This window comes from Rhodococcus quanlei, from assembly GCF_055231015.1.
The window spans coordinates 164711-222381 of record NZ_JBUYWD010000005.1 but is presented as its reverse complement, the minus strand read 5'-3'; the positions used below and the strand labels follow the sequence as shown (position 1 = coordinate 222381).

The window sequence follows — 57671 nt, the reverse complement described above, 5'->3', positions numbered from 1 at the left end:
CGCGGGTGTTGCCGCTCGAATTGATCCGGTTGTCGAGCCAGTACCGCTTGCGAATCCACGCCGTGCGCGGGACGTCTGCATAATCGCCGGCAGGCAGCAGCGTCGTGAGATCCACGGCGTGGCCGTGCACATACAGCTGCGCCAGTGCGGCGAGCACCCCAAGCGGCTCGTCTTCCTTGCGCTTGAGGGTCTGAATGAGCTGTACGTCGTGCGAACCGGCGTCGAAGGCGGTGGCGGCCACCGACATCAGCGCAACCGGGTTCGGAGCCAGCTCGACGAACGTCGTGTGCCCGCTACCGACCGCCAGACGCACCGCCTGCGTGAAGTACACGCTGTGCCGCATGCCCTTCACCCAGTACGCCTCGTTGTGGATAGCGTCGTGACCGGCCCGGTAGAACGTTTCCTGATCCACCGACGAGTACACACCGCGCTTCAGCTTGGTGGGCTCGATGCCTGCGAGTTCTGCGGCGAACTCGCCGAGAATCGGGTCGACCTGCGAGGTGTGGCTGGCACCCTTCGTCTGCAGGATGCGCGCCATCTTCTCCTCGCCCTCCGCGTGGGCGACGATGGCCTCGATGTCCGGCTGCGGACCGCCGATGACGGTGTGCGTCGGGGCGGCGTACACGCACACCTCGAGCTTCGGATACTTCGGAAGCAGCGCCTCGATCTCGTCGGAGCTGTACTCGAGCAGCGCCATGAGACGGATGTCGTCGCCTTGCAGCGTCGACTCGCCCTCACCCATCAGACGCGAACGCGAACAAATGACGCGCACGGCGTCCTCGAGGGACAGTCCGCCCGAAATGTAGGCGGCCGCAGCCTCACCCATCGAGTGCCCGACAACAGCCTCTGCCTCGGCGCCGTGGTGACGCAGCAGCGCGGCCAGACCGATCTGGATGGTGAAGATGCCGACCTGCGAGGTCTCGACGTCGTAGTCGACCGCGTCGTCGAGGAACTTCTCCCGCATGGAGTAGCCGGCCTCGTCCTCGATGAGCTCATCGACCTCGTCGATCGCCTTCGCGAACACCGCGTTCTCGAGGTAGAGCTGCTTGGCCATTTTGCGGTGCTGTGAGCCGAAGCCCGACAGCACCCACACCGCACCCTTGGAAGAGGGCGAATCGGCGGTGAACACCCCCTGGCCGGGCTTACCGGCCGCGACAGCCCGAAGGCCGGTGATGGCCTCGGCACGGGTCCTGGCCAACACGACACCACGCGAACGCCCGTGGTTGCGACGAGCCAGGGTGCGGGCGACGTCGGCGAGCGGTGTCGTGCTGCCCTCCTCGGTCTCGAGCCAGTCGGCGAGATCCGATGCGGCCCGGCGCCGGCGGGACGGCAATGCCCCCGACACGGCAAGCAGCACGGTGGATTCTTCGGAAGCAACAGCCTGTGCGTCTACGGCGGGCTGCGCCTGGGGTGCGTCTTCCTCGACGACCGGTCCGGTGTACTCGCGCACCACGACGTGCGCGTTGGTGCCGCCGAAACCGAAACCGGACACACCGGCAACGGCCCTACCGGTGTAGCGCGGCCAGTCGGTCGCCTCGGGGATGACCTCGAGGTGCGCCTTGTCGAAGGCGATGTACGGGTTGGGGCCCGCGTAGTTCAGGGAGGCAGGCAGCTTGTTCTCGCGCATCGCGAGGACGACCTTGATGAGACCTGCCGCGCCGGCAGCGGCCTCGAGGTGCCCGAAGTTGGTCTTCGCGCTACCGAGCAGTGCCGGCTTGTCGTCGTCACGGCCGCGGCCGACCACCCGTCCGAGCGCATCGGCCTCGATCGGGTCACCGAGGATGGTGCCGGTGCCGTGCGCCTCGATGTAGTCGACGCCGGACGGAACGATGCCCGCATCGCGGTAGGCGTGCCGGAGGCAGTCGGCCTGCGCGTCGGGGTTCGGGGCCAGCAGTCCGTTGGAGCGTCCGTCCTGGTTGACGGCGCTACCGGCGACGACGGCGAGAATGGAATCGCCGTCTCGCTCGGCGTCCTCGAGCCGCTTGAGCACGACGAGTCCGCCGCCTTCGGCGCGTGCGATGCCGTTGGCGTCGGAGGAGAATGCCTTGATCTTGCCGTCTTCCGCGAGGACGCCGCCCTCGTTGAATCCCAGCGTCGCGGGCGGGGCCAGGAGCATGTTGGTGCCACCGGCCAGCGCGACATCGGACTCACCGGACCGCAGCGACCGTACCGCCTGATGCACGGCGACGAGGGAGGACGAGCACGCCGTGTCCACCGCCACCGAGGGGCCACGGAAGTCGTAGAAGTACGACACGCGGTTGGGGACCACGGCCGTGGACGTTCCGGTCAACGCATACGGGTGCGCGGAGACCGGGTCGCTGACGGCCAGCAATTGGTAGTCGTTCGCCGACGAACCGATGAAAACGCCGACCTGCCCGCCCTTGAGATCACTCGCCGGAATCCGGGCATGCTCTAGGGCTTCCCACGTCAGTTCCATCGCAAGCCGCTGCTGCGGGTCGACGTTGGTGACCTCGAGCGGCGACATGGCGAAGAACTCGGCGTCGAAGGTCTTCACGTCACCCAGGTAGCCGCCCTTGGTGTTGGCCTTCTCGACGGCTGCCTTGATGGCCGGGTCCGAGGTGAACTCTTCCCACCGGTCTTCGGGGAGATCGGAGATGCCGTCGCGGCCCTCGATCAGCTGCTCCCACATCTGTTCGGGCGTCACACCGGAGCCCGGGAACCGCGACGCCATACCGACGATGGCGACGTCGTGCGAGTCGGACGTGGCACCTGAGGTGTAGTACGCCTCGTCGCCAGCACTGTCGGGTAGTTCCGGCTCGCCCTCGATGATGCGGACGGCAAGGGAAGCGATGGTCGGATGCTGGTAGGCGACCGTGGCGGTGAGCGTGACGCCCACCAGCTCCTCGATCTCCCCGCTGAGCGCTACGGCATCACGCGAGGACAGGCCGAACTCCTCCATCGGGCGGTCGTCCGTGATCGCGGAGGCCGGTTGGCCGGTCGCGTCTGCAATCCAATTGCGCAACCAATCACGCAGTTGCGCGACGGTCATGTCTCCCGTCGCCGCATCGGTCGTGGTCCGCTCGTCAACATTTTCAGCCATCAGTACACCAAGCTACCCGTCGTGGAGGGAGGACTTATTCGGACACGGCGTCGGGGAACGCGGTCTGCATGTGACCACCGCGCAACGTCCCCTCGACGTAGCTCGCCTGGCACGCTCGGTGCGCGATCTTGCCACTCGACGTGCGTGCGATGGACCCGGCCGGAACCAACAACACATCGCGTGCGGTCACACCGTGACGAAGCGAAATCGCGGCACGCACCGTGTCGGCGATGGGCTGCGGGTCGGCCTTGCCGGCACCGGGCGCCCGCTCGGCGACGACGACCAACTGCTCGGACGCATCGTCACCGTCGAACGTCAGCCCGGAGTGGGTGTTCTCGAAGACGACCGGCGGAAGCTGATTGGCCGGCACCGAGAAGGCGGCGACGAAGCCGGGACGCAGCGCGTTGCTGGCCTCCTGAGCTGTCGCCTCGATGTCCTGCGGGTAGTGATTGCGGCCGTCGACGATCACCAGGTCCTTCACACGACCGGTGATGTACAGCTCGCCGTCCACGTACACGCCGTAGTCGCCCGTGCGCATCCAGTTCGCGTCCTCGGTCACACCCTCGGCGTGGCTGCCGTCGGACAGTCGTGACACCAGCTTGTTGTGGAAGGTCTGATCGGTCTCGTCTTTACGACCCCAGTACCCGATACCGATGTTGTCGCCGTGCAACCAGATCTCGCCGACCTGGTTGTCCGCACATTCGGTGCTGGTTTCCTGGTCGACGATGGCGGCCCACTGGCTCCGTGCGACGTACCCGCAGGCAACCTGTGGGATGGCGCCCTCCGCGTCCTTGTCGACTTTCACCATCCGGCCGGCGCCTAGTTCGCTGCGGTCGACATAGATGACCTTGGCCTCGTCCGAGTGCTTGGTGGCAGAGACGAAGAGGGTGGCCTCGGCCATGCCGTAACACGGCTTGATCGCCGTCTTGGGCAGACCGTACGGGGAGAACGCCTCGTTGAACTTACGCATGGACGAGGTGGTGACGGGCTCGCTGCCGTTGATGAGGCCGATCACGTTGCTCAGGTCGAGGGACTCCCCGTCCTTCGGGAGGCCACGGGTCGCGGCGTGCTCGAACGCGAAGTTGGGGGCAGCGGCGAAGGTCCCCGCACCGTCGGTGACGGCGGCCAGTTCCTTGATCCAGCGGTAGGGGCGCTGGACGAAGGCCCGCGGGCTCATGATGGTGATGTACTTGCCGCCCATGGCGGGCAGGATCACGGTGAGCAGCCCCATGTCGTGGAACAGTGGCAGCCAGGTGACGCCACGGGAGTTCTCGTTGAGTTCGATGGAGTCGACCATCTGCAGAACGTTGGTGCCCACGGCGCGGTGGGTGATCTCCACACCGGCGGGCACGCGGGTGGAGCCCGACGTGTACTGCAGGTAGGCGATGTCGTCGAGGTCGGTGTCGGGGCGCTCCCACGTCTGCCCGACGCTGTCCGGGATGGCATCGACCGCGATCACTCGGGGGCGTTCGGCGGCGGGCAACGCGCGGAAGAACTTGCGCACCCCGGCCGCCGACGACGTCGCGGTAAGGATGGCCGCAGGTTTGCAGTCGCCGAGCACCGCGTGCAGGCGATCACCGTGTCCGGGTTCGTCAGGGTCGAACAGCGGAACGGAGATGGTTCCTGCGAAGATCGCGGCGAAGAACGAGATGACGTAATCGAGGCCCTGCGGGGCGAGGATCGCAACACGGTCGCCGCGCTCGGTGACCTGCTCCAGACGCGCCGCCACCGCTCGCAAACGGTGACCGAACTGCTCCCAGGTGAGTTCGTGTACTTCGCCGTCTCGCTCACGCGAGTAATCGATGTAGCGGTACGCCAACTCGTCCGCGTTCTCACGGGTGTGTTGCTCGACGTAATCCACCAGGGTATGCCCCTGTGTGAGCCGAATCTGGCCCCTCTCGTCGATGAAATCGTCGAACTTCGCGTTCATTCCTTCTCCTGACGAAGCGATCACACAAGCAGGCAATGTGCCGCCCTGCGCCCCTGACTTCCTTCGCTGAATCGGATCTTGTAGATCAATTGGTGTCTATCGAACAACTGGTGTCCATCGAACAACTACGGGACGAGTGCTGACAAGACACAGGTCCCGAACCGGACTATCGGTGTCAAACCCCGAATATGTTACAGATTCGCGTCACAGCTCTACTCGCCGGACAACTGCGAGATGATCGGCGCGAAGGCATCCATCTGCGTCGGAAACACACCGACGTACGACATGGACGTCTTCTCACGGACCATCCGAATCTGGTCGGCGATCTCCTCGAATGTGCCGATCGCCAGGTACGGCGAGTTGAGGATGTCCTCGACGGACAGTTTGGCGTCGGCCTCGATGTTCGGTGGAAAGCCCTGCTCGATGGCGCCGAGCGCCATCTCGGCGGTCTGCTCACGGTCGTCGGTGATGACGATCGTGGTGATGGTCCAGTTGAGTTCGATGTCGTCGAACCGGTCTCCGGCGGCCTCGCGAATCTTCTCGACCCGCTCCATCGTCTTCTCGATGGTGACACCCGACAGCAGCAGCTTGCCTTCCTTGCTGGTCGGGGTTGCCACGGAAATGATGTCTGCGTACTTGGCGGCCAGGGCGAGCATCTTCGGCCCACCGCCGCCGACGGCGATGGGTGGGCGCGGACCCTGACGTGGCCGCGGGCTGCCCTTCAGCGCCTTGATCTGGTAGTACTCGCCGTCGAAGTTGCATTCCTTACCGCGCAGCAACGTATCGAGGATCTGGAGCGACTCTTCGAGCTTGGCAATCCGGATGCCGGGACGCTCGTAGGCGATACCGCCCTTGTCGAACTCCTCCTTCATCCAGCCTGCACCGATGCCGAGCTCGAGTCGACCGCCGGACAGGACGTCGATGGTGGCCGCGTCCTTGGCGAGGATTGCGGGGTGGCGGAATCCGTTGGCCAGAACGGCGGTACCCAGCCGGATCTTGTCTGTCGCCACCGCGAGCGCGCCGAGCGCGGCGATGGGGCTGACCTGGTTACCGAGGTGGTCCGGGATCATGAAGCTGTCGAAGCCGAGTTCCTCGGCCTTCTGCGCCAGCTTCACGAACCGACGCGCGCCACCTTCCTCCGCGTTGCCCTCTCCACCGGCCGCGAATCGGAATTTGCGCAGCGAACTGCCCTCGGTGGAACTCATGTGGATAGCTTCTCCTGTGGTGGTGGCGCCGGACTTACCGGATCGCACTCTACAAGGCTCGAGCGCCGCACTCTACCAGCGAGTAGGGGCCACTCGGCCTCGGATCGGAACTTCTCGACGGAGTTTTGTGACCGCTAGTCGTGCGGAGGCGTCGGAGCAGCACGAATTTTCTCTGCCGCCCAGTTCGTGATCCATTGCGTCGCCGTCGTACCCGCCTCGTCCACCACGAAGGTGTTGTACATGGCATGCACCGGGTTGTTGAAGTATTCGAGCAGTCGTAATGCGCTCGACACCCAGTTTCCCGGTTTGAAGGCATCCGGCGGAGCATCACAGATGCCGTCCGAGGGGGCACAGATCTGCACCGCACGGTCCGCGAGTTCGCCGAACCCTCCCTCGCGGGCACCCGTCATGGTGATGCCCGGGACCATCAGGCCGTCGAGGGACAGTTCCGCGCCGACCCCGGCAACCGGGGGCCCGATGTTCTTCGCAGCATCCGGATCGCGTCGGCCGTCTGCGATGAGACCGACCCCGAGAACCAGGTCGGCCGGGACCGGGCCGTTGCCGGCACCGATCGAGGCGGCGACGTCACCTGCGATGACCGCACCTTGCGAGAACCCGACCAGCACGTAGCTGGTGAGCGGGCATTCGGCATGACGCTCGGTGAGAATGTCGATGGTAGCTGCCGTACCGGCAGAACGGCTGTTGTTGTACGACTCCTGACCGTCCGGAGGAATCGCGATCGGATTCGAGAACTCAGCCACATACGGAACGGTGTAGATGTCGGCGCGCGACGGATCGAACTGCGCCTGCAACGGCTGGGTGATGTTGAGCATCAGCGAGGCCGGGTTGGCGGTGGGGTTGTAGGGGTCGTCGGTGGCCGACGACTCCCACGTACCCGGCACCGAAACAACCTGCACATCAGGGCAACTTGCCGGTTGCGCGGACGGACGCTCGGGACCGGGCGGCGTGGGCGTGATCTTGGAGCCGGGCCCGGCAAGGATGTACCAGGCGAAGATCGCGATCAGGAGCAGAACCAGGAAAGCCGCCACGGCGATCAGCAGTTTCCGCAGCACTGAGCCACGCTTCTTCTTGCGCCCTGAGCGCCCGGTCCACGACATCGGCGTCTACCTACTGGCAGTACACCGCGGTGGCGGTGTCCACGTAGGTCTGCGCCTGCGCGGTGGCTTCCTCGGACGAAATCTGGGAACCGGCCGCGGAGGCTTCCGAACCGACCATCGCGGTCACGAACACCATGACGTCCTCGTCCGACTTGCCGGCCTCCTTGGCCTGGCAGATGTAGTCGGCGGTGCTGAGCGCCATCATGCCGTCTCCGGCCGGCGTGATGCCTTCCTTCTTCAACTCCTCGAGGAACTTCTTGCCCGCTTCACCGACCTGCGGCGCCTCCGCCGGTCCCGGGTAGTCGCTGGGGACCGAGTCAGGGGTCTCCGGGGGTGCTGTCGCGGCTTCGCTCGGCTTCGTGACGGGCTGCTCGGTCTCCTTTTCTTCGCCCTGCGCCTGCGCCTCGTCGCCGCCTTCCACAGGCGACTCTTCCGGCTGCGAGGTGACCTCGGCTGCCGTGGTTTCGGGTGTGGACGACACCGTGGAATCGTCGCTGCCACACGCAACCAAAGAACCTCCCACCGCAACGGTGAGCGCGCTCGCGGCAAGAGCGCGAACGAGATTGATGCGGGTGCGGGTGAACTGCGGCATGAATTTCCGTCCTTGTGTCCAAGTCGTGTGTCGACCAACAGGGTACAGACGCAGCGTGGGCGGCAGCTTTCGCGCTGCCGCCCACACTCGCCCTGCACCACAAGCTTGCGTTACAAGACTGCGCTACAAGACCTAGTGAACCTGGGCCTTGCTGTCGATCACGGTGATGAAACCGAACTGGAAGTTCTGCTGAACACCACCGGGGATCGCGAACTTGTCACTGATCGGGTAGCCGAGTCGACCGGCTTCGTAGCCCACACTCTTCCAGGCGTCGAAGATCGGACCGTTCTCGATCGCCCACGCACCCGACAGTGGGCTCCAGTAGATGTTGCCGCCCTCGAACTCGTTGAAGCGACCCAGGTCGCGGGTGGGGATCTCGCTGGTCTTCGGGAATCCGAGCCAGCCGCCCTCGTAGCCGAGTTCGCCGTACTTGCCCATGATCATTCCCTGCACGGCGTGTGTGCCGGCCTCGGGACTGGAATACATGGCGCCGATCTCGAAGCCCTGTACCGCGCCGGGCTTGCCGGGCGTAGGCACCTCGTCCGCGACCGGGTAACCGAGGGGCCCGGCTTCCCAACCCTGTCGGGCCCATTCGTCGAGAATCGCACCGCGGATCGCATGTGCACCGGTCTGCGGTGTCCAGTAGATCGAGCCGTGTTCGAAGTGGTTGAAGCGGCCTCGTCCGTCGGGAGTGCCCAGTTCCGGCGTGGTCGGGAATCCGAGCGGCCCCGCCGGACCGCCGGCCGCCTGGTACGCGCCGGCGATGACGCCCGCCACCGGCTGGGCCTGTCCACCCTTGCTGAAGACGCGCCCGAAACGGAAGTCCTGAACGACGCCGTCGGCGACCGGGTACTCCGGTGTCAGGCAGTCACCGAGCCACGGGTTGGCGTTCGCAACGCCGCCGATTGCCCCCGCGACGTTGCATGCGGGCTTGTCGACCTCCACGCCGAGCGTGTGGGCAAGCTGCGGCCACAACTGATGCAGCTCGAATTCCCAGTACGGCCAGCTGTGCGTGCCCGACGGACGGTAGTTGACCTGCGCTGGGATACCGAGCTTGTTCAGCTTGGTGGCGAATGCCTGCGACGTGAGACGGGACAGGATCTCGAGGCCCATGCCCGCGTAGTTGGTGCTGACTCCGGGAATGCCCGACGGCTCGTCGAATCGGCCGGTGGTTCCGCTGCCGCTCGAGATGTACAGGCTCACGCCGTCGAGCTTCTCTGCCAGCAGGTACGGATCGTGCGCATCCCATGCGGGGTTCGACGGCGGGCCCCACATGGCTTCCGCGTCGAACCCACCCGCGTCCATCATCGCGTACTGGACCGCCTGAGGCATGCCCAGGGATGTGGTGGTGAGAATGCCGGACAACGACGCGGCAAAGCTGAAGAAGCCCTCGTTACGTGCGGCCAGCGTCATGGCGGCGGTGCCACCCATCGACAGACCGACGACGCCACGTTCCTGCGTGGTGCGCCACTGCCCCTCGAGGATCGGCGGCAGTTCCTTGGTCAGGAACGTTTCCCACATGTAGCTGTGGCCGTTGTTCTGATCCAGCCAGTCCGTGTAGAAGCTGGATTGGCCCCCCACGGGCAGAACGACGTTGACGTTCTTGTCCGCGAAGTACTCGACGGCGTCCGTTTCGATCGTCCAGCCGTTCTCGTGGTCCTGCGCGCGGAGCCCGTCCAGCATGAACACTGCCGGGAACTTCGCATCCGGCTTCAGGTTCCAGTCACGCGCCAGCAGGATCTGCACCTGGATGGGCACACCCATCGAGGGCGAGTTGACCCAGACAGCCACGCGGCGGTCGGACAACCAGTCGACGTGGTGAACGGTCGCACCCGTGGGCGCCTGGGTGGCAACCGGTGCCGCCTGAGCGGCCGGAGCACCCGTCGCGACGGCGGTCGACGTGAGGCCGACAGCCACCGGAAGCACCAGAACCGCTGCAAGAGAGGCGAGTGCCCGCCTTCCGAGGTGCCGCATCAATTCCACTCACTTTCTGCGCATCCAGGCCGTCAGAGCGCAACCTGCGCGTCGAGGCCCGACGAACACGAGACCTCACTTTCGGGTTCTTTGTACACGCAAAATCAGGGCGAGTGGTGTTGCCGCGCTGGTGCCGGTGGTGCTTTTGTCGCAGATCACGTTTTACGGCCGCTCACCCGGATGCACTTCGCCCCGGCGCGAATAACGCTGCCGGGGCGAATCGTCATGCCTGGATCAGCCGATCGTGTTGCTGAGGTCCTCGGCCATGAGGTGGATCTGCTCTTCCCAGTAGCGCCACGAGTGGATGCCGCGCGGCGGGAAGCTGTAGGTGACGTTGTCGGCACCGATCGAGGCCATCCGCACCTGGAAAGCGCGGGTGTTGGCCAGGGACAGGGCTTCGAGTGCCGCACCGTTGGCGTCGTTGAACACGTCCATGAACTTGGTCGGAACGCGTCCACCGGGCGCGGGGATACCGCTGGCGGCCGAGACCCACAGGCGGGTGCCGTTGTCACGGAGCCGCGGCGCGAACACGAACGGGTCGTGACGCAGCCACGCCGGGTTCCACGGCGGGCCCCACATCGCGTCGACGTTGTAGCGGCCGGCGTCGAGCATCGCGATACGGATGGCCTCACGCATGCCGGGCGCCGAGATGTTCAGGTAACCCGACAGCGAGCCGGCGTAGTTGAACTGGTCCGGGTGGTACGCCGCGAGGGTGAGCGCAGCACTTCCGCCCATCGACAGGCCGACGATGCCGTTGTCGGTGTCGGAGAAACCGAGACGCGCCTTCAGTGCGTCCGGCAGCTTCGTCGTCAGGAACGTCTCCCATGTGTAGACGGTTTCCTGGTCGTTGAAGGTCGACTTGGAGATCCAGTCGGAGTAGAAACTCGACTTGCCGCCGACCGGCTGAACGACGTTGATGTTCTGGCTCGCCAGGAACGGCCCGGCGTCCGTGTTGATCTCCCAGCCGTTCAGGTCGTCCTGTGCGCGGAGTCCGTCGAGGAGGTACACCACTCGATCGGTGTTTCCGTCGGCTGCTCGCCAGATACGGCTCTTGATCGGTCCCATCTGGGAATCGACCCAGAAGTCCTGGGCATTGGGGTCGAATGCGGCGGATGCAGTGGCACCGCCGCCGACCATCGTGACACCGAGAGGCACGGCAACTGCCAATGCGACGGCGGCAGCGACTTTACGTAGCCACCCGCCTCTTCTCGTGGAGCCTCCAACTCGCATGCGTTTCCTTGCCTTCCCGATAGGTCTGCCGGCGCCCAACGGGCGCGAGAACTTCTCAGTACAGACGCCACCCGCGCAGCTGAGACTGCGCGGGTGGCGTCTTGACCGGGGTTACCCTACCGACTATTCAGTTCATTGCATATCCCCGGTGTCCAGAATGTGGGGATTCGCCAGGGTTATGGCGAATTCACCAGGCGTTCAGGGCGTCCAGGATCTGCGGACGCGCCTTCCACAGCTCGGCTTCCCAGTACTTCCACGAGTGCGTACCCCGTGCCGGGAAGTCGAAGTTGGCGTCGATACCCAGGGTCGCGAGGCGAACCTGGAAAGCACGGGTGTTCGCGAGTGCGAGCGCCTCGAGCGCCATACCGTTTGCGGTGTTGTAGTAGTCGATGACCGACGACGGATCGTCGTACTCTCCGGGGATACCGCTCGCTGCCGAGATGAACATCGACAGACCTTCGAGCCGCGGCGCGAACACGAACGGGTCGTTACGCAACCATGCGGGGTTCCACGGCGGGCCCCACATCGCGTCGACGTTGTAGCGGCCGGCGTCGAGCATCGCGATGCGGATGGCCTCACGCATACCGGGCGCCGAGATGTTCAGGTAACCCGACAGCGAGCCGGCGAACTTGAACTGATCGCGGTGGTACGCGGCGAGCGTCAGCGCGGCACTGCCACCCATCGACAGACCGAGCACGGCGTTGTTGTTGGGAGAGACCCCGAATCCGGCAAGATAGGCGGGCAGCTCCTCCGTCAAGAAGGTCTCCCACTTGTAGGTGATCTCCTGGCCGTTGAAGTTACTGGGCGCGTACCAGTCCGTGTAGAAGCTGGACTTGCCGCCGACCGGCATGACGAGCGTGACGTTGTCGTTGGCGAACTGCGCCATGGCATTCGTCTCGAAGGACCATGCGTTGGCGTCGTCACGGGCACGCAGTCCGTCGAGCAGGTACAGGGCAGCGTTTCCGCCGCGCGACGCCCACTGGACCTGGACCTTGATATCGCCCATCGACGAGGGCACCATCAGCTCCTGGTAGCCGCCGGCCGGCGCCGTCTTCGCGGGTGCTGCCGTGGCAAGGGCGCCTCCTCCGAGACCGCCCACCACGGGAAGAACAAGTGCCGCTGCACCAATTCCCATCAACCGTTGCTTGAAGCGGGCAGACAACCTGGGTCTGGCTAAGCGCATGAATACTTCTCTCTCTTCATCTGCGGCACACGGGTTCAGCCGTTGATTACAAGCCGTTGATCACTCAGAGACTTCGGAGGCGTTGACTTCGGGAGTCTTGCCACCGACGACTCATCTTGCGATATATCGTGCCGAATCGCACCACCGTTACACAAATGAGACCGAGTTATACGCCCGTGATGTACGAATCATCCGCCCGGCCGCGGATGTGGAGGGACGAGATCGCATCGTTCGATCTCGTACTCCGGCACACGTTCGAACCGGTAACTCGCCAGCTCGAGAGAGTTCAAGAGATTCGATTTGAACCGCGCCCACGTCAGATCGGATCGATACGAGGCAAGCAGCTCCTGTGTCTGCCGGCAGCCGATCGCGACGCGTGCCTCGTCGATCCACTCCTCGTCCATGAAGAACGGGAGCCACGGGTGCCGGTCCACCATGCCGGTGTCGACCACGACCCAGTCCGGGTACAGGTCCTTGTCGTGCCCGATCCGGCCGTCCTCCAAGCGCTCGGTGTGCGCAGCGAGGGGATAAGCGAGCCCCATCTGGTCGAGCACCCGCACGTCGAGTCCCACGTTCATACTGGTCATACCGAGATTCAGGAAGTACACGGTATGACCGGCGCCGCCCTCGGGAATCGGCAACGGCGGCGGGACCACGAACCAGTACGTGTAGTCCGACGCCGGCAGGAGCAACCCGCCGTCCGGGGTGTCCGCAATCGTCTGGACCATTGCCCGCATACGGGGATAATCGAGATAGTCGTCGGCGAGAATCGGATGCTCGTGACCGGTGTTGAGAACGTAGAAGGCCCGTTCGTCCACGATGCCCGACCGTCCCACGACGGCCCCCTCGGGCATGCCGGTCGTATTGGCCGCGAACGCCGCCCACACCACGGTGCCCACCCACACCACGGCGAGCCCGGCAAATGCGAACGTGCCGCGGTTACGCCCCCAGGACGGCAGGCGCATCGGAATCACCGCGACAGGAACCATCAGACAGAACAGAGTCGGTAGCAGGACCCGGCCGTGCATGAAATCACCACCGACGCGAACCGAGTACACACCCAAAATCACACCGCTGAGCAGCATGAACGTGACCACGGCGGCCGGAGTGCGCAGCTTCGCTCGCCGACGCGGCCACAACGGGCCCGTCACGGCTGCCGTCGTGTTCGCTCGGGTCGTGGTTGCGCGTGTACCCCAGATGATGCCGGCGCCGATGAGCAGCAACAACAGGGGCAGCCACAATAGGTACGGGCCGATGAGGTTCCACAGATAGGCGAGCCCCTGTGCCCACTTGGCTCCGCCGGCGTCCTTGGCCACAGCGGTGTTCGGATACGGGAGGGCGTAGTAGCCCATCCGCCAGATCTGATAGAAGACCGGCACCACACCCGCGACGGCGACCATCGCAGTACGAACCTTCCACGTCGTACCGGGCGCCAAGAAGATCATGCCCAGGGCGAGCACCGAGAGCACGGCCAGTTCGGGTCGCACCAGCGGACCCAGACCGGCGAAGAACGAGATGGTGAGGATCTCGGTGGTCGACGGCTCACTGGTAGAAGCGCCTGCGTTGCCCGCCCACCGGACGAGCATCCACCACAGCAGCGCGATCCAGAAGAGGACGAGGCAGGTTTCGAGACCGGACGTAGCAAAGTCTCGGGCCGGGGGCACCGCGATGTACACGAGCACCCCGGCGGGCAGCAGCAGAAGCGGGCCACTCCCACCGAAGGCCGTTCCGCGATACAGACGAGCCGTGCCGAACATGGCCAGCGCAATCGCGGACGTCGACAACACCAGCGCGATGGTGAGCACCACGTATTCGAGCCGAATCTCGGTGAGCCAACTGAACGCGTAGACGATGTACGTCCAGGCGGTACTCGTGTTGGTCTCGACGCGTTCACCTGCATTGAAGACTGGACCGTTGCCGGCCAGGAGGTTTCGAACCGTTCTCAGCACGATCAGGCCGTCGTCCGCGATCCACCGGCGCTCCCAGGCGCCCAGGAACATCAGCGCCGATGCCACCGCGACACCACCGAGGAAGACCACCCGCGACACGACGGCCGACTGGGTGGTCTCGGCAGGCTTTCGAGCGGACGAATCCACGCCTTTCTTGTCCCCTATCGATTCTGGTGAGCCAGCTGCCGACTCAGACGAGGTAGACAGCGACACCGACTACTCCGATCCACGCTATCGCGAGGAGTTGGAGCACCCGGTCTCCGAGCGCGATCTCCTCCGGCTCACCCGCCTCGCCACCATCGACGTCGACCGCGTACCGCAGAATCGCAATGGTGAACGGAACCATGGAGATGGCGTACCAGTTCGTCTCCTTGACTGCGTCCTCACCGAACGCCCACAGTCCGTAGCAGAGCACCACAGCGGTCGCGCTCAGTGTCCACACGAAACGCAGGTAAGTGGTGGTGTAACTCTCGAGCGATTTGCGAATCTTCGCGCCGGTCCGTTCTGCCAGCTGCAGCTCTGCGTACCGCTTACCGGCCGCCATGAACAGCGAACCGAATGCCATGACCAGCAGGAACCACTGGGACAGCGCGATTTCGGCGGCCACACCACCGGCGATCGCACGCAGCAGGAAGCCGGACGAGACGATGCAGATGTCGAGCACAGCCTGGTGTTTGAGCCCGAAGCAGTACGCCAACTGGATACCGATGTACACGGCCATGGTGACGGCGAGCTGCCAGTTCGCGATGAACGAGAGTCCGATCGAAGCGGCTATGAGACCCAACGACATCAGGTAGGCGGTCTTGACCGGAAGCACACCCGCTGCGATCGGCCGGAAGCGCTTCGTCGGGTGGGCTCGATCGGCCTCGACATCCATGGCGTCGTTGACCAGGTATATACCGGACGCTGCGAGGCAGAACACCACGAATGCCAGTGCGACCGGCAGCAGTACCTCACCTTGGGTTGCGGTGCCTGCGGCGATCGGAGCAGCGAGGACGAGAACGTTCTTGACCCACTGGCGCGGACGCATCGCCTTGACGATGCCGCTGGCCAGTGACTTCGGGGGTCCGCTGACGACAGCCGGTTCCTCGCTCATTTCTCTCCAAACTTCTTCTCGGCCCTCAATACGGCCGCCGCAGACACAGCCCCCAGCGCGGAACCGGCGAGCACATCTGTCGGGTAGTGCACTCCCAGGACGAGCCGTGAGAGCAGCATCGGCGGTACCAATACCGCAGGCAAGGGTAGCCCGGTGAGTCGGCCGAGCAGTACAGCCGCCGCGGTTGTCGACGTGGCGTGCGACGACGGGAAGCTCAATTTGCTCGGTGTCGATACGTTGACCTGGATCGACGGGTCGACGGGACGGGGCCGGCGAACGACGCGCTTGACCACGATCGACGCGGCGTGGGCACCGACGGCACCCACGGCCACTCCTGCCCACTTCCGGCGGCGCGGCTTGTCGAGCAGGGCACCGGCACCGGCGACGGCGACCCAGCCGAGTGCGTGCTCACCGAAGTGGGACATGCCCCGTGCGGCGGAGACGACACCCGGTTTCGATGCGATGGTCGATTGCACCGCACCCAGGATCGGCACCTCCCGCGAAGCTGCTCTATCGAAGACCGAAGACACTTTCCCACCTCTCCTTGCTGGTCAGTGCGGGTGCGGCACTCCGGTATTGGTTGGCGACCTCCGGGAAACGCCGAATCAGTTCACGGCGCAGCTCGGTTGCCCTCTCGAGAAGTTCGTAGGCCTGCTTGGGGTTGCGTTTGCGGTAGACGACGCCGCGTCCGTCCGCGGTGGTGACGGTTACGCCGTCGACCTGGGACAGCAGGAACCAGCGCGCGTCGAGGGTGGGCACATTGAGCTGCGGACGCTCGTGGTGCTGGTCGTCTGCCGGACGCACGCTGTGCACGAGTCCCTTGGCCAGGCGGACCATCTTCGACAGCGGGTTGGCGGGTTCGGCCACCGCACCCACACCTGCACCGGACGGCAGCGGCAGTTCGGTCGAGGATTTCAGGACCACGGCGTCGGGGAATTCCTTGCGCATCGCGTGGACGTCACCGAGCGCGGTGGCGAGTTGGTCGGCGATGTGGTCGGGGCCGGCGAGGAAGTCCTCGATCGCCTTGTTCTGAATGGCAACCGTGGAGTACTCCAGGCACAGCAGGTGTTTGATCGTGGCCTTCGCGCTGCTGACCACGACACCCTTGATGCTTCCCGGAAAATGCAGGGCGGCGACGACCAGCCGGTTACGCAGGTGGAAGTACGCCTGCCAGTCGATGGCGTCGTCCTTGTCCGTCCAGGCCATGTGCCAGATCGCGATACCGGGGATGGTGGCCGTGTTGTAGCCGGCAGCCTTCGCGCGCAGGGCGAATTCCCAGTCGTCCCACTTGATGAACAGCGGCATCGGAAGACCGATCTCTTCCGCGCACACACGCGGGATCATGCACATCCACCAGCCGTTGCCGTCCACGTCGATGCGGCGGTGCAGGTTCTTCGAGTTCTCTCGATCACTGAGCGGGTACTTGGAGAAGTCGTGGTCGTACTCGGCGTTCGGTGCGCCCGTCCACATCACGACCGAGCGGTCGACCACCTCACCCATCGTGTGCAGGTGGCTGCGTTCCTGCAGGTTCAGCATCTGTCCGCCGACGAGCATCGGGGACTTCGCGAACCGGGACAGGGCGAGCGCCCGCAGGATCGAGTCGGGTTCGATCTCGATGTCGTCGTCCATGAACAGGATGTAGGGGCTGTCTGTGGTCTCGAGCGCCTCGTACATGATCCGGCTGTATCCACCCGATCCGCCGATGTTGGGCTGATCGTGGATGGCGAGACGGTCGCCGAGGGCCGCGGCGGCCTCGGCGTACCCTGGCTCGTCCTTCACCTTCCGGGTGCCCTGGTCGGGCATGATCACCGCATCCAGCACGCCGAGCACGAGTTCGTCGGAGGCCAGTGCCGTCAACGCCTTCACCGCATCCGTGGGGCGGTTGAAGGTGGGGATGCCGAGAGCGACCCGGCCCTCACCCGGCGCCTCGACCGGCGCATACCAACCGGCACTCTCGAGAACCATTTCGGAGTCGGTGGTGATGTCGAACCAGATCCAGCCGCCGTCCTCGAACGGCTGCAATCCCACCTCGAACTCGAGGTCGATGTCGCCGTCCTCGAACTCACGACCTTCGACGTGGATGCGGGAGCCGTCGGCCTTGGAGCGGTAGACGTCCACCCGGCAGTGGCCGGTCAGGGACAGGCGCAGCACCACCGAGTCGAGGGTGCTCCATCGACGCCAATAGCTGGCCGGGAACGCGTTGAAGTAGGAGCAGAACGAGACCTCGGACTCCGCACCGACGGACAGCGACGTCCGCGACAACGAGTGAGCACGACGACTGTTGGTCCGCGATTCCTCCACGTACAGCGTGCGCACATCGAGAGGTTCCCCAGCCCGCGCCAGGATGACCCGCTGCAGCAGCGCCTTGCCCTTGTACTCGAGACCGTTGTACTCGAGTTCGTCGACCTCGTCTGCGTCCAGCAGATGCCGCGCGCTCATTCGGCGTCCCCGGCCAGCGCCGCCCCGGTCTCGAAGTGCGGGCGCAGAGTGTTGTCGAACATCGACAGCGCACTGGCGATCGCCATGTGCATGTCCAGATACTGGTAGGTGCCCAGGCGGCCACCGAACAGCACCTTCGCGTCAGCGGTTTCCTGCTTCGCCCGTGCCCGGTACGCGGCCAGCTTCTCGCGGTCGTCGGAAGCGTTGATCGGGTAGTACGGCTCGTCACCGCTCTCGGCGAAACGCGAGAATTCCCGCATGATGACGGTCTTGTCCTTCGGGTAGTCCCGCTCCGGGTGGAAGTGGCGGAACTCGTGGATACGCGTGAACGAGACGTCGCCGTCGTTGTAGTTCATCACCGGTGTGCCCTGGAAGTCGCCGCAGTCGCTCAATACTTCGGTTTCGAAGTCGAGGGTGCGCCAGCCGAGCTCGCCGTCCGCATAGTCGAAATAGCGATCGAGCGGACCGGTGTAGACGATCGGAGCGTCCGGGGACCCTGCGCGTAGTTCGTCACGGACGTCGAACCAATCGGTGTTCAGCCGCACGTCGATCTTCTCGTCGACGGTCATGTTCTCGAGCCACTTCGTGTAGCCCTCGACGGGCAGGCCCTCGTACGTGTCGTTGAAGTACCGGTTGTCGAAGGTGTACCGCACCGGCAGCCGGGTGATGTTCCCGGCCGGCAGATTCTTCGGGTCGGTCTGCCACTGCTTGGCGGTGTAGTCCTTGATGAACGCCTCGTACAGTGGGCGGCCGATCAGTGAGATCGCCTTCTCTTCGAAGTTGGCCGCGTCCTTCGAGTCGAACTCGGCGGACTGCTCCTTGATGAGCGCGCGCGCCTCGTCGGGGCTGTAGTACTTGCCGAAGAACTGGGAGATCAGGCCGAGCCCCATCGGGAACTGGTACGACTGTCCCTTGTGCAGCGCGAACACGCGGTGCTGATACCCGGTGAACTCGGTGAATTGGGTGACGTAGTCCCACACCTTCTGGTTGGACGTGTGGAACAGGTGCGCACCGTACTTGTGCACCTCGATACCGGTCTCCGGCTCGGCCTCCGAGTAGGCGTTTCCGCCGAGGTGGTGGCGACGGTCGAGCACGAGCACCCGCTTGCCCAGTTGGGTGGCGGCACGCTCGGCGATGGTCAGCCCGAAGAACCCGGATCCGACGACGATGAGGTCGTACGTGGAGGCGGTGGTCTCTGTTGTTGCAGCGGTCACGAGCAACCAGGGTAGGCGACTGTCCCCCAGGTTCGCGTTTCCGGTGGTCCTAGCTGCCCGAAACGGACACCGGAGACGGTGAGGGTTGGCCCGGAGTTCACTGCGGCGACGCACCGAGTTGCGCCGCCTGCCATCGACACGGGCCCCTATGGACCGTGTGCGCATCGTCCAACTCGCGAACTTCTACGGCCCCCGATCCGGCGGATTGCGAACCGCCCTGCACAACTGGGGCGCCGGATACGTCGCACGCGGGCACGAGGTGATACTCGTCGTTCCCGGGAACCAGGACGCCGAGGAGCAGATGCCCAGTGGGGTCCTGCGCATCACCCGCCGCGCGCCGACCCTCCCCGCCACCGGTGGTTACCGCGTGATCGATCCCCGGCGGGTTGCGGACGTCGTGGCGGGGCTGCGGCCGGACGTGCTCGAGGTATCCGACCGGCTCACGCTCCGCGGCTTCGGCAGGTGGGCTGCCCGACGTGGCATCCGGAGCGTGGTCGTGTCGCACGAGCGATTGGACCGGCTCATCGGCCAGGTCACCCCACGCCCGGTGGCGCGGACCTGGGCGGATATCGCGAATCGGCGGATGGCGCAGCAGTACGACGCCGTGATCTGCACCACCGAGTTCGCCGGCGACGAGTTCACCCGTATCGGCGCACCGAACCTGTTCCGTGTCCCGCTGGGCGTGGACCTGACCATGTTCCATCCGGTCAAGCACGACCATTCCCTGCGCAGTGAATACGCGGACCCGTCGCAACACCTGCTGTTGCACTGTGGTCGCCTGTCGGTCGAGAAGCAGGTGGACCGCAGCATCGACACGCTGCGTCGCCTGATTCGCCAGGGCCACGACACCCGTCTCGTCATCGCCGGTGACGGGCCACGACGCCAGAGCCTGCAACACCGGGCGCAAGGGCTACCGGTCCACTTCACCGGGTTCATCGACGACAAGGACACACTGGCATCACTCTTCGCTTCCGCCGACGTCTCGCTCGCTCCCGGACCGCACGAAACCTTCTGTCTTTCTGCGCTGGAGTCGCTGGCCGCCGGAACCCCCGTGATCGCTTCGCGGTCGTCGGCGTTGACGGAAATCATCACCTCGGACTGCGGTGCGGTGGCACACAACCATGGGGCCGCGTTCGCGGACGCCGTCAGCAGCGTCCTCGAACTGCCCGCCCGACGCCAGTCGTCCAGGTCGAGAGCCGAGCAATTCGGTTGGGACGCATCCGTCGACGGGATGTTGGACGTGTTCGGCGCAGTTCAATAGAAATGAGAGCGCGAGACCCCGAGGTTACGTCTTGGGATCTTCAGTCGGTACGCCAGCGATCCAAGAACCCAGCACGTTGCGCCACGTCCACGGCTTCGAGCCGCACTCCGGAGGCAGGGGCGTCGACGTATCCGAAGCGGCGACCGTGGTCGCGGCCATCGAAGAACAGGTCGGTGCCGCGGTCGGACCAGTCCGCCAGAGTCCGATCCAAGCAGTTCGACCACCATCCGAGATGATGAAATCCCGGCGTCTCGGAGTACCAGGGTGAGCCTTCGACGCTACTGACCAACTCGATGTACGGCTGCTGGGCGGAGAACACCAGCTCGTAGGGCCATGGACCCAACCTGGACCGGGTGGGTTCACCCCACGTCACCCCGACCAGCTCCGATAGTTCCATCATCGCTTCTGACAGGTCGGGAACCGTGAAGCACACATGATAAAAGCTGGACTCCCGTAGGTCGTTCACCTCGGATTCGGTCACAGTTTCGTCTCCTCGCTCACCAGTTCAGCGGCGCTGGCAGGAAGCGAACGCTGTCGCGTTGCCGCGAGCAACACAACAACGGCGACGAACACGATGCATGAGACCCAGGCCAGGACGTCAGGGTTGCCGGTACGCGCGAGCATCAATCCGCCGATCGCTGATCCGAGCGCCATGCCAGCGTTGAAGATGGTGACGAGCATGGACTGCGCCCGGTCCACCAATGGTCCGGCCACACGGGCGCATGCCGTTTGAAATGCTGTTGGGGCGGCGCCGAGCCCGAGGCCCCACACGATCGCCGCAGCGACGAGTGCCGGTGATGACCCGCTCACTGCAACAACAAGCATGCCGGCAGCGAACAGTCCCATCGCGGCGAATGTCACTCCAGCGAGGGCGCGATCGATACGAATCCCGGTCAGGAACAGTCCCACCACTGCCGAAACGCCCAAGATCAGAAGGAAAGCGCTCACTGGAAGCCCCCCACCCTTTCCGGTGAGAAGAGGGGCGACGTAAGTGTACAGATTCATGTGGCCGAGCTGGAAGGCTCCGGCGCACAACAGTACTGGTACTAGGCCTGGAATCTCGAGAGTCCGCGTGAGTGATGTTGTGGCTGCCGCCTGGGCGGATTGGTCGGGAAGGAGGGCCGCAGCAGACGCTGCCAGTAACACGCCGACAACAGCCATCCCCGCGAATACCGATCGCCACGAGGTCAAGTCGCCCAACGCCGCACCGAGTGGCACGCCGACTGCCAGGGCGAGTGGAATCCCGGCCATGGAGATCGACAGTGCACGCCCTTGCCGTGCTGGAGCGACCAGTCGCATTGCGAATCCTGCTAACAGAGCCCACTGTAGGGCCGCGCCAGCCCCACCGACGACGCGGGCGGTAATCGCTACCCACAGTTCCGGCGAGATCGCGGTAACGAGATTGGCGGCCGCAACGCAGACAATGGTTACGATAATCAGCGTTTTGCGGGACGATTTGGCGGTCACGACCACCAATGGGATCGCCGCAAGAGTCGAGGCCGCAGCGTATGCGGTAAGCAACTGCCCGGTCAGGGATGGGCTGGTGACGAGATCGTCGCCGATGGTCGAGAGCAAACCTGCCGGCACGGTTTCAGTGAGCATGGTCATGACTCCGGCGACCGCGAGGACAATCAGTTTTCCCAAGGGAAATGATTGTTGAGATTCCGTGTCGCTGGGGGGTGAGGAAGTGGTCGCGGTCATGCGCGGTGGAACCTTCCGTGAGTGCCCTGGGCACTGGGGCGAGGGACAATTCGGTCGTCAGCCACTGAGTGCACTTACTGTCAACTCTGCGACCTTTGCAGCCGATGCGGGATTCTGGCCTGTGATCAGCCGACCGTCGGCGACGGCGTACTCGGCGAAATTCTCTGCCTTGGTGTGCCTGGCGCCCCGTTCCTCGAGAGCGTCTTCGAGCAGGAATGGCACGGTCTCACTCAGACCTACCGCTGCCTCTTCTTCGTTCGTGAAGGACGAGACTCCCTTACCGTCGACGAGGTACTGACCGTCGGACAGTTTGATGTTCACCAGACCCGCGGGTCCGTGGCATACGCCCGCGACGATTCCGCCGTTCTCATAGATCGCCGCCGCGAGCGCTGCCAATGGTGCGCAGTCCCGAAAGTCCCACATCGTTCCGTGACCGCCGGCGTAGTAGATGACGTCGTACTCGCTGGCGTCGAGGTCGCTCGGGGTGGGCGTGCTCTTCAGCGAACGTTGTACATCGTCACGGCTCAGGAACCTATGGGTGATGGTATCGCCGTCCTCGATTCCGTCGAGCGGTACATCTCCCCCGCTCACGGAAACGAAGGCGATGTCGAATCCCTCACGCTCGAACACCTCTGCTGGATAGGCGAATTCGGGTGCGTAAGCGCCGGTGCGACGTCCAGTATCGCCGAGCTGGTCGTGATTGGTGAGCGCGAACAGAACTTTCTTGGTCATGTGAGCCCCTCTGTTACTTGTTGACAGATCCAGTGGTTTGAGAGTTGTCGTCGATGAAGGGAGCAGGGCCGCTCGGTTCATCCGGTAGGCGAGAAGGCGCTCGACGAAAAGCAGATACGAATCCCCCCATTGACCCCATCTTCGGCGAATACCCAACCCTGGGACCCGCTTACGCGAATAACGCTACGTGACATATCGTTTATGTCAACACGAGACGAGGGAGCGGCGCATGAACAGCAGAAAAACAGCTACTTCGGCTGGGCGGCGAGGACGGCCACGGAGCGAGAAGGCTCGCTCCGCGATCTTGAAAGCGTCCTACGACGAACTACGTGAGGTCGGTTTTCGGCACCTGACCCTCGACTCTGTGGCACTTCGGGCGGGCGTTGGAAAGACCACCATCTACCGGTGGTGGCCCAACAAGGCAGCGCTGTTGTTTGACGCCGTGAACTCCATCGACGGGTCTTATCCAGACTTCGGACATGCCGGGGAGACCAAGCAGGACGTTCTCGACGAAGCGCGAGGCGTGGTCGACTACTTTCGCAGCGAAGCCGGCGCGGCGTACCTGGACCTGGTCTCCGAAAGTCGATTCGACCAACCTCTGGCCACATCTCTTGCAGAGCAGTTCGTCCAGGCGCGCCGTGAAGCAACGCGCGAGGTGCTCAACCGCGGAACTGCCACAGGCCAGGTAAGGTCCGACGTCGATTTGGACACGCTGATGGACATAGTGTGGGGTGCGATCTACTACCGATTCCTGGTACTACACGACCGTCCCGATACCGACTATGCGGACAAGCTCGTCGACCTCATCTGGCCACTGATGAACCAGTCAAGCCCGTCCGAGCGCATCCCCGACGATGCCGATTGATCCGGTCAGCCCGATTCGATCAACTAGTGTCCCACGCCGTTAATTCGTTTAAGTAGTCGTCCGAGGGATTCTAGGATCTCCTCGGCCGTCTTGGTCCAGATGAACGGCTTGGGATCCTCGTTCCACGCCGCGACCCAACCGCGGATGTCTCGCTCGAGGGATTGAACGCTGGTGTGGTGGCCGCGGTGGAGTAGTTCGCGGGTGACTTCCGCGAACCAACGTTCGACCTGATTCATCCAACTCGAGCTGGTCGGGGTGAAATGCATGTGGAAACGTGGATGCGCCGCAAGCCATTTGCGGACCGCAGGGGTCTTGTTCGTGCCGTAGTTGTCGCAGGGCATCGCAGACCGCGTTCGTGGCGGGCCATGTGCTTCGGATTCGGGCGGCGTTCCCCGGTAGACAGCACCGCGAAGTCCTTGATGCCGAGGTCCACGCCGACCGACTCGCCGGTCTCCGGCAGCGACGCCGGGTCGGGCTGGTCGACAGCGAACGTCACGAACCGTCGTCCGTCCGGCTCGCAGGAGACGATCACCATCGTCGGATCGAGGGTGGTGAGGTCGATGTCCGGCCAGGACCACACAATCCGAAGTGGTGCGGTGGTCTTCGCCAGCCAGAGTCCGTCCGCCTTGATGCGGAACGCCGAGCGGGTGAAGTGCGCCGACTGCCGTCCGTGCCGGTTCTTGAACCGGGGGTACTTCGCGGTGCCGGTGAAGAACTCCTGGAATGCGGTGTGCTGGTGCCGCAGCGTCTATTGCAGCTGCACGCTCGACACCTCGGACAGGAACGTCAGTTCGTCGGTTTTCATCCACGCGGCCAGCGCCGCGTCGGTTTCCTTGTACGAGGTGGATTTCTGTTCGGTGGTGAACCGGCGTTGCCGGTCGGCGAGGGTCCTGTTCCACACCGGGCGCACGCAGCCGAACGTGCGGCGCAGCAGCGTCGCCTGTTCGGTGTCCGGGTGCGCCCGGACCTTGTATGCGGTTCTCACCCCAGCATCACAACAGAAGGGTCCGACATGTTCGACGCCATTCCTCCCCGCCGTGAACGACTGGGCATCCTGGCGAGGTTCCGGTGACCGCGTCGGCACCCGGCATCCCCTCGCGGCGATGATCGCGGACGCGCCGTGGAACCACGGCAGGGCCACCGGGTTGCTGCGCCGGACCGCGGTCGATGTCGCACAACATCGGATCGATCCGACACGGTTCGAGGTCACCGCCGATGTGACGGGCCGGTCGGTGATGGTCGTCGACGACGTGTGGACCCGCGGTGCCAACGCGATGTCGGCGGCGCCGTCGATCGACGCTCGCGTACCGCATCACCCGAACGCGACCATGCGCGCCGCCAGCCGGCCCGAACACCAACTGCAAGGCGTCGTCGATGCGTACCGGTACGCGTATCCCGAGGCGTCTCGCAATGTCGGAGCACGAGGCGTGATGCACTGACGAGACCAGGGCCGCAACCGTGCTCGACGATGGGGTTCCCGTAGCAATGGGCGGCAGAATCGGCGGATTACCAGGCCAGTGCCTCCACAACCCCTCGGTGACAGGAACCATGGATAGCGCATCGACCTGCTCCGTCATCTGCTACCGGAATCCAGTTCGGCGAGTTCCTCATACGTCGGTCTGGACACAAACTTGTTATCGACACGCCGCCAAAAGGACCTGACCATTTACTCACCCGTCAGCAGACGGAGTCGGTGTCGCGCACGTATGAGAGCGGTCCGTCCTGAACCTGTCGCGCCGACGAAGCGATGACCGCGATCATCCGGTGCCATCCAGAGGAGATCGAGGCGCACGAGGTCATCGATCTCCATCTCCATCCGCGTGATGGCAGCGCGTGTCGAGGAGCTGGCGGCCTTGCGGGCGAGTGCGTACCGCGTGATCCGGCCTGCGGAATGCGCGTGTGCTAGCACGCGCATTCGGGAGGGGGACCTCATCAGCATCAGCGTCCGTGAGGCGGTCATCACGAATCTCCCTGTCGCGGTCGCACGATGGTCCGGAGCACGATGATCGCGTCGGCGCGGCGGGGGGGGGGGGGGGGGGGGCCCCCCCCCCCCCCCCCTCCGGGGGGGGGCCCCCGTGGGGCCGGCCGCGGGGGGGGGGGGGGGGGGGGGGGGGGGGGGGGGGGGCCCCCCCCCCCCCCCCCCCCCGCGGCGGCATGGCCGATGGAGCAGAGAAGGACGGGGAGGGCGGCGAGGAGCACTGTGATCGTCATGACGTCGAGCCTGGCCATCTGCAGTCCCTGCGACAAGCGCTGAGGTCCGTCCCCCGGTCGTTAGGCCGTTCGGTAACGACCAGGTCAGGACGTGCAAATATCACGCTAGTGAATCCTGTCACAATGAACACCCAGGTTCTCTGCCGCCACCAACGACTGATCTCCTCTCCCCCGGTTTGGCCGGCGACCGTAGCGCCCCACCCCGACACGGTATGACCCGCACCACTCCAGCCGCTCCCGACACTGTTCGATCCAGTCGGCAGCTAACGCCTCTACGACGCCGGCGAACACGCCGTTGCCCAGATCGGCAGACTCCTCGGCGTGCACCGCACCACCCTGTACGGGCACCTGAAGAAGACCGACACCACGCCACCCGAAACCTGATACAGCCCAGGGTGACCACGACGTAGCGGCCCCGACGCCGGACTACGAGACCGTGGTTTCGGCGATCCGGCAGGCGTGGGAGCGGGAGCGGGAAGGCTCACGCGTACTGACCGAAGAGCTGTACTCGCAGGTGACCGACGAGGTGTACCAGCTGGTGACCCGCGCACAGGAACTGGTCGAGCAGGAGAGCCGACGGCTGGTCGAGCAGGCGCGCCAATCGCGGGATCCGGCCCGCTGGACGACGCCGTGGGTGGATCCGTCGCCGCTGGCGGAGTAGATCGTCGACGCGGGTGGGCTGTTGTCGTTGTTCAGCTGACTGGATCCTGCTGTGGTGGTGCCATACCGTGTGCGCTTGCGCCGCCACATCGATCCCCTCGGATCCCCCGGCTGCGCCTGCTCCGGTGCCCACCCCCGTGGGGCCGGAGCATTCTTGTTTCGGACCTCCGGTGCGCATCGCCTCGGTCGCGGCGACTGCCGGGGGAAGCGGTGTTGTGCCGGAGATGAGGCGTTGTGGCCCCTCGGAGTCGTCGTGTCCCGAGCGCCGCGCATGTCACACGGTCCCGGAGGGGTTACTCGGCTCTTCCGACTTGTTGGGGGTCTGGTGTGACCGATCGGGATCGTGTCGGTGATTGATTGAGGCTCGCGCCCTTGTGAACTGGGTGTTCTCTACGCATCCAGCAGCAGCAAAGGTGCGAGCATGCCCCACGATAGTTCACGCCTGCTCGGTCTCGACGGCATCACCGTCGAGTCCGTCCAGGTCCTTGACGATGGAACCCGCACCGTCCACATTGCGACCGCCCCGGAGTGGGTGGGCGTATGCCCGAAGTGTGCGGTCGTCTCGACGCGGTCGAAGGGGTGGGTGGTCACCCGGCCACGCGATATCAAGATCGGTCCCGGCCGCCCGCTGATGGCCTGGCACAAACGGAAGTGGCTGTGCATAAACAGTTCCTGCGATCGGAAGAGTTTCACCGAATCGGTACCGCAGATCCCACCCAGGGCGCGGGTGACAGCTCGAGCGAAGACGGAGATGGCGCTCGCCGTGCTCGACGACGACTGCTCGGTGAAGGCGGTCGCTGCTGCGTATGGCTGCACCTGGAACACCTGTCACCGTGCCGTGGTCGTCACCGCCGATCCGGTGCTGGCCGCCGAACCGAGCCCGTGCTTGTGTTGGGTATCGACGAAACCCGGCGGGGGAAGGCGAAATGGGAAACCTGCCCGGAGACCGGCACACGATCGTGGGTGGATCGGTGGGACACCGGCCTGGTCGACATTCCCCCAAGCACTCCGTGCAGGGAGGTGCCCCCACCGGCAATCAGGGTCTGTTGGCACAGGTCAACGGCCGCACCTCGGGGGTGGTCACCGACTGGTTCGGCGAGCGCGACGACCGGTGGAAGGCCGGCATCACTCATGTCGCGATCGACATGTCCGCGGTCTACGCGAAGGCGGTGCGCGACGCGCTACCGCACGCGCAGCTGGTCGTCGACCGGTTTCACCTGGTCAAGAAAGCCAACGAGATGGCCGACACCGTCCGCCGACGGGCCACCCAGGCACAACGGGGCCGCCGTGGCCGCAAGAGCGACGTCGAATGAATCAACCGCCGCCGACTGCTGCGGGCCGCCGAGCGGCTGACCGATGAGCAACGGGCGAAGTTGTTTCAGAAGTTGACCGCCGCGCGCTAACTCGGAAGAGCCGCAAAAGCCCTGCGTCACAACGCAAGAGACCCCCAACACCCCATCAAACTACTGCCAAAATGCGACTTTGCCGAGGCCCTGAGGCCGCACGCGGGACCCACGAAAGATCGAGGTTAAACCGGCAGCCAAGTCGGCCACCAGGGTGGAATATTCCCCGGTGAGCATATTGGCATCCGGGCAGCCTGGCCGGGATCATGTAGCCAGAACATCATGAACCACAGAAGTCCGAGTGAGCCGAGCAAGCACAAGGCGAAAGTCGCGGCGATGCGGGCGATCTCAGGCACCCTGCCTCGATAGCGTCTACTGGTCGTCAGAAGAGTGCCCCACCACAGCGCGACCACGAGAGCATTCGGCACCCAAAGCAGCAGTAATGTGATGCCCTCGCCGGGTCCAGCTACACCGCAATCGTGCCATGACCGACTGACGGTGCTGTGGATCGTCCAGGCGGTAAGCACGCCCGCCACCAGGCTGATCGCGACGTAGAGCGCAATGGCGCGAGCCGTCGACCGTACCGGCCGGTCACTCGAACTGAGGCTATTCACGATCGGTCACCGCCTGACGACGCTTCCTCATCGGGATCATTGAGTAACCCTTATCTGGGTAACTTCCCCACCAGAGCTGAGGCAAAGTCGTTTGATGACACTGTGACCTGAGGGTTTGTTGCGCGACACGCCAAGGTGACGCTTGTCGGGTGCGGGCACGGTCGAACTGAAGATCATGAAGGTTCCTACACCGCCCAGTCACAGGTGCCCGTCCGTGCCCGCCCCGTCATCTTCACCCATCTTGCCCCTTGCCCTCCACCTCGACACGCTCGGCCCTCTCCCTTCCGGTGCCGATGCCACGCTGCTTCAGGTGCCTGCGTCGGTGCCCGACCCACGTGATCGCCGGGGTGTGCGGCACGGGTTCGCCGGACTGCTCGTCATCGGGATCTGTGCCGTCGCCGCCGGTACGCGCTCGTTCACGACGATCGCTGAGTGGGCATCCGATACTGCGCGAGGCCCGCACGACGCCGCATGTCCCACATGGCCACGTCCGTCGGTAGCCGACGCACTCGCTTGGGCACCTTCGGGTACACGAACCGGACCACCGCCATGAACGCGTCGAATCCGCGTTGTCGCCGAGCATCCCACGGCAATCCGAACGGCTCCCGCAGTTGCTGCGGCAGCAAGGCCGTCGTCACCACACGGTAGGCGGGTAACAACATCCGAAGGTAGAACGGCGCGACCTTCGGCCGGAACAGATCACGCGCAATCCGCCGAGCCGCGGAGTCCACCACGAAGCACTCGATCTGCTCATCCCAGTACCGGCGGAAGGCTGCCCTGTCGGCCGGCCACCGGTCTTCGGGTACTTGCAACGCCGTGCCCAGCACCGCATATTCGCGGTACACCCGGTCAGCATCTTCCTCGGACAGCACTCCGAAGACCATCTCGTACAGGTGAACCGCGCTGTCGTACAGAGTTGCGGCCACCCAGAGTTGCAGCTCGGGATCGAATGCGTTGTACGGAACGGATGCACCATCCCCGGAATGCACCGGTCCGTGCGCCCGGTTCACCGCGCGGACCGCGCGGTCGCGTTCCTCGTCGGTCCCCTGCGCCACCATGAGGATGTAGGTCATCGTGGCCTGGAGTCGGTCCAGTGCCCGATACGCGAAGTCGCTGTGTTCGGCCACCCCGTGCCCCACACCCGGGTTCGCCACCTGCAACAGGATTGCCCGCCCACCTGCACCGAGCAGCACCGGCTCTGCCGAGAGGTCCCTGATACCCAGATCCGTCATTTCGCGTCCGCACTTGCGAGTAGCCAACGATCGTCCGAGCGCTCGAGCGTGATGACCATGCGGCTCGCGTCCGTGCGACCCTCGGGGACCATCACGTTGTGCACTTCTTGATCGAGGAACACAGCGACCACCGCCTTCTCGTCATCGAGTGAGACCAGGCCCGCATACGGAACCGAGCCGATCGCGGTGCCCTTTCCCTCCGCCAGAATGCTCTGCAGATCGGACGCGACACCCCGATACTTCTCGCCGAATTCCGAGGTGGACTGCGCCACAACCGTGTCCAGGTTCGCGTTGGGCTGCTCGTAGTCGTAGGTAGCGAGATCGATCGTGTACTGGGTCGCCGCGTCCAATGCGCTCATGCGCAGATCTTCCAACTGCTGGTGCCGGTAGTACTCGTACCCGAAGAACCCCGCGACACCGGCGAGCACCAACGACGCCACGGCCAGCATCACTACTGCGCGACGCAGTGACTTTCTGCCGTCCGGGGGCTTCCCGGCGTTCGCGTCACTCGAGAGTGCCATTGCGGATTCCTTCCAGGAGTCGCTTCCAGTAATTCAGTGCCTCCACTCCCGTAGGGATGAGGACAGGATCCTCGACCATGGGCGGGCCTGTGACCTTGCCCGGCGTGGTTGCGCCGCTGAGTCCCAGATCATTGGGACGCGGCGCATTTTGCGAACCACGTTGCTCCAGTTCCTCACCCGGCGGGCAGTACAACGACAAGTTCGGTTCGCGTGGGCTCTCGTCGCCCACACCGCGCCGCGGCGTGTCGTAATAGCAGACCGGGCCCTGGGTGCCGACGAGAGTGAAGTCGGCGCGATCACCGTGCACCACCGAGCCCAGGGACGTCAGTGCCGCCGGAATCGATTCGAGTCCGGCAGCGAGCGCAGGCCGACGGTCGTCGAGAGTTCCCGACACGGTCACGAGGTTGGTGAGTAGACCGCCGAAGTTGTCGCGGTTGGTGTCGAACAGGTGCTGCACCCTCGCAAGAGCCTCAGGTGATCGATCCATCAGGTAGACGAGCGACGGCTCGTTCGCAGCGAGTTGCTCGGACACGTTGCGGAATGCATGCGCCGACCGCGGAATCGCATCACTGTGGTCGGCCAGCGTTTCGAGCAACGGCAGCCCGTTCTCCACGATCCGTGCGACGGCGGGTGTACGAGTGGACAGCATATCGACGAGCCGTCCGGCGTCATCGATGAGTTGTTGTATCTGCGGCCCCGCACCGTCCAGCGCCGTCCCGAATGTCTCGGAGAGGGTACTGACCGATTCGGGATCGATCGTGGAGATCAGGTCGGACATTCGAACCAGCAGATCAGCCAATTCCGTGGGCTGGTCCTCCTCCCGGACGACGAGCGATCCGCCGTCCACGAGAAACGGACCTTCGCCCGTGGTGGGGACGATATCCAACGACTGGATCCCCAGGGCGCTCGCCATCGTCACTTTCGCGGGGCTGCCCACCGGTATGCGAGTACCAGGATTCAATGCGATGCTCAGGTCTGCACCGTCGCCGTCCGGCGCCACCGACACCGCCTCGATCCGGCCCACCTGAACGCCTCGATACGTCACCGCACTTCCGGCGGTCAGTCCGTGCCCGTCGGACATGTGCGCACGGACATGGATCGCTCCGCCCAGAGTCTGTGGACCGACGACATACCAGGCTCCGAACGACACCGCGGCGACAGCGATCACGAGGAACATCACCATTTGCACCCAGACGGCACGTTTCATCGCACACCTCCGCGCAGCAGGGATTCGAGATCGGGTACAACAGTTTCCGGTCTGCCTCCCGTGAGGAGTTTCGCGATGGAGCCGGGCACGTCCAGAGCTCCGTCGAACACCAGATAGTCGCCGTGCACGGCACCTGTGAAACCACGCAGGAACGCGTTCATGTTGGTGAGTGCGGGCGTCACTTCCGTGTTGAACCCTTCCAGCGCACCCAGCACCTGCACGGTGTTCTCGAGGCTGTTCGCGATCCGCCCGCTCGTCGAATCGAGGATCGATTCCGCGTTGTCGACGAGTGTGGTGGTGCTCCCGACCAGCGCGGTGATCCGGTCACGCTGCTCGACGAGCAGTTGCACCGTGGGACTCATCGCGTCGAGCCCCTCCTCGAGGACCGCACTCTGCTGCGCCAACGCCTCCGACACGTTGTTCGCCGCGACGAGCGCCCTGTTCAGGTCGTCCTCATGTGCTGCGACCGTCGACAGCGTCCGTTCGAGACTGTCGGTGAGATACCGGACTTGCTCGCCTCGCCCGCCGAACGCACGATTCGTCTCCTCGACAACGGTGCCCAACTGGTCGAGTCCACTCCCGTTCAACACCACGCCCAAGGCCGCCAACGTGGATTCGATCTGTGGTCCTACCTCGGCACGTTCCGGCGATATGACCGCGCCGTCGGTCAACGAGACTGTCGAAGGCTCCGAAGGCGGGAGAAACCTGATGAACGGTTTACCGAGTGCAGAGGGCAGTTCCACGCGGGCGCGGACGTTCGCAGGCACGTCCACAGCGCTCGACAGGCTCAAACCGACACTGGCGCTGCGCCCGTCGGTCTCGAGGTCGTGGATGCGTCCGATCACTTGTTGTCCCAGGCGCACCTCCGCTCCCAACTCCAGATTGTCTGCCGAGGGCAGTTCGACGGTCACCCGATAGTCGTCACCGTCGGCCGTCCGTCCGACCGGCAGATCTTGCAGCCCGATCCCGCAGCCGGCCGTGAGGAACAGGCCGCAGCACACCGCGACACATATCAACGTTCGATTCACCGTCATCCACCTCCCAACATGAGAGTCGCCAGCCCCAGCGGGTCCGAAGCGCTGATCGGGACCGAGATGGGATTGGTCATGCCCGCTCCGGCGCACAGGGGAATGACGTAGCGCTCGCACAACGGTCTCGACACGTCGAGCTGGGTGAGAGTTGTCGACACGTTCAACCGGATTCGCGCCCTCTCGTCCGGCGTGATGAGCCGATCGATGTTCTGCATGAGGAGCGGCACCAGATCCAGCAACTCGGCGAAGTCTGCGTTGTGAACGGCGAACTGATCGGTGACGGCACGGGTGTCGGCGAGCACCGCTCCGATATCCCCTCCTCGTTCCCGCACGAGTGTGTCGATCTGATCGAACAACACGGTCAATTCACTGATGGTGGCGCCGATCTCGAATTCCGGGGAGTTCATGGCATCGCCTATCTGCGCCATCGATGTTGCGACCGCGTCGACTGTCTCCTGCCGCTCCGCGAACGCCGCCACCACTCGGTCCAGGTTGTCGACGAGCGCACCGATGTCGTCGCCGCTGCCCGCAATCACCGAGGTGGCCTGCGAGAGGTTCCGGATCGCCGTCCGCATCTGCGGGCCGAGGCCTTCCACCGATCGTGCGGTGGCCGAGACGGTGGCACCGATGTTCCCTCCCTCCGGGCCCAATGCGCCGGCAAGGGTATCGATGCTGGACATGAGTTCGTCCCAGTTGATGGGCGAATGATTGCGTTCGACGGGGATCACGGCATCTGCCCGCAACTGCGGCCCCCCGGTGTACGCCGGACTCAATTCGATCGACCGGTCGCTGATGACGGACGGATTCATCACGAACGACTGCACGTCGGCGGGCAGCGTCAGATCATCGGGAACCGTCATCACCACCCGCACGACCGTGCCGGCAGGCTCCACCGATTCGACAGTTCCGACCGGAACTCCGAGAACCGACACCTTGCTGCCCTCGAATATGCCGTTCACATAGGCGAAATCGGCGATGACCCGCTTGTTTCCATTGCCTCCGAACACGTACAGGCAGCCTGCGATCACCATGGCCAGCACGCACAGGCCGCTCAGAATACGTACGACCGTACGGCGGAGGCCGAGCTGATTCATCGCCATCACCTGCAGTCCTGCATAACCTGAAGCACACACAGCAGGTTGTCCGCAACCGGGCCAGCGGGCGCCGACACGTCCATCCAGGTGCCGTTCCCGGACGCGTCCGTCGCGGCACGAAGAGCAGGCGGCAACCTGGTCATCAACGCGTCGATGTTGTCGGCGTTCTCCCGCAAGGTACCCATCACGGACCGCACATTGGTCAGTAACCGGTCGAGCGAATCGTCGTTCTCCACCAAAAACTGTGAAGCCTGGGCCACGAGAACCTTGAGGTCTTCTGCCAACCGCAGCAGTGCGTCCCGCCGGTTCGCGATCGTCCCCAACACGATGTTGGCATTGTCGAGCAGCGCCACCAACGAATCCGTCTGACCGGCAACCATGTCCGACAAGCTTCGCGAGGTGTTCAGCAACTGCGTGATTCTGTCGTCGTTTCGCGAGATCGTTCCTGCGACCGCGCTGACGCCTGCGAGTGCGTCCTTCGTGGCGCTCGAATCGGGCAGCACGTTGTTCAGGGTTCTCATCATCTCCTCGAGTCCAGGCACATCCAGTTCGGTCGCGGTGCGCTGCGTGTCTGTCGCGATCTCGTCGAGGCTGTAGGGAACGGTGGTGCGGGATAGCGGAATGGTGCGGTCGTCGCCGTCCGAACCATGGCCGACCGGCCCGTCACCACCGGGCCGGATGTCGAGATAGAGCTTGCCGAGGACCGTGCGGAATTTGATCGACGCCGTGGTCTCGTCACCGAGCGGTTGATCCTTGTCGAGGCGGAACGTCACCGTGACGTGATCGCCGTCGAGATCCACGCTCTCCACCCGTCCCGCCGGTACGCCCGCGACGTACACCGGATCTGCGGTGGAAAGACCTGCAGCGTTCGCGAACTCGGCCGCATACTCCCCTGTTCTGAAGATGTACCAGCCGCGAGGCAACGCCACTGCCGCCACCAGCACGGCCGCGACCAGGACGATGCCGAAGGCGCCGAGGAATAGGGGGTTCATCTGGCTTCTGCGAGGGTCGACGACCATGTCGCGCAGCGTTCGAAGGATCCTCATCGGCACACCTGCGAGTGCGCAGTGCCGAAGATGTTGGCCTCGGCCTCACCGGCTTTGAACGTGAAGTTGCACATGTAGAGGTTGAGCCAACCGCCGTAGTCGCCGATGCGGTTGATGGCGCCTGCGAATCGAGGTAGTTCCGTCATCGAGGCGTTGAACGTCGCGGTGTTCGGAATCCACGATTCGGTTGTGGCATTCAATTGGTCGATACTGCGATTCATCGGGTCCAGCGATTTCTGCATCATCGCTACTGCGGCACTCACCGCCGAACTGCCGTCGTCGAGTAGTGCGATCAGTTGGCCGTTGCGCTCCGCCGCCGTGGCACTCAGATCGGTGAGTCCGGCGATCAACCGCTCCACCTGGGCACCGCGTTCGTTCACGCTACCGAGCACGGCATCGAGGTTTGCCACCAACTGCGTGAACACGGCCTCGTGGTCCGCGAGGTTGGCCGCCACCTCCGCAACCCGCACGAGCAACGATTCGATGGTGTTGCCCTGCCCTTCGAACGCGCCGACCACGGTCCGAGCGAGCTCGTTCACGTCCGCCGGATCGATGGCCTCGAACAATGGTTCGAACCCGTTCATCAGTGCAGTCAGATCGACAGGCGGTGTGGTTCGCGAGGTGGGGATGGTCGCGCCCGGACGCAGCGCGCCACCACCAGACGATTCCGGTGCGGACAGCGCCAGGTATCGCACACCGAGCATGTCGCCGTAGCGAATTGCGGCCTCCACCTTCGCATCGAGGATACGGTCCGCTTCGATCTCGAACTCGACGAGAGCCTCTGCACGTCCGCCCCCGGCACCGGCGGGGGTGAACTGCACTGACTCGACCCGCCCCACGCGCACCCCGGCCAGTGTCACATCGTTGCCGGGTGCCAATCCTTCGACATCGGTGAATCTGGCCGAGTAGCTGTCGGTGGACCCGGACACCGGAACGGAAAGGGTGTTCGCCACCACCGTCGTGGCGAGCAGCCCAGCGGCCACGAGCAGCGACAAACGCAGCAACTGTCCGCGCAGGCTACTGCTTCTCGCGGTGGTTCGCGCACCCCTATTCCCCACGGATACTCACCTCCGTGCCCCGTAGCAGCGGTGCGAGCAGTATGGTGGTGGCCGGATTCGGGCCGGAGTGTGCCGCAGGATCGGCACCGGCCCCGACCCCGACCTCTGTCTCTGTCTCTGCCTCTGCCTCTGCCCCCACCGCTGCCCGCTCCACACTCGACAGGGCTTCACGTTCGGCTTGGCTTGCACCCACCACCGCGTTTCCGCAGTTCGCCCCAGCCATACCGGGGTAGCGCGGACAATCCGCCGCCGTGTACGGCATGGGGTCCGCAAAGCTCGGAACCGCGGTGATGCTGAACTTGCCAGTGGAGAAGATGCGCGCACCCTTCGCCCCGAAGGTGTCGAGTTCTTCGAGAGAGCGCGACAGTCCGGCCCTGCCCTGCGCGACGGTGTCGAGGATGCGATCCCCGTTTCGGGTGACGGTGATGATGCGTTCCGCATTGTCCTGCAGGAAGACCCGTCCCGAATCGGTGAGCCCGATCGACGCGTCGAGAATCGATCGGAAACTGTCTTCGCGCTCGAGTACTGCCCGCGTGACACTCGTCGCTGCGCCGATGCCGGCGAGCATGTCCGGCGTGGCCGCCGAGATGTCCTCGGCGATGTCGGCGACCTGGCCGGCGCTCGCGAGCGACGATTCGACCAGCGGACTCAGCGCTTGGGTCACCGCAACGGACCGGTCGATCATCCGTCCGACATCGTCCCCGCGCCCCTCCAATGCGGTACTCAACGCGGTCAGGGCTTGTTGAGCCTTCTGCGGTTCGAGCCGATCGAGCAGCCTGCTCACCTCGGAGTACAGCGAATACAACTGCACTGCTTCGTCCGAAGTGTCCACGGAAAGTTCGTCGCCCGGCTGTAACCGGGAAGTCGGCACCGGAGCACCTTCCGGCACGACCAGATCCAGGTAGACGTCGCCGAACAGCGTGCGTGGAACCACCCGGACGACAACGGAAGACGGGATTCGCGTGATCTGCTCGGCGGCCAGTCTCAGGGTGGCGCGCGAGAGCTCGGTCCCGCTGTCGATGTCGACAACTTCTCCCACGCTGACACCTCGATACCGGACCGGCGGCGTACCCGTAACGAGCCCCGCCGCTGCCGGAAGCTCCGCGAACACCTCCGGGTCGTCGTCGAATGCGCCGGCGCCATGGGCGACGAGCAACCCGCCCACCACCACAGCGACCACCGTCGCCGCCAGCCCACGCAGGGTCGATATGCGCCGCGACGGGCCGCCTCGGGTGGCGAATCGTATGCGCCTCATGTCGCCACCCCTGGCACCGACGGCACCAGACCCCACAGTGCGAACGTGAGAATCACGTCGATGACACCGATCGCGAGGATGCTGGTGCGCAACGCCCGGCCGGCAGCGCGCCCCACCCCCTCGGGCCCTCCCGCCGCATGAAAACCGTAGGAACAGTGGACGAGCGCAATGACGACGGCGAAGACGACTGCCTTCGTCAACGAGTACAGCAAGTCGCTGGGGCCGAGGGCGAGGTGAAAGTAGTAGTCGTAGGTTCCGCCGGAGCTTCCGCTGAAGTTCACGATCACGACGCGAGTAGCGATGAACGCAGCCAGGAGCCCGACCATGTAGAGCGGGACGATGCACACCACGGAGGCGACGAGACGCGTGGCGGCAAGGAAGGGGATGGAGCGAACAGCCATCGCGTCGAGCGCATCGATCTCGTCGGAAATTCGCATGGCCCCCAACTGCGCGGTGAACCCGGTTCCCACCTTGGCAGCCAGTGCGATGCTCGCTACGACAGGCGCGAGCTCACGGGTGTTCGCGAGGGCGGACAGCATTCCCGACAGCGACGTCATGCCGATCAGATCGAGACCGCGATAGGTCTCGACGCCCACCATCATCGCGGCAACCGCGGACATCGCGAACACGATACCGAGGGTCCCGCCGCCCGCGAGCAGGGATGCATACCCGAAACTGACCTCGCCGATCTGTTTCAGAATCTGCCGCCAGTAGCGCTTCACGGCGAACGGTACGGACGCGACCGTGGACACCGCGAACGTGACATGGATTCCTACCTCTTCCATGCTGCGGCCGACCGCAACGAATGGGCGGCCGAGAATCCGCACTCGTTCTACGTTCGCCAGTCCGATCATCGGCACACCCGGCCCATCAGTACGCTCCCACTGTCGGCACGATCACCGTGTACAGCTGCGAGAGCACGGTATTGACGACGAACACCATCACGAACGCCAGTACGACCGCCTCGTTGACCGCGTCGGCGACACCGCTTGGACCACCCTTGGCGTGCAATCCCTTGAACGAGGCGATCAACGCGGAAGTGATGGCGAAACACACCGACTTGACCATTGCCGTTGCGAAATCCGACAGCCGGCCGTATTCGCTGAGGGTCGCAAGAAAGGCACCCGACGACTGGTGCTGCACGTACACCTCGAACAGCAGACATGCGCTGACGCCGACGAGGGTGACGAGTGCACAGAGAATCAGAGAAACGATCACCGAGGCGATGAGCCGCGGAACGACCAGGCGTTCGACCACATCGAGGCCCATCACCTCCATCGCCTCGATCTCCTCCCTGATGGTTCGTGATCCGAGGTCCGCACAGATCGCCGATCCGCCGACCCCGGCGAGCATGAGCGCACACACGAGCGCCGCGGCCTGACCGACCACGACGAAGGCGACCACTGCACCCGAATAGCCGCCCGCGCCGAGTTGCCCGGCGAGCGAACCGACCGACACTGCGATGAGCACACCGATGGGGAGCATCAACAGCAGGGCGGGCCCACTGCATACCTTGGCGATGAACAGTGTCTGCGTCACCGTCTCCTGTACCGACAGGCGTCGGCAGACCAGGACACTCGCCGTCCGGTACGCCGCGCCGAGCGAGAACCCGACCAGGCCGCCGACCTGGTTGGCGAGGTCTCGTACCGGCCCCTTGGCCGCCGGCAGTTCGAAAGTCATTCAGGCGCCGACATCGGCAGGCGATCCATAGGTCTGTCGCAGCGCCCCCTTGACGACCTTGCCGCTCGCGTTGCGTGGCAGGGCATCAACGAACAGGATGTCCTTGGGATGCTTGAAACGTGCCAGGTGCTCGCCCAGCCACGAGAGCACCTCGTCGAGGGCGGGCTCCTGCGCCTCCGGTTTCACCGCCACCACCGCGACCGGAACCTCACCCCACTTTCGATCGGGCCTGCCGATCACCGCCACTTCCGCGAACGACGGGTGGCCGTAGAGAACGTTCTCGACCTCGGCGCAGTAGATGTTCTCTCCGCCCGAGATGATCATGTCCTTCTTACGATCGACCACGAACACGAATCCTTCGTCGTCGACGCGCACCAGGTCACCCGAGTGAAACCATCCGCCCGTGAAGGAATCGGAGGTTGCCTGCGCGTTCTGCCAGTACCCCGCCATCAGAGTGGGCCCGCGGTAGACGATTTCGCCGATGGTTCCCGGTTCGACGTCGTTTCCCTCGTCGTCCACTACACGGGCTTGGATCGTCGGGATCACTTTGCCGACCGATCCCAGCTTCCGAAGCGCATCCTCGCCGTCGAGCACGCAGGTGATCGGGGACATCTCGGTCTGCCCGAACACCGCCACGTTCTGTGCATCCGGGAAGGTGGCCGTCATGGCTCGCAGTACTGTGTCCGACGCCGGTGCGGCGCCCCACGAAATGACGCGCAGCGCAAGTTTTCTGGGTTTCGCGTCCTGGGCGGCACAGACTGCCTGCCACTGGACGGGCACGAGGAAAAGGGTGGTCACCTTCTCTGCCTCGAGCACGTCGAGCAATTCGCCCGGATCGAATGCCCCGGTCGGGTGGATCACCGTAGTAAGCCCGAGAACGAGCGACGGTGCGATGCTGCCGAGCGCCGCGATGTGGAACATCGGTGATGCACAGAACCCGATCTCGTCTCCGGACTGCAACCTCAGCGCACGGATACAGGTGAGCGACTGAGCCTGCAGGTTCGCATGGGAGAGGACCGCCCCCTTGGGGCGCCCGGTGGTTCCGGACGTATACATGATGAGTGCCGGGGTGTCGTCCGGGATATCGGGTTTGTGCACCGCATCGCCGCTGTCGACGAGCAGGTCGTCGAAAGCGAAGGTTTTTGCGCCGGCATCGGTTTCACCGCCGACCACGATGGTGGACTCGAGCGTTGTGACGGTCTCGCGCACCTTGGCCACCACCGGAGCCAGGGCCGCCTCCGTCACCACGGTTCGCGCGCCGCTGTCCTCGACGAGGAACGCGATCTCGGGCGGGGTCATACGGAAGTTGACCGGAACCGCAATGCCACCGAGCAGGTTTATCGCCAGAACCGTCTCCAGATACTCCGGACGATTGAGCATGACTATCAGCACCCGGTCGCCGTATTCGACCCCCCTGCGGCCGAACGCGTCTGCCAACCGCTGCGTGCGAGCTGCAAGCTCCGCCCAGGTGGTGGACTCGCCCCGGAACCGGAGAGCCACGTGATCCGGCTTCATCAGCGCGTGAGCCGCTACCTGGTTGTTCCAGTGATTACGGCGCGAGCGCAGCGGTTCGGACGACGGATCGAGAACCGCCTTCCCTGAATTCGACGACATGTTGGTCCCTTCTCGCGGTCTCGGCCGGGTTCTACTTCCCGCCGTGAACTGTGTGACGAGTATTACACTGTTTATGGAATTGGGCCAGCCTTTTGTTAACGACGATTCTCAGCCCATGCGACGTACACCACAACCATTTACCCTGTAGTTAGCAACAGTTGGGTCAAAGAAGTAAGTAGCGACGTCAGTGGAACTGGGGTTTGGCCTCGCCCAGGACCGCCGCAATGCCAGCGGCGAAGTCCGGACTTCGGAGCAACTCACGCTGCCCCTCCGATTCACGAGACAACGCGTCGTCGAGCAGCGTCAAGGTCGACGCATTCATCGCCCGCTTCGTCAGCTCGAGGGCACGCCGGGGTCCGCGGGCGAACCGCCTCGTCACCTTCGAGACGAAGGCGTCCAGTTCCGACGGTTCGTGCACACCGTTGATCAATCCCATGTCGAGCGCCGCGGACGCCTCGATCCGTTCACCGCGCAGCGCCATCGCGTTGGCCCGGGCACGTCCGGCCGATGCGGACACCAGCAGACTGGCTCCGCCATCCGGCATGAGACCGACATTGGTGAATGCCAGCAGCAAGTACGCATCAGGTGCCGCATAAACGAGATCGGACACCAGCGCGATGGACACACCGAGCCCGACTGCCGGCCCGTTCACCGCTGCAATCACCGGTACCGGAAGCTCGATGACCGCCCGCACCAACGCGTTCGCCGTCTCCATCGTCTGCCGGGCGGCTTCCTCTGCCTCTTCTGGTGTACTCGGCGCAGAGTCCGACATCTCCGCGATGTCCGCACCGGTACAGAACGCGTTTCCTGCGCCGGTCAGAATCACCGCTCGTACGCTCTCGGCGCGCGCGTCGCAGGTCAGAACCCTGGTCAATTCCTGCGCAGCCGGCCCATCCAGCGCGTTCATCCGCTCCGGCCGGGAGATCGTGACGCGCAGTATGCCGTCCGAGAACTCCGTGAGAATGCCCGTGCTCGAACTCATCCGATCACTCCCGCCGATACTCGTTCGCCGCGAAGGCCGGCCAGTCGCTCACCGATGATCGCCTCGGCGTCCGCAACCATGCGGTCGACGAGTTCGCCGACGGTCGGGATGTCGTCGATGAGCCCTTGGCACTGCCCGGCCGTCCAAATGCCGGCATTGATATCGCCCTGTTCGAACACGGTTCGGCCTCGCGCCCCGGACACGAGATGTGCGATGTCCTCGAACCCGCATCCCTCACGTTCTCGCGCCACCACTTCCCTACTTACGGCGTTGGCGGCCACGCGGGCCGTGTTGTGCAGCGTCCGGAAGATCAGAGCCGTGTCCCGTTCGGTGTTCGCAACGATCTGCTCCTTCACATCCTGCGCCACCGGCGATTCGGCGGTGCACATGAATCGGGTGCCCATGTTCACACCGTCCGCCCCCAATGCGAGCGCCGCAACGAGGCCGCGGGCGTCGGCGATACCGCCCGAGGCGAGAACCGGTATCTCCACCCTGCTCGTGGCGGCTGGGATCAGGATCAGGCCCGGCACGTCGTCCTCGCCAGGATGACCCGCGCACTCGAATCCGTCGATGCTCACCGCGTCGACACCCACGTGTTCGGCCTTGACGGCATGTCGCACACTGGTGCACTTGTGGATCACCTTGATGCCTGCGTCCTTGAAGAAGGGCAGGTGATCGACCGGGTTCGATCCAGCCGTCTCGACGATCCGCACCCCCGACTCGATGATCGCTTGCCGATACTCGGCGTAGGGGGGTGGGGTGATCGACGGCAGGATGGTCAGATTCACGCCGAACGGTTTGTCGGTGAGATCTCGGCACCGTCCGATCTCATGGGCCAGGTCCTCGGGAGTCGGCTGAGTAAGGGCCGTGATGAAACCGAGCGCGCCGGAGTTCGCGACAGCGGCGACGAGTTCTGCCCGCCCGACCCACATCATTCCGCCTTGGACGATGGGGTGGTCGACGCCGAACTGTTCGGTGAATGCCGTACGGATCATGTCAGTTCACCTCTTCGAACGTGCCGCCGGATTCGGCCCGCTCGAGCAGCAGAGCCGGGGGCGTGAATCTTTCGCCGTACCGTACGGCCAATTCCTGCGCTCGTCCCACGAATCCGGGAAGCCCACCGTCGTACTGATCGATGTACCTGGCGACTCCGCCCGTCCAACCAGGGAACCCGATACCGAGCAGGGATCCCACATTGGCGTCGGTCGTGCTGTCGAACACGCCTTCCTCCAGGCAGCGCACCGTCTCGATCGCCTCGGCGAACATCATGCGCTCGGAGATGTCGCCGAACGGGACAGGCGCATCTCCGCTATCGCCGAAGTGTTCTGCCAGTCCGGGCCACAGACCCATTCGCTTTCCGTCGGCGTACTCGTAGAAGCCGCCGCCCGTCGAGCGTCCCTTGCGGTCGAAATCGTCGATCATCCGGTCGAGGACGGCGTCGGCGGGGTGCGGAGTCCATTCTCCGCCGGCTTCGAGAACTGCGGCCTTCGTCTCCTCCCGGATCTTCCGCGGCAGGGTCAGGGTCAACTCATCCATCAAGGCCAGTACCGGCGCCGGGTAGCCCGCCTGCGTGGTTGCCTGCTCGATGGATGCCGCGGGAACGCCCTCGGCCAGCATCGCTACGCCTTCGTTGGTGAACGTGCCGATCACTCGACTGGTGAAGAACCCGCGACTGTCGTTGACGACGATGGGAGTCTTGCCGATCTGGGCCACCACGGCCAGCGCACGGCCGATAGCCTTCTCGCTGGTGCGCCTGCCCTTGATGATCTCGACGAGAGGCATCTTGTCGACCGGAGAGAAGAAGTGCAGCCCGACGAAGTCCTCTGTGCGAGAGACACCGTCACCGAGAAGTGTGATGGGCAGGGTGGACGTGTTCGAGCACAGCAACGCATCGGGGTCGATGTACTGATCGATCTCGGCGAACACCTTCTGCTTCACGGCAGGATCTTCGAACACCGCCTCGATCACCAGTTCCGCGCCCGCCGCGTCCTCCGGCGATGCGCTCGGCCGGATGCGTCCGAGCAGAGCCGCCGCTTTCTCCTCGCTGACCTGCCCCTTGGCGACGGCCTTGTCCAGCAGGTTCTTCGAGTAGGCCTTTCCTCTCTCGGCAGCCTCGATCGAGACGTCCTTCAGTACGACGTCCATCCCGGATTTCGCGCACACGTATGCGATTGCGGCACCCATCATCCCGGCGCCGAGGACGACAACCTTCGTGAACGGCGGATTGTCTGCAGCGCTGTACTCCTCGAGTCGAGAGATGGCCGTCTTCATGTCGAAGAAGAAGGCGCGGATCATGTTCTTGGCGACCTGGCCCGTGGCGAGGCCGGCGAAGTAGCGGTCCTCGATCGTCTGGGCGCTGTCGAAATCGACCTGCGCCCCCTCTACTGCGGCACTCATGATCGCGATCGGAGCGGGGTACGGCGCACCTGCCAACTGCTTACGCAGGTTCGCGGGGAACGCCGGAAGGTGTGCGGCGAGTGCCGGCGACGCTGGTGTGCCGCCCGGGATCTTGTACCCCTTCACGTCCCACTTCTGAGTGGCCGACGGGTTCGCCGCGATCCACGCCTTCGCGGCCGGAATCAACTGATCAGAAGAGGAAACCAGTTCGTCGACCAGCCCCAGTTCGTGTGCGCGCGCCGCCGAGTGCCGCTGTCCCTGCAACAGAACCTGAGTGAGCGCAGCGGTGACGCCGAGCAGTCGCACGGTCCGCACGATTCCGCCGCTGCCGGGCAACAGGCCGAGCGTCACCTCGGGGAGGCCGATTCGGACGTGCTTGGCGTCGAGGGCGATCCGGTGGTGACCGGCGAGGGCTATTTCGAGCCCCCCACCCAGTGCCGCTCCCCCGATTGCCGACACGACGGGCACTCCCAGCGTTTCCAGCCTCCGCAGCGGTCTCTTGATCCGGTTCACGTTGACGATCACCGCCGCGGCCTGCCCTGGCTCCGACTTCAGAATGTCGCCCAGGTCGCCGCCCGCGAAGAACGTCTTTTTGGCCGATGTCCAGATCACGCCGGTCACGTCGTCACGCTCGGATTCGAGGCGATCCACGACCGCACCGAGGGAGACGATGAAGTTCTCGTTCATCGTGTTCGCGGACTGATTCGGATCGTCGAGAGTGAGGGTGACGACCCCGTCGATGCCACGTTCGTAGCCGATTGTGTTGTCGCTCATGATGTCTGTTCCTTCGGAGAGTGGGATGAGATTCAGAGGCGTTCGATGACGGTGGCGATACCCATACCGGCTCCGACGCACAGGGTGGCCAGTCCGTAGCGTTCGCCGCGTCGTTCGAGTTCGTCCAGAACCGTGCCGAGGATCATTGCGCCGGTTGCCCCGAGTGGGTGTCCCATCGCGATCGCACCGCCGTTGACGTTCACCTTGTCGAGCGGAATGTCCATGTCCTTGACAAACTTCAGCGCGACGGAGGCGAAAGCCTCGTTGATCTCGAAGAGGTCGATGTCCGAGGCGCGGAGCCCGGCCCGGTCGAGTGCCTTGTGCGCCGCCGGTGCCGGACCGGTGAGCATGATCGTCGGTTCGGAACCGATCACGGCGATGGACAGTATTCGCGCCCGCGGGGTGAGTCCGGCGCGTTCACCGGCGGCCTCATTGCCGACGAGCAGCAGTGCCGCCCCGTCGACGATCCCCGAGGAGTTGCCGGCGTGGTGTACGTGGTCGATTCGTTCCACGAAGTGGTATTTCTGCAGAGCAACGGCATCGAAGCCGCCCTGTGCCCCCATGCCCGCGAACGAGGGCCGCAAGGCACCGAGGGATTCCACGGTCGCTTCCGGACGCAGGTGCTCGTCGCGGTCGAGGACCGTCGTGCCGGCCTGGTCGACCACCGGTACGACGGAACGGTCGAAGCGGCCGTCCGACCACGCCTTCGCGGCCAGTTCCTGGGAGCGAACCGCGAATTCGTCCACCTGCGACCGGCCGAAACCTTCCATCGTCGCGATGAGATCCGCGCCGATTCCCTGCGGCACCATGTACGTCGCGTAGTTCGTGGCCGGGTCGAGTCCCCAGGCTCCACCGTCCGAGCCCATCGGCACGCGGGACATCGACTCGACGCCACCGGCGAGGACCAGGTCCTCGAAGCCGGACCCGACCTTCTGCGCGGCCAGGTTGACTGCCTCGAGACCGGAAGCGCAGAACCGGTTGATCTGAACCCCGGCCACGGTTTCGGGGAGTCCGGCAGTGATCGCGGCGACACGTGGCAGCACTCCGCCCTGGTCGCCGAGCGGGGACACGATCCCCAGGACGATGTCGTCGATCTGCGCGGCGTCGAGATCAGGGTTCCGACGCCGGATCTCGTGGATGAGGCCGACCACCAGGTCGATCGGCTTGACCGAGTGCAGCGATCCGTTCGCCTTGCCGCGTCCACGGGGCGTCCGGATCGCGTCGAAGATGAGCGCCTCCGCGCGCCCCTGTGCTGAAACTGCCATGAGAACCCCTCCGTGGGTGGCCCGAACTTTCGATCGATTAGGAGAATATTCGTTAACATTCTTACTCGTACGGCGGTTTGTCAATGGTGTTGAACTGGATAGTTTCAAAATATTCGCGACACCTGGGGCGATCTGGTTTGATAACCTGTGATCACAAAAGATGGCAGTTCAGCCCTGGAGGTGTTGTGACCGAGCGTCCGCAAGTCGTTGCCGCCGAACGCTCGACCGTTCGGCGGCCGAAGAATCGCAAGGCGCAGATCGCCGCCGTGGCCGCGGCCGCGTTCAGCGAGCGCGGCTATCACGCTGTGGGGATCGATGACATCGCCGCGGAAGTCGGCATATCCGGCCCCGCGCTGTACCGTCACTTCCCGAACAAGTACGCCCTTTTCGTCGACGCTGCGCTGGGACTGGCCGACGCTCTGCACGAGTCCATCGCCGACGCCACTGAGATCGATCCGGAATCGCAGCTCGAGAGCGTGCTCACGGGCTTCGTCAAGACCACGATCGACAATCGCCGGACCGGCGGGTTGTACCGGTGGGAAGACCGCTACCTGAAGCCGGACGATCGCGCTCGCCTGCGCGAGCGCACCGACGCGATCAACCGCGCGATCGCCGAACTGCTGAGGAAACTGCATCCCGAGATGCGCCCGTACGACAGCACCATGGCGAGCGCCGCCGCCCTCAGCGTCATCGGCAGCATCACCGCACATCGGGCGACGCTCGGCGCGAAGCGGATCGAGTCGCTCCTGCTCGGCGCATCCCTCGCGACCCTGCGATGCGAGCTGCCACCACTTCGTGATCCGTCCGCCGAACCCGCGGCCGACAGCGGACGTGGAATGCTCACGGCCTCGAAACGCGAACTCCTGCTGGCCGAATCGCTGCGACTGTTCTATCTGCACGGCTACCACGAAGTGAGCATCGAGGACATCGCGGCGGCAGCGGGCATGAATGCCTCCGGCGTGTATCGGCACTTCTCCGGGAAGGCAGACTTGCTGGCCACCACTTTCCACCGGGCGGGCGATCGACTGGCAAACGCGCTCGGATCTGCACTCGAGAACGCAACCACACCCGTCGACGCCCTTGCCGGGCTCGTCGCGGTATACGTCGACCTGTCGTTCCGGCAACACGAGCTCATGTCCGTGTACTACGCCGAAATCGTCAATCTCCCCAGTGGCGATCGCACCGCGCTACGAAAGGTCCAGCGGCTCAACATCGAGGAGTGGTCCGGGCTCCTGCGCCAAGTCCGCTCGGATCTGTCGATCGCCGAGGCCCGCTTTCTCGTGCACGCAGCGCTGGGCATCGTGCTGGACGTCGGCCGAATGCTCCGCTTCGATTCCCGGTCCGGTGGGCCCGCCCGAGTGCGCGCCTTCATGCTCGCGACGCTCCTCGACTCATGACCGTCACCACAGGAACCGCAATCGCACTGAACGAGACCGGCGGCGCGTTTCGCTACCAAACCATCGAACTCGGCCCACTGCACGACGACGAAGTGCTCGTGGACATCGCCGGTGCCGGTATCTGCCACACCGACCTCACGGCAGCAGAAGGCGCCGTGCCGCTCCGCTTCCCGGCCGTTCTCGGGCACGAGGGAGCGGGCACGATTCGGGCGGTGGGGCCTGCCGTCACGCAACTCGAGCCAGGAGATCGCGTGGTGCTCGGATTCGACTCCTGTCGCACGTGCTCCAACTGCACGGGCGGACACCCTGCGTACTGCCATCGCTTTCCCGCGCTCAACTACGGCGGCGGCAGAACCGACGGAACAACCACCTTGCGGTACCCGGATACCGGTCAGCCCGTTCACGGCAACTGGTTCGGACAATCGTCGTTCGCCACCTCTGCGGTGGCGAGCTGGCGAAACGCAGTTCGCATCCCGGACGCCCTGCCCCTCCACCTCGCCGGGCCGCTCGGGTGCGGTATCTCGACGGGTGCGGGAACCGTGTTTCGCGTCCTGCGACCGAATACCGGCGATGGCATCGTGGTTTTCGGGCTCGGCGCAGTCGGTCTCGGAGCGGTGATGGCGGCCCGAGTCGCCGGCTGCACCACCATCATCGGAGTGGACCCGGACGAACGGCGCCACGCACTGGCACGCGAACTCGGCGCCACCCACGTGGTGAATTCGCACGATCTCGACGACCGCGGCACCGTGCTCCGCGAGATCTCCGGCGGCAGCGTCGCGTACTCGGTCGACACCGTGGGCCGAGAGACAGTGATCCGGCAGGCTCTCGCAGTTCTGAGCTCTCCGGGGGTGTGCGCGACACTCGCGTTGGCCGGCGGACGCAATCCGATCACGATCGACCAGACGCATCTGCTGATGGGCCGCACCCTGACCGGCGTGATCGAAGGTGATACCGACCCCAGGCAGTTTCTGCCCTACCTCGCCGCGCTCTGGGAGCAGGGAAAGTTCCCGTTCCACAAAATGATCGCGTTGTTTCCGTTCGACGACTTCGCCGCCGCACTGCACGCGGTGCGCAACGGCGACGTCGTCAAAGCAGTTCTCACACCCGAAGGAGCCACGTTGTGAACCCGGCAGACAACCCCACCACTGCACTTCTCGAAGAGTTCCGAGTGCTGCGCGAGCGCGTTCAGGTCGACAGCGCCGAACTCGATGCACTGTGGGCACGCCTGGAGACGGTTCGCATCGACGAACTCACGTCCGGGCAGTGGCGGGGTTTCGGATTCGACACGGGCCACCGCATGTACGCACAGCTCAAAACATCGGGCTGGTATGGCAAGAACTTCGCGTCCCGCCTGGACGTGCAGCCCCTCGTCGTGCGTGACGAGAACGGAGACCTCGTATCCGACGTGAAAGCCGGGCGCGGTGAGGCCAGTCTGTGGATGGTCGAGTTTCGCGGCGAAAGCACCGCAACGATGGTGTACGACGGACTACCGATCTTCGATCACTTCAAGAAGGTGGACGACGACACCGTCATGGGCATCATGAACGGCAAGGCCATGGCCCTGGACGGCGGTCGTCACTTCTACTTCGGCCTCGAACGCGACTGAGATGTGCGCGGGCACATGTTGTCCGCCCCGAGGTCGTTGGGCCGGTATCCCACCGGGTATCCGGGATACGTCCGGTTCCGAGGGTCTTTCGACGACTTCGACGCCGTCCGTGGCGGCATGAAGCGCTCGACCCGTGCCCGCGCGTACAGCGCTCCGTCCAGCGCCGCACGCACGCGCGTCGAACCGGACGGAAATCCGAAGGCCATGGACATCTGGTCGTCCATCAGCGCATATACGCCGCGTCTGACCATGGGCCGCGTCCACGAGGGATACCAACTCGTGAACAGGTTCAGCGTGTAGGTGCCGACCTTGTGGTTGTCGTCGGTGTACCGGAACTGCAGCCGCTCGTACTCGGACTTAAAGGCGTGGAACTTCTGGTAGGACTCGGGAATGTGCTTGATACCCATCCGCTTTCCCACCTCACCGTAGAAGTGGAACGCTGCCAGCCTCTCGTTCGGATGTAGACGGCGCCACCCGTACTTGTCGATCCAGTCGATCGGCTCGTAGATGAAGGTGGAGAGCACGTACAACATGTCGTCGTTGTCGATGTCGTACTTGCCGTGCATACGATTCACCACTCGCAGCGACTCCCGGCCGCGCGGTGAGTCGTAGCCGTGCTCGACCATCTCGGCCATCAACAGCGCCGTGTCGTCGTACCGTTTCTGCGGCCGGTGCTCGAATTCTCCGGTCTTGTCCAGTAGCGCCGACACCGTCGGCACGCAGTAGGTGCGGAACAACGCGAACTCGAGTGAGCGCTGGTAGTCCCAAGGAAACTCGAAACCCGCTGTCAAACGATGAATCTCATGACAGTCCGCCACCGGGTCGAGCTGCTCGATCCGGCGCAGATGTCGACGGTGCCCACGAGCCCTCGAGGTCGGCGCGGTAAGGAGATTCACGGCGATCACCCGTGCCTCTTCGCAAGCATCCACGCCGAGATCTTCATGTCACGGGCCTTTCGATTCAGTGTCAACAGATTGAGAGGGGCGTTGAACTGTTGCACCGTCATGGATTTGACCGTGCTGAATTCACGCAGGCCGTCCGCACCGTGGATGCGGCCGAACCCCGAATCGCCGACACCGCCGAACGGGAGTGCGGGGACCCCAGCGAAGCCGAGTACCGAATTGACGGTGACGACACCGGACTGCAGACGATCCGCGATCTGCCTTCCCTTCGCTTTGTTCTTCGTGAAGACGGATGCACCCAGCCCGTACTTGGACGCGTTGGCGCGCTCGACCCCCTCATCCAGGTCGGCGACCTCGTTGACGACCACGGTTGGCCCGAACGTCTCCTCGGTGATCGCCGTGCTCTCCTCGGAGACCCCGGTCAGCACCACCGGATCGACATACCGCTCACGAACGGCGTCGATGCCCCCCACCACGGCGCGGCCACCCTTGGCGAGTGCGTCCTCTATCTGGGCGCGAACGATGCCGAGTTGCTTCTCCAGGGTCATCGGCCCGTACGTCGAGTCCGCCTCGCCGCCGGGCCGAGCCGCACGCGCCTTCGCCGACAGTTTGTCGAGGAACTGCTGGTACACCGGTTTCGCCACGTAGATGCGTTCCACGCCGGCACACGTCTGCCCGGCGTTGCCCAAGGCCCCGAATGCCGCGAAGTCGACGGCCGCATCGAGGTCTGCGTCCTCACCGACGAGCATGGCGTCCTTCCCACCACATTCGGCAACGATCGGCACGAGGTTCTCCGCGCACGCTGCCATCACTCGCTTCGCGGTGGCGGTGGATCCCGTGAACGCAATCTTGTTCACGCCTGCCCTGCACAGCGCGGCACCGGTCGATCCGCCCCCGGTGATCGTCTGCAGCACAGGTTGGCTCGGCGCGATCGATTGCCACTTGTCCGTAAGCCAGACACCGACGCCCGGGGTCAGTTCGCTGGGTTTGAAGACCACTGCATTGCCCGCGGCGAGCGCGTAGGCAATCGAGCCCATCGGGGTGTACACGGGGTAGTTCCACGGGCCGATCACTCCGACGACCCCGTACGGCCGGTAGCCGACGTAAGCAGCCTGGTTGGCACTGACGAGGCCGGACGACACCCTACGCTGGCGGAGAATCTTCTTCGCGTTCTTCGCCGCCCAATCGAGGTGCTCGACGGCGAGCATCACCTCGAGCAGAGCGTCTTCGGCAGGCTTGCCGCTCTCCAGGGAGACGACCGTCGCCAACCCTTCGGCATCGGCAGCGATGGCGCGCTTGAACTCGAGCAGCCATTCTCGACGACCGCGAAACCCCTGGATGTCCCACCAGCGGGCGGCCGTGCGAGCACGTTCCACTGCGGCGGCAACATCGGCTTCTCCACCGGTCGGGTAAGTGGCTATGACCTGCCCGTTTCGGGGGTCGAGGCTCTCGAGCACTCCGCTGTTACTGGTCTCGTCCTCACGGTCGGCGTCGAACGGGGTCAGCTGTTCGGTCATCGAGTATTCCTTTGACGTCGGAGTCACATCACATATATTTGATGTGATCTACTGTTGTGAAGCTCACACTATGCGGAACTCATAACCTCGACAACCCCTCCCAGGAGACCTGACACATGACCAGCAGCTTCACCCAGGAACAGAACGACTTCGCGAAAGCCGTTGCCGACTTCTGCAAGCGCGAATCAGGCACCCGAGAGCAGCGTGACCGCCTGACCGAGCATGGCGAGCACAACCACAACCAGGGCGTCTACGACAAGATGGCCGAACTCGGCTGGCTCGGTGTCACGATGCCGGAGGAATACGGCGGGTCGGACGGCAGCACCGTCGACATGTGCATCCTGCTCGAGCAGTCTGCAAAGGGCATGCTGCCGATCGGCGGCATCGGGCCCACCCTCATCACCGGCGCCGCCTACCAGAAGTTCGGCACCACGGAGCAGAAGGAAGTAGTGCTCGGCGGCATCGTTCGCGGCGCCTCCCAATCGGTCTCGATGTCCGAGCCCGAGGCCGGGTCCGACGTCGGCAATCTCTCCTGCCGCGCCGAGAAGTCCGACGGCGGGTGGTTGATCAACGGTCAGAAGACCTGGTGCTCCAATGCCCACTTCGCCGAGAACATCCTGCTCGTTGCGCGCACCAGCCGCAGCGACTCCAAGCACGAGGGCCTCACCATGTTCCACGTACCCGCGAACACCGAGGGTCTGAAGATCAGCGGTATCGACACCATGGGAGGCAAAGAGGTCAACGACCTGTACTTCACCGACTGTCTCCTCCCCGACGACGCCGTGGTGGGCGAGGTCGGCGCCGGCTGGACACAGCTGATGACCGGACTGAACATCGAACGACTGATCCTGGCAGCGATGATGCTCGGCACCGCGCAGCGTGCATTCGCAGACACCCTCGAATTCATCACCCAACGCAAGCAGTTCGGACGGCCCGTCGGAACCTTTCAGGCCATCCGGCACCGCATCGCCGATCTCGCCACCGAGATCGAATGTGGCCGCCTGCTGGTGTACGACGTAGCCCGCAAGGTGGACGAGAATCCCACTACAATGTTTCCGCGCGAGGCGTCGATGGCGAAGCTGAAGCTCACCGAGACCGCCAAGAAGGTGGCGCTCGAAGGCATGCAGATGATGGGCGGATACGGTTACGCGACCGAGTTCGACATGGAAAAGCATGTCCGAACGACCCTCGTATCGTCGATCTACGGCGGCACCAACGAGATCCAGCGAGACATCATCGGCAAGACGTACGGTCTGTGAGGAGAACCTGATGAGCACACGCGCAAGCAAGGCCTCATCTGCCCTTCGACGGCGTCCGCAGCTGTCCGAGGACGTGGCCGATCACGTTCGTGGGCTGATCATGTCCGGAGAAATCCGTCCCGGCGATTTCGTGCGTCTCGACGAGACCGCTGCCGACCTCGGTGTAAGTGTGACTCCCGTCCGCGAAGCCCTCCTCACCCTGCGTGGGGAGGGTTTGGTCGACCTCGTGCCGCATCGCGGGTACGTGGTGTCACCGCTCAGTCGCGACGACGTGCGCGACATCTTCTGGCTACAGGGGAACATTGCCGTCGAACTGGCACTGCGGGCCGCCCGCAAGATCACCGCAGCAGAAATCGAGCAACTCGACGAACTCGGCAACGGACTCCGATCCGGGGTGGAAGCGCAGGACATCGAGCGAATCGAGCACTACGAGTTCGAGTTCCACCGACTGATCAACGTGACAGCCGGCGCCGCGAAACTGGCGTGGTTCCTGCACAACGCAGTGCGTTACACACCGCACCGGTTGTACGCCGCCGATCGGTCATGGGGCGCTTTGGCCGTCGACTCCCACGACCGCTTGATCAAAGCACTGCGGTCGGCCGATCTGGACGAGGTTGCTTGTCAGACCCGCCGCCAGTTCGACGACGGAGCGGACCGGCTCATCGCCCATCTCGACCGAGTGGGCATGTGGGAGTGAGACGCTGCGGACGCGTCGTCCCTCTCTGGCGGTAAACGCTCGAACTCTACTGTCACGAATCTTGTAGCGCAGGCATTTCGAATATCGACGGCCAACTTCGGTCCAATCGTCCTATTACCGGCCGGTAATGCATTTCCCTCGATCGCAGCGCGCGTATAACAGGTTCCACTTTGACCGAATCGTGATCAGAGAGGAACCCTTGATCGAGCACCACACGTCGCGACGCTTCACGGCGACCACGAAATCACAGTTCTCCCGCAGACAATTCATGATCGCAACCGGAATGGCGGCCGGCGCAGCCGTTCTCGCACCGGCCGCGAGCACGACCGCCGCCCCGCGGCGCACCCTCGACACCGGAGACCGAGTACCCGCACTCGTCATCGGCAGCGGCTATGGCGGCGCGGTCACAGCGCTGCGCCTGACGCAGGCGGGGATAGAGACCCACATCGTCGAGATGGGCAAGGCCTGGGACACCCCTGGCGCCGACGGCAAGATCTTCTCGCCGATGCTCGCGCCGGACAAGCGCGCATACTGGCTGAGAACTCGTACTGCGCAGCCTGTCTCACACTTTTCCGGGGGTTCGGTGGACAAGAACATAGAGAAGTACGTCGGCGTGCTCGACGCCGAGAACATGGGTGATATCACGGTCTACCAAGGCCGCGGCGTCGGCGGTGGGTCGCTGGTGAACGGCGGCATGGCCGTCGTGCCCAAGCGGGGCTACTTCGAGGAGATTCTGCCCTCGGTCGACTCCGACGCGATGTACAACACCTTCTTCCCGAGGGCGAACGCAGCCCTGGGCGTCAACAACATCGACGAATCCTGGTTCGAGTCCACCGAGTATTATCAGTTCGCCCGGACGGGGCGAAAGACCGCGGAGCGCTCCGGCTTCCAGACGACGTTCGTGCCCAACGTCTACGACTTCGACTACATGAAGCTCGAGGACGCCGGCTCGGTCATGAAGTCGGCGCTCGCCGGTGAGGTCATCTACGGCAACAACGCGGGCAAGCGCTCACTCGACAAGACCTACCTGGCGCAGGCGGCCGCGACCGGCAAGCTCACCGTAACAACGCTGCATCAGGTCACCGATGTGTCGCCGGCAGCATCCGGCGGCGGTTACACGGTGCAGATGAACCAATTGAGCGAGCAGGGCAACGTCGTCGCGACCAAGACCGTGACAGCGGACAAGGTGTTCTTTGCGGCCGGCAGCGTCGGCACCAGCAAACTGCTGGTGGCGATGAAGGCGCAGGGGCATCTGCCGAACCTGTCGGACGAGGTCGGGCAGGGGTGGGGCAACAACGGCAACATCATGGTCGGCCGGGCCAATCACATGTGGGATGCGACCGGCGCCAAGCAATCCGCGATGCCGGCGATGGGCATCGACAACTGGGACGACCCAGAGGGGCCGGTGTTCGCTGAGATCGCACCGTTCCCGGCCGGCACCGAGCTGTGGATCAGCCTCTACCTGGCGATCACCAAGAACCCGGAGCGCGCGCAGTTCCTGTTCGACTCGGGAACCGGTCGGACGGAACTGTCCTGGCAGACCTCACAGAACCAGCCTGGCATCGACATGGCCAAGCGAGTGTTCGACAAGATCAACAAGAAGGAGGGCACGATCTACCGCACCGATCTGTTCGGTGTCTACAAGACGTGGGGCGACGGATTGACGTACCACCCGCTCGGCGGCACCCTCCTCGACAAAGCCACCGACAACCACGGTCGTCTGCACGGATATCCAGGCCTGTACGTCATGGACGGTGCGCTGGTGCCGGGCAACCTGGGCGTCAACCCGTTCGTCACCATCACGGCCCTGGCCGAACGGAACATCGCCGACATCATCGCAAACGACCTGCACTAGCCCTTGGCCAGCGGCACCAGAAACGAGGCTGCGAAACTGCGCATGTCGTCTTCGGTACGAAGCGTCGGCGGCCCGTCGGGCGTGAGCAACAAAGACTGAGCCAGTCTCGAAAGAACAGCCGAAAGATCTGCGATCTGACGATCGGTGGCGGGATCGCCCGGTGGGCCGAGTGTGCCGGCTCGCTCCCGGATGTCGCGTATCCGCTCCGCAAGGAAACCGGAAGCCAATTCGAGCACGCTTCCGGCACCGACCGTCAGATTTCGCAGCGTCTCGTCCCGGTCCACCTGCAGCATTTGCTCGAGGAGTCGGTTGCTGCGCAGAGCAGAGACGGTGACGACGAAGAGCCGCGTCACGTATTCGTCGACATCCTCGACACCCGCGAGCTGGGAGTCGATGTGCCCGAGCACTCGGGCGGCCTCGTACAGATACGCGGCCGACACGATGTCGCTCTTCGGGCCGAGCCTGCGGTACAGCGTCGCCCGGTTGACCCCGGCCCGACGAGCGATGTCATCGGTGCTGGTGCGGCGAACACCGGTCAGGGCGAACTGTTCCAGCGCCGCCTCGAGGATGCGGGCGTCGTCATCGGAGCGGCCGTCGTCGCCTCGTAACAGCGCGGACAGTAGGTCGGTGGTCATCGCCCCCAAATCTAGTCGACTACCCATTGCGCCGCCTTCGCAACTATGCAACAGTCTACGTATCGTTGTTGCACCTACTGGTGCCTGCGGGACGGTTCAAGAAGGGGAGCAATATGAGTGTTCGACTACAGGAACGGCACACCACTGCCCTGCACACCGCCGCCCTGCACACGGACCAACTCGACTTGAAGGACTTCGTCGGCGAGAGTTTCCTGTTTCTGGGTGCCGGCGCCACGGTCCTCCTGCAACTCGCCAGCCCCGGCGTCGGCCACGGCGTCGCCGACCACAGCACCACCCTGGTACGGCCGATCGATCGTCTCCGCACCACCATGACGTACGTGTACGCCGTCACCCTCGGCACCCCCGAGGAGAAGCGTGCCATCGTCCGAATGGTCAACAAGGCCCATGTGCCCGTCCATTCGGACACCTACAATGCATTCGACCCCGAACTGCAATTATGGGTCGCCGCCACGCTCTACAAAAACGGCGCCGACCTCTACGAACGATTCTTCGGCAAGTTCGACGACGAGACAGCGGATCGCATCTATCAGCAGTCGTCCGTCTACGGAACCGCCCTGCAAGTTCGCGAGAACTCGTGGCCGGCGAACCGTGCAGACTTCAACGCCTACTGGGACCACATGATCGGGACGGCCGAAGTCGACAGTCAGGTGCGGAACTACGTGCACGCACTTCTCGACGGCGGCAATGGCCCCGTCCTCGCGCGCATGCTCATGCCCCTCAACCGCTTCGTCACGGTCGGGCTGTTGCCACAAACGATGCGCGACAAGTTCGAGCTCCCATGGAATCCTCGCGATCAGCGCCGATTCGATGCTCTGATGCGAACGCTACCCACCGTCTACAAGCTCGTACCCAGGCCGGTGCGACGGGCGCCGGCGCACTTCTACCTACGCGATATGCGCCGACGGCTGAAGGCACACCGGCACGTCATCTGACCGCGTCATTCGTCACTTCCCGTACCGGGGAGCACCTTTCGCACCACGTCCGCGTCGATCGCCTGAGCACCGAGCGTCTCCGTCCATACGATCACTCCGTTCTCGTACATCCGGAAAATGCCGGCCTCACTGGGCAAACTCATCACCGGCCCGGTGGGGGCGCCGAGTGTTCCGCCGGTGCCACCCAACTCGCGGTACTTCTCCTCGATCGGTGAACCGGGCTCGGTACCGACCGGGCCCTCCGTTTCCTGATCCGGCCCGGGCCCCGGCGCCGGTTCGGGTGAATCCAGGCCGCCGACGCCTTCGGTGACACTGAACCAGTCGGAGTTCAGGTCGAGCGCCTCACGCGCTTCCATCCCGGTGACCTCTTCGGTGCCGGTCGTGCCGACAACCTTCACCGTTGCGGCACGACCACCGTCGGGGCCGAAGTTGTTGCGCGAGATCACCTCGATCGATTGCAGCTCACCCACTGCGAACGCGCGGCCGATCTCCCCTGCCGTTTTCGTGACTGTCCAGTCGTGGTGCGGTGACGCCACATCACCCTTGTCCACGACGGCAGGGAAATCTCCGCCTGCGCTGTAACCGCCTGTGGACGCGGAGAACTCGGCGGGGACCACCTCGTTGTCACGCATCAGCACCACTCCGGACGTCGTCCGAACGGCGTCGGTGGTGCGCGGATCCTCCTTCGCGGTGCCCGCGTAAACCTGACAATCCTGTGTGTCGCACGTATCCGCGTACGGCTTTCTGCTCTCTGCCGCGGCATACGACCGGGCTGCCACTGCCTGTGCGCGCAAGGCTTCCGCACCACCGGTGTCCGCCCACGCAGCCTTCGACTCGGCCGGCACGACACCCAGCAGATAGTCGTCGATGTTCAGCAGATTCACGGTACGCGCGGCAGCCCCGTCGAGGACCACCCCGAGCGAACCGCGGTACGCAGCATCGTTACCGCAGAACTTCAGGTGCTCGTTCGCGGGACGTTCGGGGGCCAGGTCGATCGGGTCGACCCACGGGTGATCCGTTGCGCCCTGCCACACGACGGCACCCGTACAGCCCTCGGTCACCACCACATTCGCCCCGCCACCCGGTATCGGTGTCAGGTGAACACCCTCGCCGGGCGCCACCCGCTTGCCTGCGACCACCGCACCGGCGTCGGAATACACGTGCAACGGTTGGTCGTCGCGCCACTGCAATCGCACGCTGATCTGCGTGTCTTCGAGCTGACCGAGTGTGGTGCCGCCGTAGAAGTGGGCGAGTATTCGTTCGGCGGCCCACCCCAGCTCCTTCGCATACCCGTAGGCGCCCCACTGCCCCATTCC

49 protein-coding genes and 2 pseudogenes (2 of these 51 running past the window's edge) are annotated in these 57671 nt (G+C 64.5%); 13 read left to right on the top strand and 38 right to left on the bottom strand.

What is annotated here, in order from left to right; all coding sequences use genetic code 11:
- The 13 genes from pks13 to glf all read right to left on the bottom strand — a co-directional run.
- Positions 1-3010: the 5' portion of a polyketide synthase Pks13 gene (pks13, locus tag ACZI8Q_RS04175; protein ID WP_463372245.1), read on the bottom strand. It extends 1847 nt beyond the left edge of the window; the window shows 3010 of its 4857 coding nt (coding positions 1-3010); its start codon is at positions 3008-3010; its stop codon lies beyond the left edge, outside the window.
- 85 nt (positions 3011-3095) lie between these two features.
- Positions 3096-4991, bottom strand: a complete 1896-nt coding sequence (fadD32, locus tag ACZI8Q_RS04170; protein ID WP_463372227.1) for a long-chain-fatty-acid--AMP ligase FadD32 — start codon at positions 4989-4991, stop codon at positions 3096-3098.
- Between the two features lie 212 nt (positions 4992-5203).
- Complete coding sequence (locus ACZI8Q_RS04165) at positions 5204-6196, bottom strand: LLM class F420-dependent oxidoreductase (RefSeq protein ID WP_463372226.1); 993 nt, start codon at positions 6194-6196, stop codon at positions 5204-5206.
- Between the two features lie 134 nt (positions 6197-6330).
- A complete protein-coding gene (locus ACZI8Q_RS04160) occupies positions 6331-7314 on the bottom strand; it encodes a cutinase family protein (RefSeq protein ID WP_463372225.1) in 984 nt (327 codons plus the stop codon).
- Positions 7315-7324: 10 nt separating this feature from the next.
- Positions 7325-7906 (bottom strand): DUF732 domain-containing protein, encoded by a 582-nt coding sequence (locus ACZI8Q_RS04155; protein ID WP_463372224.1) that lies wholly within the window; start codon positions 7904-7906, stop codon positions 7325-7327.
- Between the two features lie 132 nt (positions 7907-8038).
- Positions 8039-9880, bottom strand: coding sequence for an alpha/beta hydrolase-fold protein (locus ACZI8Q_RS04150; RefSeq protein ID WP_463372223.1), 1842 nt, complete (start codon positions 9878-9880; stop codon positions 8039-8041).
- A 234-nt stretch (positions 9881-10114) separates the two neighbouring features.
- Positions 10115-11110, bottom strand: coding sequence for an alpha/beta hydrolase (locus ACZI8Q_RS04145; protein WP_463372222.1), 996 nt, complete (start codon positions 11108-11110; stop codon positions 10115-10117).
- Between the two features lie 187 nt (positions 11111-11297).
- The gene (locus ACZI8Q_RS04140) at positions 11298-12293 is read right to left on the bottom strand and encodes an alpha/beta hydrolase (RefSeq protein WP_463372221.1); all 996 of its coding nucleotides are present in this window, start codon (positions 12291-12293) and stop codon (positions 11298-11300) included.
- Between the two features lie 188 nt (positions 12294-12481).
- Positions 12482-14293, bottom strand: coding sequence for a flagellar motor control protein ZomB (gene zomB, locus ACZI8Q_RS04135; protein ID WP_463372244.1), 1812 nt, complete (start codon positions 14291-14293; stop codon positions 12482-12484).
- Positions 14294-14432: 139 nt separating this feature from the next.
- Entirely contained in the window at positions 14433-15338 is a 906-nt protein-coding gene (locus tag ACZI8Q_RS04130; RefSeq protein WP_463372220.1) for a decaprenyl-phosphate phosphoribosyltransferase, read from the bottom strand.
- Positions 15335-15868, bottom strand: coding sequence for a phosphatase PAP2 family protein (locus ACZI8Q_RS04125; RefSeq protein WP_463372219.1), 534 nt, complete (start codon positions 15866-15868; stop codon positions 15335-15337). Before ACZI8Q_RS04125 ends, ACZI8Q_RS04130 begins: the two co-directional genes overlap by 4 nt.
- Positions 15849-17777 (bottom strand): glycosyltransferase, encoded by a 1929-nt coding sequence (locus ACZI8Q_RS04120; RefSeq protein ID WP_463372218.1) that lies wholly within the window; start codon positions 17775-17777, stop codon positions 15849-15851. Before ACZI8Q_RS04120 ends, ACZI8Q_RS04125 begins: the two co-directional genes overlap by 20 nt.
- Positions 17774-18991 carry a UDP-galactopyranose mutase gene (glf, locus tag ACZI8Q_RS04115; RefSeq protein ID WP_463372217.1) on the bottom strand — a complete coding sequence of 406 codons (1218 nt, stop codon included), beginning with the start codon at positions 18989-18991 and terminating at the stop codon, positions 17774-17776. The genes ACZI8Q_RS04120 and glf overlap by 4 nt, the downstream gene beginning before the upstream one ends.
- A gap of 157 nt (positions 18992-19148) precedes the next feature.
- Between glf and ACZI8Q_RS04110 the strand changes: the two genes are divergently transcribed.
- Positions 19149-20252 (top strand): glycosyltransferase, encoded by a 1104-nt coding sequence (locus ACZI8Q_RS04110; RefSeq protein WP_463372243.1) that lies wholly within the window; start codon positions 19149-19151, stop codon positions 20250-20252.
- A 40-nt stretch (positions 20253-20292) separates the two neighbouring features.
- Here ACZI8Q_RS04110 and ACZI8Q_RS04105 read toward each other — a convergent pair whose 3' ends face one another.
- The 3 genes from ACZI8Q_RS04105 to ACZI8Q_RS04095 are packed head-to-tail and all read right to left on the bottom strand — an operon-like array spanning position 20293 to position 22685.
- Positions 20293-20733 carry a VOC family protein gene (locus ACZI8Q_RS04105; RefSeq protein WP_463372216.1) on the bottom strand — a complete coding sequence of 147 codons (441 nt, stop codon included), beginning with the start codon at positions 20731-20733 and terminating at the stop codon, positions 20293-20295.
- Positions 20730-21953 (bottom strand): MFS transporter, encoded by a 1224-nt coding sequence (locus ACZI8Q_RS04100; RefSeq protein WP_463372215.1) that lies wholly within the window; start codon positions 21951-21953, stop codon positions 20730-20732. The genes ACZI8Q_RS04105 and ACZI8Q_RS04100 overlap by 4 nt, the downstream gene beginning before the upstream one ends.
- 57 nt (positions 21954-22010) lie before the next feature.
- Positions 22011-22685 carry a type 1 glutamine amidotransferase domain-containing protein gene (locus ACZI8Q_RS04095; protein WP_463372214.1) on the bottom strand — a complete coding sequence of 225 codons (675 nt, stop codon included), beginning with the start codon at positions 22683-22685 and terminating at the stop codon, positions 22011-22013.
- Between the two features lie 229 nt (positions 22686-22914).
- Between ACZI8Q_RS04095 and ACZI8Q_RS04090 the strand changes: the two genes are divergently transcribed.
- A complete protein-coding gene (locus tag ACZI8Q_RS04090; RefSeq protein ID WP_463372213.1) occupies positions 22915-23550 on the top strand; it encodes a TetR/AcrR family transcriptional regulator in 636 nt (211 codons plus the stop codon).
- Between the two features lie 23 nt (positions 23551-23573).
- On the opposite strand, the gene ACZI8Q_RS04085 is transcribed toward ACZI8Q_RS04090, so the two are convergent.
- Positions 23574-23891: a transposase gene (locus ACZI8Q_RS04085; RefSeq protein WP_463372212.1), complete on the bottom strand. Its 318-nt coding sequence runs from the start codon at positions 23889-23891 to the stop codon at positions 23574-23576.
- A 407-nt stretch (positions 23892-24298) separates the two neighbouring features.
- Positions 24299-24535 carry a helix-turn-helix domain-containing protein gene (locus ACZI8Q_RS04080; protein ID WP_463372211.1) on the bottom strand — a complete coding sequence of 79 codons (237 nt, stop codon included), beginning with the start codon at positions 24533-24535 and terminating at the stop codon, positions 24299-24301.
- 52 nt (positions 24536-24587) lie between these two features.
- Between ACZI8Q_RS04080 and ACZI8Q_RS04075 the strand changes: the two genes are divergently transcribed.
- A complete protein-coding gene (locus ACZI8Q_RS04075; protein ID WP_463372210.1) occupies positions 24588-24989 on the top strand; it encodes a hypothetical protein in 402 nt (133 codons plus the stop codon).
- A gap of 227 nt (positions 24990-25216) precedes the next feature.
- Here ACZI8Q_RS04075 and ACZI8Q_RS04070 read toward each other — a convergent pair whose 3' ends face one another.
- A complete protein-coding gene (locus tag ACZI8Q_RS04070; protein WP_463372209.1) occupies positions 25217-25465 on the bottom strand; it encodes a hypothetical protein in 249 nt (82 codons plus the stop codon).
- A 732-nt stretch (positions 25466-26197) separates the two neighbouring features.
- Here ACZI8Q_RS04070 and ACZI8Q_RS04065 point away from each other — a divergent pair.
- The 3 genes and pseudogenes from ACZI8Q_RS04065 to ACZI8Q_RS04055 form a co-directional block, all read left to right on the top strand.
- On the top strand, positions 26198-26422 hold the full coding sequence (locus tag ACZI8Q_RS04065) for a hypothetical protein (RefSeq protein WP_463372208.1): 225 nt from the start codon (positions 26198-26200) through the stop codon (positions 26420-26422).
- Between the two features lie 373 nt (positions 26423-26795).
- Positions 26796-27818, top strand: a pseudogene (locus ACZI8Q_RS04060) (ISL3 family transposase); the annotation flags it as partial.
- 735 nt (positions 27819-28553) lie between these two features.
- Positions 28554-28766, top strand: a pseudogene (locus ACZI8Q_RS04055) (hypothetical protein); the annotation flags it as partial.
- A 28-nt stretch (positions 28767-28794) separates the two neighbouring features.
- On the opposite strand, the gene ACZI8Q_RS04050 reads toward ACZI8Q_RS04055, so the two are convergent.
- The 15 genes from ACZI8Q_RS04050 to ACZI8Q_RS03980 all read right to left on the bottom strand — a co-directional run bounded on the left by ACZI8Q_RS04050 (position 28795) and on the right by ACZI8Q_RS03980 (position 45534).
- A complete protein-coding gene (locus ACZI8Q_RS04050) occupies positions 28795-29610 on the bottom strand; it encodes an oxygenase MpaB family protein (RefSeq protein ID WP_463372207.1) in 816 nt (271 codons plus the stop codon).
- Positions 29607-30131, bottom strand: a complete 525-nt coding sequence (locus ACZI8Q_RS04045) for a hypothetical protein (RefSeq protein WP_463372206.1) — start codon at positions 30129-30131, stop codon at positions 29607-29609. Before ACZI8Q_RS04045 ends, ACZI8Q_RS04050 begins: the two co-directional genes overlap by 4 nt.
- The gene (locus ACZI8Q_RS04040; RefSeq protein ID WP_463372205.1) at positions 30115-31338 is read right to left on the bottom strand and encodes an MCE family protein; all 1224 of its coding nucleotides are present in this window, start codon (positions 31336-31338) and stop codon (positions 30115-30117) included. The genes ACZI8Q_RS04045 and ACZI8Q_RS04040 overlap by 17 nt, the downstream gene beginning before the upstream one ends.
- Positions 31335-32366, bottom strand: a complete 1032-nt coding sequence (locus ACZI8Q_RS04035; protein WP_463372204.1) for an MCE family protein — start codon at positions 32364-32366, stop codon at positions 31335-31337. The genes ACZI8Q_RS04040 and ACZI8Q_RS04035 overlap by 4 nt, the downstream gene beginning before the upstream one ends.
- A gap of 2 nt (positions 32367-32368) precedes the next feature.
- Positions 32369-33463 (bottom strand): MCE family protein, encoded by a 1095-nt coding sequence (locus tag ACZI8Q_RS04030; protein ID WP_463372203.1) that lies wholly within the window; start codon positions 33461-33463, stop codon positions 32369-32371.
- Positions 33464-33468: 5 nt separating this feature from the next.
- Positions 33469-34509, bottom strand: a complete 1041-nt coding sequence (locus tag ACZI8Q_RS04025) for an MCE family protein (protein WP_463372202.1) — start codon at positions 34507-34509, stop codon at positions 33469-33471.
- On the bottom strand, positions 34506-35567 hold the full coding sequence (locus tag ACZI8Q_RS04020) for an MCE family protein (RefSeq protein WP_463372201.1): 1062 nt from the start codon (positions 35565-35567) through the stop codon (positions 34506-34508). Before ACZI8Q_RS04020 ends, ACZI8Q_RS04025 begins: the two co-directional genes overlap by 4 nt.
- Entirely contained in the window at positions 35557-36822 is a 1266-nt protein-coding gene (locus tag ACZI8Q_RS04015; protein WP_463372200.1) for an MCE family protein, read from the bottom strand. Before ACZI8Q_RS04015 ends, ACZI8Q_RS04020 begins: the two co-directional genes overlap by 11 nt.
- Positions 36819-37607 (bottom strand): MlaE family ABC transporter permease, encoded by a 789-nt coding sequence (locus tag ACZI8Q_RS04010; RefSeq protein WP_463372242.1) that lies wholly within the window; start codon positions 37605-37607, stop codon positions 36819-36821. The genes ACZI8Q_RS04015 and ACZI8Q_RS04010 overlap by 4 nt, the downstream gene beginning before the upstream one ends.
- A gap of 85 nt (positions 37608-37692) precedes the next feature.
- Entirely contained in the window at positions 37693-38502 is an 810-nt protein-coding gene (locus ACZI8Q_RS04005) for an ABC transporter permease (RefSeq protein WP_463372199.1), read from the bottom strand.
- Positions 38503-40116, bottom strand: coding sequence for a fatty-acid--CoA ligase FadD5 (gene fadD5 / locus ACZI8Q_RS04000; RefSeq protein ID WP_463372198.1), 1614 nt, complete (start codon positions 40114-40116; stop codon positions 38503-38505).
- Positions 40117-40300: 184 nt separating this feature from the next.
- Positions 40301-41098, bottom strand: a complete 798-nt coding sequence (locus ACZI8Q_RS03995) for an enoyl-CoA hydratase (protein WP_463372197.1) — start codon at positions 41096-41098, stop codon at positions 40301-40303.
- On the bottom strand, positions 41095-42093 hold the full coding sequence (locus ACZI8Q_RS03990) for an NAD(P)H-dependent flavin oxidoreductase (protein WP_463372196.1): 999 nt from the start codon (positions 42091-42093) through the stop codon (positions 41095-41097). The genes ACZI8Q_RS03995 and ACZI8Q_RS03990 overlap by 4 nt, the downstream gene beginning before the upstream one ends.
- 1 nt (position 42094) lies before the next feature.
- Positions 42095-44269 carry a 3-hydroxyacyl-CoA dehydrogenase NAD-binding domain-containing protein gene (locus ACZI8Q_RS03985; protein ID WP_463372195.1) on the bottom strand — a complete coding sequence of 725 codons (2175 nt, stop codon included), beginning with the start codon at positions 44267-44269 and terminating at the stop codon, positions 42095-42097.
- Between the two features lie 32 nt (positions 44270-44301).
- Positions 44302-45534 carry an acetyl-CoA C-acetyltransferase gene (locus ACZI8Q_RS03980; protein ID WP_463372194.1) on the bottom strand — a complete coding sequence of 411 codons (1233 nt, stop codon included), beginning with the start codon at positions 45532-45534 and terminating at the stop codon, positions 44302-44304.
- Positions 45535-45719: 185 nt separating this feature from the next.
- On the opposite strand from ACZI8Q_RS03980, the gene ACZI8Q_RS03975 reads away from it, so the two are divergent.
- Genes ACZI8Q_RS03975 through ACZI8Q_RS03965 form a run of 3 tightly spaced genes read left to right on the top strand, consistent with a single transcriptional unit; the run spans position 45720 to position 48537 of the window.
- Entirely contained in the window at positions 45720-46931 is a 1212-nt protein-coding gene (locus tag ACZI8Q_RS03975; RefSeq protein WP_463372193.1) for a TetR/AcrR family transcriptional regulator, read from the top strand.
- A complete protein-coding gene (locus tag ACZI8Q_RS03970; RefSeq protein WP_463372192.1) occupies positions 46928-48055 on the top strand; it encodes an NAD(P)-dependent alcohol dehydrogenase in 1128 nt (375 codons plus the stop codon). Before ACZI8Q_RS03975 ends, ACZI8Q_RS03970 begins: the two co-directional genes overlap by 4 nt.
- Before the next feature lie 44 nt (positions 48056-48099).
- Positions 48100-48537 (top strand): DUF4334 domain-containing protein, encoded by a 438-nt coding sequence (locus ACZI8Q_RS03965; protein WP_463372241.1) that lies wholly within the window; start codon positions 48100-48102, stop codon positions 48535-48537.
- Here the strand turns inward: ACZI8Q_RS03965 and ACZI8Q_RS03960 are convergent.
- Positions 48513-49442, bottom strand: a complete 930-nt coding sequence (locus ACZI8Q_RS03960) for an oxygenase MpaB family protein (RefSeq protein ID WP_463372240.1) — start codon at positions 49440-49442, stop codon at positions 48513-48515. The two genes, ACZI8Q_RS03965 and ACZI8Q_RS03960, sit on opposite strands and share 25 nt — an antisense overlap.
- Positions 49439-50956 carry an aldehyde dehydrogenase family protein gene (locus ACZI8Q_RS03955; RefSeq protein WP_463372191.1) on the bottom strand — a complete coding sequence of 506 codons (1518 nt, stop codon included), beginning with the start codon at positions 50954-50956 and terminating at the stop codon, positions 49439-49441. Before ACZI8Q_RS03955 ends, ACZI8Q_RS03960 begins: the two co-directional genes overlap by 4 nt.
- A 116-nt stretch (positions 50957-51072) precedes the next feature.
- Between ACZI8Q_RS03955 and ACZI8Q_RS03950 the strand changes: the two genes are divergently transcribed.
- The 3 genes from ACZI8Q_RS03950 to ACZI8Q_RS03940 all read left to right on the top strand — a co-directional run bounded on the left by ACZI8Q_RS03950 (position 51073) and on the right by ACZI8Q_RS03940 (position 54767).
- Complete coding sequence (locus ACZI8Q_RS03950; RefSeq protein ID WP_463372190.1) at positions 51073-52215, top strand: acyl-CoA dehydrogenase family protein; 1143 nt, start codon at positions 51073-51075, stop codon at positions 52213-52215.
- Between the two features lie 10 nt (positions 52216-52225).
- Positions 52226-52912 (top strand): GntR family transcriptional regulator, encoded by a 687-nt coding sequence (locus ACZI8Q_RS03945; RefSeq protein WP_463372189.1) that lies wholly within the window; start codon positions 52226-52228, stop codon positions 52910-52912.
- A 268-nt stretch (positions 52913-53180) separates the two neighbouring features.
- Complete coding sequence (locus tag ACZI8Q_RS03940; protein ID WP_463372188.1) at positions 53181-54767, top strand: GMC oxidoreductase; 1587 nt, start codon at positions 53181-53183, stop codon at positions 54765-54767.
- On the opposite strand, the gene ACZI8Q_RS03935 is transcribed toward ACZI8Q_RS03940, so the two are convergent.
- The gene (locus tag ACZI8Q_RS03935) at positions 54764-55402 is read right to left on the bottom strand and encodes a TetR/AcrR family transcriptional regulator (RefSeq protein WP_463372187.1); all 639 of its coding nucleotides are present in this window, start codon (positions 55400-55402) and stop codon (positions 54764-54766) included. The genes ACZI8Q_RS03940 and ACZI8Q_RS03935 overlap by 4 nt on opposite strands.
- Before the next feature lie 113 nt (positions 55403-55515).
- Between ACZI8Q_RS03935 and ACZI8Q_RS03930 the strand changes: the two genes are divergently transcribed.
- A complete protein-coding gene (locus ACZI8Q_RS03930; protein WP_463372186.1) occupies positions 55516-56355 on the top strand; it encodes an oxygenase MpaB family protein in 840 nt (279 codons plus the stop codon).
- 5 nt (positions 56356-56360) lie between these two features.
- On the opposite strand, the gene ACZI8Q_RS03925 is transcribed toward ACZI8Q_RS03930, so the two are convergent.
- Positions 56361-57671, bottom strand: the 3' portion of a protein-coding gene (locus ACZI8Q_RS03925; protein ID WP_463372185.1) for a SpoIID/LytB domain-containing protein. It continues 225 nt past the right edge of the window; 1311 of the gene's 1536 nt are visible here — the last part of the coding sequence; its start codon lies beyond the right edge, outside the window — the gene reads right to left on this strand; it ends in the stop codon at positions 56361-56363.

Excerpts from the sequence above, each read along its gene's own strand:
- fadD32 (WP_463372227.1), bottom strand. The coding sequence starts at position 4,991 with ATGAACGCGAAGTTCGACGATTTCATCGACGAGAGGGGCCAGATTCGG.
- ACZI8Q_RS04165 (WP_463372226.1), bottom strand. The coding sequence starts at position 6,196 with ATGAGTTCCACCGAGGGCAGTTCGCTGCGCAAATTCCGATTCGCGGCC.
- ACZI8Q_RS04160 (WP_463372225.1), bottom strand. The coding sequence starts at position 7,314 with ATGTCGTGGACCGGGCGCTCAGGGCGCAAGAAGAAGCGTGGCTCAGTG.
- ACZI8Q_RS04155 (WP_463372224.1), bottom strand. The coding sequence starts at position 7,906 with ATGCCGCAGTTCACCCGCACCCGCATCAATCTCGTTCGCGCTCTTGCC.
- ACZI8Q_RS04150 (WP_463372223.1), bottom strand. The coding sequence starts at position 9,880 with ATGCGGCACCTCGGAAGGCGGGCACTCGCCTCTCTTGCAGCGGTTCTG.
- ACZI8Q_RS04145 (WP_463372222.1), bottom strand. The coding sequence starts at position 11,110 with ATGCGAGTTGGAGGCTCCACGAGAAGAGGCGGGTGGCTACGTAAAGTC.
- ACZI8Q_RS04140 (WP_463372221.1), bottom strand. The coding sequence starts at position 12,293 with ATGCGCTTAGCCAGACCCAGGTTGTCTGCCCGCTTCAAGCAACGGTTG.
- zomB (WP_463372244.1), bottom strand. The coding sequence starts at position 14,293 with ATGTTCCTGGGCGCCTGGGAGCGCCGGTGGATCGCGGACGACGGCCTG.
- ACZI8Q_RS04130 (WP_463372220.1), bottom strand. The coding sequence starts at position 15,338 with ATGAGCGAGGAACCGGCTGTCGTCAGCGGACCCCCGAAGTCACTGGCC.
- ACZI8Q_RS04120 (WP_463372218.1), bottom strand. The coding sequence starts at position 17,777 with ATGAGCGCGCGGCATCTGCTGGACGCAGACGAGGTCGACGAACTCGAG.
- ACZI8Q_RS04100 (WP_463372215.1), bottom strand. The coding sequence starts at position 21,953 with ATGACCGCGACCACTTCCTCACCCCCCAGCGACACGGAATCTCAACAA.
- ACZI8Q_RS04095 (WP_463372214.1), bottom strand. The coding sequence starts at position 22,685 with ATGACCAAGAAAGTTCTGTTCGCGCTCACCAATCACGACCAGCTCGGC.
- ACZI8Q_RS04090 (WP_463372213.1), top strand. The coding sequence starts at position 22,915 with ATGAACAGCAGAAAAACAGCTACTTCGGCTGGGCGGCGAGGACGGCCA.
- ACZI8Q_RS04085 (WP_463372212.1), bottom strand. The coding sequence starts at position 23,891 with ATGCCCTGCGACAACTACGGCACGAACAAGACCCCTGCGGTCCGCAAA.
- ACZI8Q_RS04070 (WP_463372209.1), bottom strand. The coding sequence starts at position 25,465 with ATGCGCGTGCTAGCACACGCGCATTCCGCAGGCCGGATCACGCGGTAC.
- ACZI8Q_RS04050 (WP_463372207.1), bottom strand. The coding sequence starts at position 29,610 with ATGACGGATCTGGGTATCAGGGACCTCTCGGCAGAGCCGGTGCTGCTC.
- ACZI8Q_RS04045 (WP_463372206.1), bottom strand. The coding sequence starts at position 30,131 with ATGGCACTCTCGAGTGACGCGAACGCCGGGAAGCCCCCGGACGGCAGA.
- ACZI8Q_RS04040 (WP_463372205.1), bottom strand. The coding sequence starts at position 31,338 with ATGAAACGTGCCGTCTGGGTGCAAATGGTGATGTTCCTCGTGATCGCT.
- ACZI8Q_RS04030 (WP_463372203.1), bottom strand. The coding sequence starts at position 33,463 with ATGAATCAGCTCGGCCTCCGCCGTACGGTCGTACGTATTCTGAGCGGC.
- ACZI8Q_RS04025 (WP_463372202.1), bottom strand. The coding sequence starts at position 34,509 with ATGAGGATCCTTCGAACGCTGCGCGACATGGTCGTCGACCCTCGCAGA.
- ACZI8Q_RS04015 (WP_463372200.1), bottom strand. The coding sequence starts at position 36,822 with ATGAGGCGCATACGATTCGCCACCCGAGGCGGCCCGTCGCGGCGCATA.
- ACZI8Q_RS04010 (WP_463372242.1), bottom strand. The coding sequence starts at position 37,607 with ATGGAAGAGGTAGGAATCCATGTCACGTTCGCGGTGTCCACGGTCGCG.
- ACZI8Q_RS04005 (WP_463372199.1), bottom strand. The coding sequence starts at position 38,502 with ATGACTTTCGAACTGCCGGCGGCCAAGGGGCCGGTACGAGACCTCGCC.
- fadD5 (WP_463372198.1), bottom strand. The coding sequence starts at position 40,116 with ATGTCGTCGAATTCAGGGAAGGCGGTTCTCGATCCGTCGTCCGAACCG.
- ACZI8Q_RS03995 (WP_463372197.1), bottom strand. The coding sequence starts at position 41,098 with ATGAGTTCGAGCACGGGCATTCTCACGGAGTTCTCGGACGGCATACTG.
- ACZI8Q_RS03990 (WP_463372196.1), bottom strand. The coding sequence starts at position 42,093 with ATGATCCGTACGGCATTCACCGAACAGTTCGGCGTCGACCACCCCATC.
- ACZI8Q_RS03985 (WP_463372195.1), bottom strand. The coding sequence starts at position 44,269 with ATGAGCGACAACACAATCGGCTACGAACGTGGCATCGACGGGGTCGTC.
- ACZI8Q_RS03980 (WP_463372194.1), bottom strand. The coding sequence starts at position 45,534 with ATGGCAGTTTCAGCACAGGGGCGCGCGGAGGCGCTCATCTTCGACGCG.
- ACZI8Q_RS03970 (WP_463372192.1), top strand. The coding sequence starts at position 46,928 with ATGACCGTCACCACAGGAACCGCAATCGCACTGAACGAGACCGGCGGC.
- ACZI8Q_RS03955 (WP_463372191.1), bottom strand. The coding sequence starts at position 50,956 with ATGACCGAACAGCTGACCCCGTTCGACGCCGACCGTGAGGACGAGACC.
- ACZI8Q_RS03950 (WP_463372190.1), top strand. The coding sequence starts at position 51,073 with ATGACCAGCAGCTTCACCCAGGAACAGAACGACTTCGCGAAAGCCGTT.
- ACZI8Q_RS03945 (WP_463372189.1), top strand. The coding sequence starts at position 52,226 with ATGAGCACACGCGCAAGCAAGGCCTCATCTGCCCTTCGACGGCGTCCG.
- ACZI8Q_RS03940 (WP_463372188.1), top strand. The coding sequence starts at position 53,181 with ATGATCGCAACCGGAATGGCGGCCGGCGCAGCCGTTCTCGCACCGGCC.
- ACZI8Q_RS03935 (WP_463372187.1), bottom strand. The coding sequence starts at position 55,402 with ATGACCACCGACCTACTGTCCGCGCTGTTACGAGGCGACGACGGCCGC.
- ACZI8Q_RS03930 (WP_463372186.1), top strand. The coding sequence starts at position 55,516 with ATGAGTGTTCGACTACAGGAACGGCACACCACTGCCCTGCACACCGCC.